This window comes from Streptomyces sp. ERV7, from assembly GCF_001653515.1.
In the GTDB taxonomy this organism is placed as follows: domain Bacteria; phylum Actinomycetota; class Actinomycetes; order Streptomycetales; family Streptomycetaceae; genus Streptomyces.
The window spans coordinates 569,547-626,352 of sequence record NZ_LYOY01000040.1 but is presented as its reverse complement, the minus strand read 5'-3'; the positions used below and the strand labels follow the sequence as shown (position 1 = coordinate 626,352).

The 56,806-nt window shown below is 71.6% G+C and carries 49 protein-coding genes and 1 pseudogene (2 of these 50 only partly in view); 20 read left to right on the top strand and 30 right to left on the bottom strand.

Annotation, left to right across the window (positions count from 1 at the left end):
* A protein-coding gene (locus A8W25_RS17350; protein ID WP_067162484.1) for an agmatine deiminase family protein crosses the window boundary here: on the bottom strand, nt 1-1,091 show its 5' portion. 55 nt of this gene lie to the left of the window's left edge; the window shows 1,091 of its 1,146 coding nt (coding positions 1-1,091); it begins with the start codon at nt 1,089-1,091; the stop codon falls past the left edge of the window.
* A gap of 92 nt (nt 1,092-1,183) precedes the next feature.
* Between A8W25_RS17350 and A8W25_RS17345 the strand changes: the two genes are divergently transcribed.
* Nucleotides 1,184-1,759, top strand: coding sequence for a TetR/AcrR family transcriptional regulator (locus A8W25_RS17345; protein ID WP_067162481.1), 576 nt, complete (start codon nt 1,184-1,186; stop codon nt 1,757-1,759).
* A gap of 125 nt (nt 1,760-1,884) precedes the next feature.
* Here the strand turns inward: A8W25_RS17345 and A8W25_RS17340 are convergent, their stop codons facing one another.
* Nucleotides 1,885-2,559 (bottom strand): DUF4232 domain-containing protein, encoded by a 675-nt coding sequence (locus tag A8W25_RS17340; protein ID WP_067162479.1) that lies wholly within the window; start codon nt 2,557-2,559, stop codon nt 1,885-1,887.
* Between the two features lie 258 nt (nt 2,560-2,817).
* Here A8W25_RS17340 and A8W25_RS17335 point away from each other — a divergent pair, with 258 nt between their 5' ends.
* Nucleotides 2,818-3,573: a dienelactone hydrolase family protein gene (locus tag A8W25_RS17335; RefSeq protein WP_067164167.1), complete on the top strand. Its 756-nt coding sequence runs from the start codon at nt 2,818-2,820 to the stop codon at nt 3,571-3,573.
* Nucleotides 3,574-3,637: 64 nt separating this feature from the next.
* Here A8W25_RS17335 and A8W25_RS17330 read toward each other — a convergent pair whose 3' ends face one another.
* From A8W25_RS17330 to A8W25_RS17320, 3 genes are read right to left on the bottom strand one after another with little or no spacing between them, the layout of a single operon-like run.
* Complete coding sequence (locus tag A8W25_RS17330) at nt 3,638-5,194, bottom strand: class I adenylate-forming enzyme family protein (protein ID WP_067162476.1); 1,557 nt, start codon at nt 5,192-5,194, stop codon at nt 3,638-3,640.
* Complete coding sequence (locus A8W25_RS17325) at nt 5,178-7,058, bottom strand: ABC transporter ATP-binding protein (RefSeq protein ID WP_067162474.1); 1,881 nt, start codon at nt 7,056-7,058, stop codon at nt 5,178-5,180. The genes A8W25_RS17330 and A8W25_RS17325 overlap by 17 nt, the downstream gene beginning before the upstream one ends.
* Nucleotides 7,058-8,908 carry an ABC transporter ATP-binding protein gene (locus A8W25_RS17320; protein WP_158942589.1) on the bottom strand — a complete coding sequence of 617 codons (1,851 nt, stop codon included), beginning with the start codon at nt 8,906-8,908 and terminating at the stop codon, nt 7,058-7,060. Before A8W25_RS17320 ends, A8W25_RS17325 begins: the two co-directional genes overlap by 1 nt.
* A 308-nt stretch (nt 8,909-9,216) precedes the next feature.
* On the opposite strand from A8W25_RS17320, the gene A8W25_RS17315 reads away from it, so the two are divergent.
* Complete coding sequence (locus A8W25_RS17315; RefSeq protein WP_067162472.1) at nt 9,217-9,951, top strand: response regulator transcription factor; 735 nt, start codon at nt 9,217-9,219, stop codon at nt 9,949-9,951.
* Entirely contained in the window at nt 9,948-11,384 is a 1,437-nt protein-coding gene (locus A8W25_RS17310) for a HAMP domain-containing sensor histidine kinase (RefSeq protein WP_067162470.1), read from the top strand. Before A8W25_RS17315 ends, A8W25_RS17310 begins: the two co-directional genes overlap by 4 nt.
* A 137-nt stretch (nt 11,385-11,521) precedes the next feature.
* Here the strand turns inward: A8W25_RS17310 and A8W25_RS17305 are convergent, their stop codons facing one another.
* Nucleotides 11,522-13,363, bottom strand: a complete 1,842-nt coding sequence (locus tag A8W25_RS17305) for a bifunctional metallophosphatase/5'-nucleotidase (RefSeq protein WP_067162468.1) — start codon at nt 13,361-13,363, stop codon at nt 11,522-11,524.
* 221 nt (nt 13,364-13,584) lie between these two features.
* Here A8W25_RS17305 and mshD point away from each other — a divergent pair, with 221 nt between their 5' ends.
* The 6 genes from mshD to A8W25_RS17275 all read left to right on the top strand — a co-directional run bounded on the left by mshD (nt 13,585) and on the right by A8W25_RS17275 (nt 22,221).
* On the top strand, nt 13,585-14,523 hold the full coding sequence (gene mshD / locus A8W25_RS17300; protein WP_067162465.1) for a mycothiol synthase: 939 nt from the start codon (nt 13,585-13,587) through the stop codon (nt 14,521-14,523).
* Nucleotides 14,524-14,801: 278 nt separating this feature from the next.
* Nucleotides 14,802-17,051 (top strand): RNA degradosome polyphosphate kinase, encoded by a 2,250-nt coding sequence (locus tag A8W25_RS17295; protein ID WP_067164164.1) that lies wholly within the window; start codon nt 14,802-14,804, stop codon nt 17,049-17,051.
* On the top strand, nt 17,038-18,042 hold the full coding sequence (locus A8W25_RS17290; RefSeq protein WP_067162463.1) for a CHAD domain-containing protein: 1,005 nt from the start codon (nt 17,038-17,040) through the stop codon (nt 18,040-18,042). Before A8W25_RS17295 ends, A8W25_RS17290 begins: the two co-directional genes overlap by 14 nt.
* Nucleotides 18,039-18,461, top strand: a complete 423-nt coding sequence (locus A8W25_RS17285; protein ID WP_067162461.1) for an NUDIX hydrolase — start codon at nt 18,039-18,041, stop codon at nt 18,459-18,461. The genes A8W25_RS17290 and A8W25_RS17285 overlap by 4 nt, the downstream gene beginning before the upstream one ends.
* A gap of 283 nt (nt 18,462-18,744) precedes the next feature.
* Nucleotides 18,745-19,887: a phosphate ABC transporter substrate-binding protein PstS gene (gene pstS / locus A8W25_RS17280; RefSeq protein WP_067162459.1), complete on the top strand. Its 1,143-nt coding sequence runs from the start codon at nt 18,745-18,747 to the stop codon at nt 19,885-19,887.
* 231 nt (nt 19,888-20,118) lie between these two features.
* The gene (locus A8W25_RS17275) at nt 20,119-22,221 is read left to right on the top strand and encodes a hypothetical protein (protein WP_067162457.1); all 2,103 of its coding nucleotides are present in this window, start codon (nt 20,119-20,121) and stop codon (nt 22,219-22,221) included.
* A gap of 22 nt (nt 22,222-22,243) precedes the next feature.
* Here A8W25_RS17275 and A8W25_RS17270 read toward each other — a convergent pair whose 3' ends face one another.
* Nucleotides 22,244-23,086: an SAM-dependent methyltransferase gene (locus A8W25_RS17270; RefSeq protein ID WP_067162455.1), complete on the bottom strand. Its 843-nt coding sequence runs from the start codon at nt 23,084-23,086 to the stop codon at nt 22,244-22,246.
* 19 nt (nt 23,087-23,105) lie between these two features.
* On the opposite strand from A8W25_RS17270, the gene A8W25_RS34025 reads away from it, so the two are divergent.
* Nucleotides 23,106-23,246, top strand: coding sequence for a hypothetical protein (locus A8W25_RS34025; protein ID WP_158942587.1), 141 nt, complete (start codon nt 23,106-23,108; stop codon nt 23,244-23,246).
* Nucleotides 23,247-23,294: 48 nt separating this feature from the next.
* The gene (locus tag A8W25_RS17265) at nt 23,295-23,909 is read left to right on the top strand and encodes a dihydrofolate reductase family protein (protein ID WP_199831771.1); all 615 of its coding nucleotides are present in this window, start codon (nt 23,295-23,297) and stop codon (nt 23,907-23,909) included.
* A 15-nt stretch (nt 23,910-23,924) separates the two neighbouring features.
* Here A8W25_RS17265 and A8W25_RS17260 read toward each other — a convergent pair whose 3' ends face one another.
* Together A8W25_RS17260 and A8W25_RS17255 are read right to left on the bottom strand one after the other, a co-directional pair.
* Nucleotides 23,925-24,719: a maleylpyruvate isomerase family mycothiol-dependent enzyme gene (locus A8W25_RS17260; protein ID WP_067162451.1), complete on the bottom strand. Its 795-nt coding sequence runs from the start codon at nt 24,717-24,719 to the stop codon at nt 23,925-23,927.
* Nucleotides 24,720-24,790: 71 nt separating this feature from the next.
* Nucleotides 24,791-25,780 (bottom strand): aldo/keto reductase, encoded by a 990-nt coding sequence (locus A8W25_RS17255; protein WP_067162448.1) that lies wholly within the window; start codon nt 25,778-25,780, stop codon nt 24,791-24,793.
* Nucleotides 25,781-26,030: 250 nt separating this feature from the next.
* Here A8W25_RS17255 and A8W25_RS17250 point away from each other — a divergent pair, with 250 nt between their 5' ends.
* Nucleotides 26,031-26,345 (top strand): hypothetical protein, encoded by a 315-nt coding sequence (locus A8W25_RS17250; protein ID WP_067162447.1) that lies wholly within the window; start codon nt 26,031-26,033, stop codon nt 26,343-26,345.
* 67 nt (nt 26,346-26,412) lie between these two features.
* Here A8W25_RS17250 and A8W25_RS17245 read toward each other — a convergent pair whose 3' ends face one another.
* Entirely contained in the window at nt 26,413-28,131 is a 1,719-nt protein-coding gene (locus A8W25_RS17245) for a ricin-type beta-trefoil lectin domain protein (RefSeq protein ID WP_199831770.1), read from the bottom strand.
* Between the two features lie 345 nt (nt 28,132-28,476).
* On the opposite strand from A8W25_RS17245, the gene A8W25_RS17240 reads away from it, so the two are divergent.
* Nucleotides 28,477-30,843 carry a beta-galactosidase gene (locus A8W25_RS17240; protein ID WP_067162444.1) on the top strand — a complete coding sequence of 789 codons (2,367 nt, stop codon included), beginning with the start codon at nt 28,477-28,479 and terminating at the stop codon, nt 30,841-30,843.
* On the opposite strand, the gene gltX is transcribed toward A8W25_RS17240, so the two are convergent.
* The 3 genes from gltX to A8W25_RS17225 form a co-directional block, all read right to left on the bottom strand.
* Nucleotides 30,803-32,167 (bottom strand): glutamate--tRNA ligase, encoded by a 1,365-nt coding sequence (gene gltX, locus A8W25_RS17235; protein WP_067162442.1) that lies wholly within the window; start codon nt 32,165-32,167, stop codon nt 30,803-30,805. The two genes, A8W25_RS17240 and gltX, sit on opposite strands and share 41 nt — an antisense overlap.
* A 124-nt stretch (nt 32,168-32,291) precedes the next feature.
* Nucleotides 32,292-34,961, bottom strand: coding sequence for a hypothetical protein (locus tag A8W25_RS17230; protein WP_158942585.1), 2,670 nt, complete (start codon nt 34,959-34,961; stop codon nt 32,292-32,294).
* 80 nt (nt 34,962-35,041) lie between these two features.
* The gene (locus tag A8W25_RS17225; RefSeq protein ID WP_067162438.1) at nt 35,042-35,962 is read right to left on the bottom strand and encodes an RNA polymerase sigma-70 factor; all 921 of its coding nucleotides are present in this window, start codon (nt 35,960-35,962) and stop codon (nt 35,042-35,044) included.
* 173 nt (nt 35,963-36,135) lie between these two features.
* Between A8W25_RS17225 and A8W25_RS17220 the strand changes: the two genes are divergently transcribed.
* Nucleotides 36,136-36,621, top strand: coding sequence for a carboxymuconolactone decarboxylase family protein (locus A8W25_RS17220; protein ID WP_067162436.1), 486 nt, complete (start codon nt 36,136-36,138; stop codon nt 36,619-36,621).
* Here the strand turns inward: A8W25_RS17220 and A8W25_RS17215 are convergent.
* The 5 genes and pseudogenes from A8W25_RS17215 to A8W25_RS17195 form a co-directional block, all read right to left on the bottom strand.
* Nucleotides 36,614-37,375 (bottom strand): HAD family hydrolase, encoded by a 762-nt coding sequence (locus A8W25_RS17215; RefSeq protein WP_067162434.1) that lies wholly within the window; start codon nt 37,373-37,375, stop codon nt 36,614-36,616. The two genes, A8W25_RS17220 and A8W25_RS17215, sit on opposite strands and share 8 nt — an antisense overlap.
* A 2-nt stretch (nt 37,376-37,377) precedes the next feature.
* Nucleotides 37,378-38,190, bottom strand: a complete 813-nt coding sequence (locus tag A8W25_RS17210; protein ID WP_067162432.1) for an ABC transporter permease — start codon at nt 38,188-38,190, stop codon at nt 37,378-37,380.
* Nucleotides 38,187-38,954: an ABC transporter permease gene (locus A8W25_RS17205; RefSeq protein ID WP_079126139.1), complete on the bottom strand. Its 768-nt coding sequence runs from the start codon at nt 38,952-38,954 to the stop codon at nt 38,187-38,189. The genes A8W25_RS17210 and A8W25_RS17205 overlap by 4 nt, the downstream gene beginning before the upstream one ends.
* Nucleotides 38,954-39,907, bottom strand: coding sequence for an ABC transporter ATP-binding protein (locus tag A8W25_RS17200; protein ID WP_067162430.1), 954 nt, complete (start codon nt 39,905-39,907; stop codon nt 38,954-38,956). The genes A8W25_RS17205 and A8W25_RS17200 overlap by 1 nt, the downstream gene beginning before the upstream one ends.
* A 17-nt stretch (nt 39,908-39,924) precedes the next feature.
* Nucleotides 39,925-40,176 (bottom strand): annotated as a pseudogene (locus tag A8W25_RS17195) (MarR family transcriptional regulator); the annotation flags it as partial.
* A 152-nt stretch (nt 40,177-40,328) separates the two neighbouring features.
* Here A8W25_RS17195 and A8W25_RS17190 point away from each other — a divergent pair.
* Complete coding sequence (locus A8W25_RS17190) at nt 40,329-41,609, top strand: MFS transporter (RefSeq protein WP_199831794.1); 1,281 nt, start codon at nt 40,329-40,331, stop codon at nt 41,607-41,609.
* Here A8W25_RS17190 and A8W25_RS17185 read toward each other — a convergent pair.
* Together A8W25_RS17185 and A8W25_RS17180 are read right to left on the bottom strand one after the other, a co-directional pair.
* Nucleotides 41,606-43,258, bottom strand: coding sequence for an ATP-binding SpoIIE family protein phosphatase (locus tag A8W25_RS17185; protein WP_067162395.1), 1,653 nt, complete (start codon nt 43,256-43,258; stop codon nt 41,606-41,608). The two genes, A8W25_RS17190 and A8W25_RS17185, sit on opposite strands and share 4 nt — an antisense overlap.
* A 102-nt stretch (nt 43,259-43,360) precedes the next feature.
* On the bottom strand, nt 43,361-44,791 hold the full coding sequence (locus A8W25_RS17180; RefSeq protein WP_067162393.1) for an NAD(P)/FAD-dependent oxidoreductase: 1,431 nt from the start codon (nt 44,789-44,791) through the stop codon (nt 43,361-43,363).
* 192 nt (nt 44,792-44,983) lie between these two features.
* Between A8W25_RS17180 and A8W25_RS34415 the strand changes: the two genes are divergently transcribed.
* Together A8W25_RS34415 and A8W25_RS17175 are read left to right on the top strand one after the other, a co-directional pair.
* On the top strand, nt 44,984-45,139 hold the full coding sequence (locus A8W25_RS34415; RefSeq protein WP_199831769.1) for a hypothetical protein: 156 nt from the start codon (nt 44,984-44,986) through the stop codon (nt 45,137-45,139).
* A gap of 63 nt (nt 45,140-45,202) precedes the next feature.
* Entirely contained in the window at nt 45,203-46,792 is a 1,590-nt protein-coding gene (locus A8W25_RS17175) for an FAD-binding oxidoreductase (RefSeq protein WP_067162428.1), read from the top strand.
* A 26-nt stretch (nt 46,793-46,818) separates the two neighbouring features.
* On the opposite strand, the gene A8W25_RS17170 is transcribed toward A8W25_RS17175, so the two are convergent.
* The 4 genes from A8W25_RS17170 to A8W25_RS17150 form a co-directional block, all read right to left on the bottom strand.
* A complete protein-coding gene (locus tag A8W25_RS17170) occupies nt 46,819-47,553 on the bottom strand; it encodes a phosphatase PAP2 family protein (RefSeq protein ID WP_067162425.1) in 735 nt (244 codons plus the stop codon).
* A gap of 209 nt (nt 47,554-47,762) precedes the next feature.
* Entirely contained in the window at nt 47,763-48,776 is a 1,014-nt protein-coding gene (locus A8W25_RS17165; RefSeq protein WP_234386482.1) for a bifunctional lytic transglycosylase/C40 family peptidase, read from the bottom strand.
* Between the two features lie 36 nt (nt 48,777-48,812).
* On the bottom strand, nt 48,813-49,175 hold the full coding sequence (locus A8W25_RS17160) for a hypothetical protein (protein ID WP_158942583.1): 363 nt from the start codon (nt 49,173-49,175) through the stop codon (nt 48,813-48,815).
* A 294-nt stretch (nt 49,176-49,469) separates the two neighbouring features.
* Nucleotides 49,470-49,940, bottom strand: a complete 471-nt coding sequence (locus tag A8W25_RS17150) for a MarR family transcriptional regulator (protein WP_067162417.1) — start codon at nt 49,938-49,940, stop codon at nt 49,470-49,472.
* Between the two features lie 178 nt (nt 49,941-50,118).
* Between A8W25_RS17150 and A8W25_RS17145 the strand changes: the two genes are divergently transcribed.
* Complete coding sequence (locus tag A8W25_RS17145; RefSeq protein WP_067162415.1) at nt 50,119-50,517, top strand: ribonuclease domain-containing protein; 399 nt, start codon at nt 50,119-50,121, stop codon at nt 50,515-50,517.
* Nucleotides 50,518-50,547: 30 nt separating this feature from the next.
* On the opposite strand, the gene A8W25_RS17140 is transcribed toward A8W25_RS17145, so the two are convergent.
* The 6 genes from A8W25_RS17140 to A8W25_RS17115 are packed head-to-tail and all read right to left on the bottom strand — an operon-like array spanning nt 50,548 to nt 55,957.
* Nucleotides 50,548-51,300: a GntR family transcriptional regulator gene (locus A8W25_RS17140; protein ID WP_067162413.1), complete on the bottom strand. Its 753-nt coding sequence runs from the start codon at nt 51,298-51,300 to the stop codon at nt 50,548-50,550.
* Nucleotides 51,301-51,333: 33 nt separating this feature from the next.
* Nucleotides 51,334-51,984 carry an HAD family hydrolase gene (locus A8W25_RS17135; RefSeq protein WP_067162411.1) on the bottom strand — a complete coding sequence of 217 codons (651 nt, stop codon included), beginning with the start codon at nt 51,982-51,984 and terminating at the stop codon, nt 51,334-51,336.
* On the bottom strand, nt 51,981-53,039 hold the full coding sequence (locus A8W25_RS17130; protein ID WP_067162409.1) for an ABC transporter ATP-binding protein: 1,059 nt from the start codon (nt 53,037-53,039) through the stop codon (nt 51,981-51,983). Before A8W25_RS17130 ends, A8W25_RS17135 begins: the two co-directional genes overlap by 4 nt.
* Entirely contained in the window at nt 53,036-53,911 is an 876-nt protein-coding gene (locus tag A8W25_RS17125) for an ABC transporter permease (protein WP_067162407.1), read from the bottom strand. Before A8W25_RS17125 ends, A8W25_RS17130 begins: the two co-directional genes overlap by 4 nt.
* Nucleotides 53,899-54,798 carry an ABC transporter permease gene (locus A8W25_RS17120; RefSeq protein WP_067162405.1) on the bottom strand — a complete coding sequence of 300 codons (900 nt, stop codon included), beginning with the start codon at nt 54,796-54,798 and terminating at the stop codon, nt 53,899-53,901. Before A8W25_RS17120 ends, A8W25_RS17125 begins: the two co-directional genes overlap by 13 nt.
* A 7-nt stretch (nt 54,799-54,805) precedes the next feature.
* A complete protein-coding gene (locus A8W25_RS17115) occupies nt 54,806-55,957 on the bottom strand; it encodes an ABC transporter substrate-binding protein (RefSeq protein WP_067164161.1) in 1,152 nt (383 codons plus the stop codon).
* Between the two features lie 322 nt (nt 55,958-56,279).
* Here A8W25_RS17115 and A8W25_RS17110 point away from each other — a divergent pair, with 322 nt between their 5' ends.
* Nucleotides 56,280-56,806: the 5' portion of a hypothetical protein gene (locus tag A8W25_RS17110; protein WP_067162404.1), read on the top strand. The gene runs 325 nt beyond the window's last position; 527 of the gene's 852 nt are visible here — the first part of the coding sequence; it begins with the start codon at nt 56,280-56,282; its stop codon lies off the right edge, out of view.

The following is a 56,806-nucleotide window of genomic DNA, read 5'->3' as shown; positions in this document are numbered from 1 at the left end:
CCGCCGCCTTCGCCGAGGGTGTCGACCGGCACCTGGACGACCTTCCGGCCCGGGTACAGATCGCGCACGATGGACGCGGCGTCGGCGTCGGCGCGCTTGTCCCCGAAGCGGGGCATGACGACGCCGCCGTTGGCCACGTAGTAGTTGACGTAGCTGGCCAGGAACTCCTTGCCGCGGCGGCCGATGTCGACCGGCTCGGGCAGCTCGACGATTTCCAGCTTCCGGCCACGGGCGTCGACGGCCCGCTCCAGGACGGTACGGGCCTGGTGGTAGGCGGCCGTCCAGACATCCTTGGGTGCCTGTGGGTCGGGGGTGCTCATCACGACGGTCCCGGGCGCCGAGAACCGGGCCAGGGCGTCGATGTGGTAATCGGTGATGTCGTGGCCTCTGACGCCGTCCACCCAGATCACGGTGGTGACTCCGAAGAGCGTCTTGAGTGCCCGCTCGATGTCCTCGCGGGACTTGCCGGGGTTGCGGTTGGCGTTGACCAGACAGCTCTCGGTCGCCATCAGCGTGCCGACGCCGTCGACCTCGATCGCGCCTCCCTCGCCGGTGATCGGTGCGGGGATCCGCTTGACGCGCTCGTCATCCAGGACGGCACGGGCGACCCGGCCGTCATGGTCGTGGGGCTGCTTGTTGCCCCAGCCGTTGAAGTTGAGGTCGACTCCGGCGATCCCCTGCGGGCCGAGTACGAAGGTGGGGCCCGTGTCACGCATCCACAGGTCGTCCACCGCGACCGGGATGACCTCCACCCCGGAGCCACATGCCTGCCGGGCGGCCTTCACGTCCTGCTCGTTGGCCAGCAGCACGACCGGTTCGAACTGGGCGACGGCCCGTGCGATCCCCGCGATATCGGCCCGCACCCCGCGGATGTCGGAGCTCCAGATCCGCCGGGTCGGCCACGACATGTAGGTCAGCTCGTGCGGATGCGTCTCCTCGGGCATGCGCCAGCCCCCGGCCGACGGCGCTGCCACCGGCGACGTACTGGCCCCGCCCGGTTCGGCGCGGTCACTGTCCTGGGTACCGCACGCGCTGAGCGGCACGCCCAGCGCACCGAACAGGGCCGTCTGCAGGGTCCGGCGTCGGGACATGCGCACGATCAACCTCCTGACTGATAATTTAGTCAGGAACAGTGTAGGGCATCATGAGACCCCATCCCCGTGCTGATCTTCAGGAGCGCCCGATGCCGGACCGGCCCACCCAGATCCTCCAGGCCACCGCCCGGCTCATCGCCCGCCGAGGTGTACGGGGGCTACGGGTGGAGGAGATCGCCGCCGAGGCCGGTGTCTCCACTGCTCTGATCTACTACCACTTCAAGGACCGTGCAGGGCTGCTGCGACGCACGCTGGAATTCATCAACCAGCGCGCCGTCGACTACACCGACGCACCCCTGGACACCTCCGCCGATCCCCGTACCCAGCTCACTGCCATCCTCCTGAGGGAACTCCAGGACGACACCCACGTCAGGGAGAACAGCGCGGCCTGGGGCGAACTGCGGGCCACCGCCATCTTCGACCCCGATCTGCGCGCCCAGCTCGCCACCGCGACCACGCAGTGGAGCGACGACCTCGCCGCCTTGATCATCGAGGCCCAGGCAGTCGGCCAGGCCGCCCCCGACATCGCGCCCCAGGCCGCCGCGGAACGTCTCGTGGCCCTCACCGAAGGACTGAGCCAGCAGTGGCTCAGCGAGACCATCCCCCTCCAGCGCGCCCGCGACCTGCTCCGCGAGGCCATCACCGTGGAACTTCGCCGGCCCTGATGTCAGTGGGCAGCAGGGCGCCCGAGGGTCGTGCTCGCGCGTGAGGGCCGCACCCCGTTTCCGTACGGGGTGCGGCCCTCGTTCGACGAGAACGGCCCTGTTCGCCCGGCGCGAGCAGAGCGCGTTCAGCCGCCCTGTCCGGCGCTTCCGACCGGGCCGACCTTCACGGGGGAGCCGCCGTCTTCCGTGACGGGCAGCGTGCCGGCGCCCGGCCAGCGGAGGGCGACCGTCTTTGTCTCGTTGGGCGGGGTCACCAGAAGTCCTGTGATGCGGACGCCGGAGCCGCCCGACTTGTTGACCGGGTAGGAGATGCCGAAGGCCACCGACTGCCCGCTCTTCAGGACGATCGAATCGGCCTTCTGGCCAGTGCGCTTCGCGGACAGCGAGCCCGCGCCGGTCTTCAGGTCGACGCCCGCGTACCCGGATATCGCACAGTCCCGGCCGCCGCTGTTCTTGAACTCCACCGCGACGGTGTTGTCGGAGTCGCCGGTGATGGTGGCGTCCTTCGCCGTGATCTTCAGCTGGTCGGTACGGCACTTGCCGGCCTTGCCGTTCGTGCCGGAGCCGGTCCCGGCGGCTGTGCCCGGCCCGCCGGAGCTCTTCCCGCCCGAGCCCTTCCCACCGCCCTGACTGCCGCCCGTGGCCGAGGAGCCGGGCGGGGTCACCGACGTGTCGGCCGGAGTGGAGGACGAAGAGCCCTTCGCTGCGCCCGAGTCCTCGTCCTGGCACGCCGTCATCAGCATGGCGCCGCCGACGACGGCTGCGGAGAGGAATAAGGCGGTGCGACGGTTGCCGGACATGAAAGGCCCCTTGCTATCCAGTGGTTGAAGCCGGAGCGGCTTCGGCTCCTCGGTACGTACTTACTTGATCACTATGAGGGGCCTGTGTGCCGCCGGGATACCGGCGTCGTCGTTCCACGACACCGTTGTCGCAGACCGGTGACATGACCACGCCGCTGGGTGGGCCGCCCCGACAGGGCCCGGCTTCGTATGGCGTCCGCTGTTCCGCCGAGGGTGAAGACCGGCCCGATCGGCCTCGACGATCATTACGGTGCAGTCATGACGACGGTTACCACGCGCACGGTCACCTATCCCGCCGACGGCCTGACCATGATCGGACATCTCGCGCTTCCGGCCGGTACCGATCGACGGCCGGCGGTTCTGGTCGGGCCCGAGGGGCCGGGGCTGAACGACGTCCAGCGCCGCCGGGCCGACGCCCTCGCCGAACTCGGCTATGTGGCACTGGCCTTCGACATCAACGGCGGGCGCTGGTTCAGCGACCCACAGGAGATGCTGGCGCACACGACCCCGCTGCTCGCCTCCCCGGACCGCATGCGGGACATCGGTCACGCGGCACTCGATGTGCTGCGCGCCGAACCACGGACCGACCCCGACAGGATCGCCGGTATCGGCTACGGCACCGGGGGCGCCATCGTGCTGGAACTCGGGCGCGACGGCGTCGACCTGCGCGCGATCGGGACGGTCAACGCCCTGACCACGGGCCGACCGGGCGAGGCGTCACGCATCCGCTGTCCGGTGTGGGCCGGGGTCGGATCGGAGGATCCGATCATGCCGCCCGCTCAACGGGAGGCTTTCGCCGCGGAGATGCAGGCCGCGGGCGTCGACTGGCGCATCGTCTTCTACGGCGGGGCCCTGCACGCCTTCCACCACCCGACAGTCGATCACGCCGTGCGCCCCGGCGTCGGCTACCACCCGAAGCACGCGCAGCGGGCCTGGCGCGACATCGTCGACCTGCTTGATGAATGCGTGCCCGTCACGGAGCGAGCCGGCGCGGGCCCGTCAACGGCCTGCTGACGACGGCGCTCGGCTGCGCGGTGGTGCCCCGGCTCGCACGGCCGGGGCACCACCACGAGGCGGGTCAGGCCGTGTCGTCCCGGTGCCGTGCGGGGGCGGCTCCGGCCACGGCCGCGCGGCGGATCTTGCCCAGGGAGGTCTTGGGCAGCGACGCCACGAACTCGATCGTCGCGGGCACCTGATGGGCCAGGAGCCGGTCACGGCAGTGCGCGGTGATCGCGGCCCCGCTGAGCGGGGAGCACGGCACCACGGCTGCCCGTACGCGCTCGCTGGTCTGTTCCTCCACGACCTCGCCCCAGACCACGGCCTCGGCGACGGCCGGGTGGGCCAGCAGGGCCGCTTCGACCTCCAGGGGATTGACCTTCTTGCCACCGACGTTGATGAAGGACTCCTTGCGGCCCACCAGGTGCAGACGGCCGTCACCGTCGAGGCGCGCCAGGTCGCCGGTGACGTACCAGCCGTCGCGGAAGGCTCGTTCGGACGGGCCCGGGTGGCCGAGGTAGTGGGTGAACATGGCGGGGGTGCGCACGAGCAGGGCGCCCGTGCCGCCCGGCGGAACCGGTCGGTCCTCCTCGTCCACCAGGCGGATCCGTACCCCGGGCACCGGCCTGCCCACCCCGGCATCGGCCGTGCCGTCCGGCTGCGGGAGCTGCGCGGCGACGACACCGGCCTCGGTGCTTCCGTAGACCTGCTGGACGGCCGGGCCGCAGTGCTGGGCGAAGCGGTCCGCCACGGCCGGGGGCAGGGCCGCCCCGGAGGACAGACAGAGCCGTACGGTGTCGCCCGGGCGGGACGTCTCGCTGCGCGAGGCCGCCGAACGGGCCGCCAGGTCATAGGCGAGCGGGGTGCCCACCACGATGGTGCAGGCGTGCTGGTGCAGTGCCCGGAGCATTTCGGCCGGTGCGAACCGGCCGAGCAGGACGAGCTCCGCGCGGGCGTGCAGCGCGGTGGCGAGCGCGGCGACCATGCCGAAGGAGTGCAGCAGGGGTACGGCCGCGAGAATCCGGTCGGCCGGGGTGATGCCGTAGGTGCGGGCGTAGATCTCGCCACCGCGGACCAGGTCGTGTTGTGAGTGCACGGCGGCCCTCGGCTCGCCGGTCGAGCCGGAGGTGTACTGGTAGAGCGCGGGGGCGTCGGGCGGCGGCGCGGGCAGCGGCGCCGACGGGGCCGCCGCGCCGGGGCGGGCGGTGAGCTCGTCCACGTCGATGAGGACACCGCCCTGCCACCGGGCGGCGAGTGAGGTGGCAGCGGGAGGGGCCAGTGTGCTGAGCCTCGCCTGCCGACCGACGAGGTGCAGGGGTCCCAAGTCCCGGTGCACGCCCAGGAGATGGGGCTCGGTGCTGTCGGGTTCGAGGGGCGTGAGGGGTACGCCCGCGTACAGCGCGCCCAGGAAGGCCACCGTGCTCTCCACGGTGTTCTCGAAGAGCAGGCCCACGGTTCCTCCGCCGTCGGCGGGCAGGCGCGTGCGCAGGCGGCGTGCTGTGGTCTCGACGCGGTCGGCGAGTTCGCGGAAGGTGAGGGCCCGCGTTCCCTGGCGTACGGCGGTGGCCGCGGGGGAGAGGCGTACGGCCCGGTCGATGAGCTCCCACAGCGTGGCGGCGGATTCAGTGGTCGAGGGCATCGCTGGCCTCCGCTAGGTGCGGCCCCGCGCCGACCGGCGCCCGCCCGGTGCCGGACGGGTCGTCGGCGGGGTCGTGGTCGGGGTGCTGATGGTGGAAGTACTGCCGGTAGAGGCGGCTGTAGGCACCGCCTTGCCGCATCAGGGTGGCGTGGTCGCCCTGTTCGACGAGGCGCCCGTCGTCGACGACGACGATGCGGTCGGCCTTGCGGACGGTGGGGAGCCGGTGCGCCACGACGATGGTGGTGCGCCCCGCCGCGAGCGCGTCGAGTCCTTCCTGGATCTGGGCCTCGGTGAGCGGGTCGACGCTGGCGGTGGCCTCGTCGAGGATGAAGATCGGGGCGTCCTGCAGGAACACCCGGGCCAGCGCCACGATCTGCCGCTGCCCGGTCGACAGGTTGCGGCCGCCTTCGTCGGTCGGTGTGTCGAGGCCGTCGGGCAGCTGCCGCAGCCAGGCGCCGGAGGCGACCGCGTGGGCCGCGGCCTCGATGGCCGCGCGGTCGGCGCCCGGCCGGCCCAGCGCGATGTTCTCGGCGACGGTGCCGGAGAAGAGGTAGGGCGTCTGGGTGACCACGCCGAGGCAGCGCCGGTACTGCGCCAGGTCGAAGGTCCGCACGTCCCGGCCGTCGGCGAGCAGGCTGCCTTCCTGGAACTCGTACGAGCGGGTCAGCAGGCGCACCAGGCTGGACTTGCCCGCCCCTGTGTGGCCGACCAGTGCGACGGTCTCCCCGGCCGCGACGGTGAGGTCGATGTCGTGGAGGACGGGCCGCTCGGGGGTGTAGCGGAAGCTGACGCCGCGCAGTTCGAGTGCGCCGCGCAGACGGGGCGGGGGCAGCTGGGCGCTCTGGTGGACGGCGGGTTCCCGGTCGATCAGCGCGAAGATCCGCTCCCCGGCCGAGAGGCCCTGCTGGAGCTGCTGCCAGAAGGAGGCGATGGTGGCGACCGGCGACCAGAAGAGGGCCAGGGCCTCCAGGAAGAGGACCCATTCGCCGGCCGAGATGTCGCCGGATGCGACCTGGTGGCCGCCGGCCAGCACCACCGCCGTCGTGCCCAGTCCGGTCAGGGAGATGAGCAGCGGGAAGATGCCGCTGAAGAGGCGGTTGAGGCGCACACTGGCCTGGTACCAGCGGCCGTTGACCGCCCGCAGCCCCGCTTCGGCCGCCGATTCGCCGCGGTGGTTGCGGGCCACCGTGATCCCGCGCAGGGTCTCCTGCACATAGCCGCTGACCTCGGCGAGGGCCTGCTGCTGGCGGGTGGAGGCGGTGCGCGCGCGTTTCCTGAAGGCGAGGCTGACCGCGACGATCAGGGCGACCACCACGGTGGTGAGCAGCGCCAGCGGCACGTTGATGACGAAGAGTGCCGTCAGGATCAGCAGGACGACGAGGACCTGACCGATGAGGGAGAGCACCAGGGAGAGCAGGGCACCGAACGTCTGGGTGTCGTTGGTGACGCGGCTGACCACCAGGCCCGTGGGGTGGGTGTCGTAGAACGCGAGGTCCTGGCGTACGGCCGCGGCGAAGGCGTGTTCGCGCAGTTGCAGCACCGCGTCGCCGACAAGGGTGCCGGTGAGGCGCTGCTGGAGGACGGTGAACAGCCAGGCCGCGGCGCCGGTGAGGAGGACGGCAACGGCTAGCAGTGTCATCGCCGACCGGGTGTCGTCGTCCAGGGCCGAGTCGACGGTGCGGGCCAGCAGGATCGGTACGGCGCTGCCCGCGGCCGCCGCCACGACCACCGCCGCGGTGACGAAGGCCACCGCGCCGCCGCGGCCCTGGAAGTAGGGGGTGATGCGGCGCAGCAGCTGCCGGTCGCCGTAATGGCGGTCGTAGGCGTCCTCGGCGCCCGCCTCGATGCCGTCCAGAAGTGCCATCAGCGGGTTCCTTCCTCTGCCCCGGCCGCGACGGCGGCGGTGGTGGTTCCCTCCGCGGCCGGCAGTGCGTACGGCGCGAAGATCGTGCGGTAGAACGCGCAGGTGCGCAGGAGGTGTTCGTGGGTGCCCTGGCCGACGACCCGGCCCGCGTCGAGGACGACGATGTGGTCGGCGGCGCGGATGCGGGACAGCCGGGGGGTGACGAGGAAGGTGGTACGGCCCGTGGCGGCGCGCCGCATGGCGAGCTGCAGTTCGTGTTCGGTCACGCTGTCGACGGCGCTGGTCGCGTCGTCCACGGCGAGGATGCGCGGGTCGGTCACCAACGCCCGGGCGATGGCGAGGCGTTGGCGCTGGCCGCCGGAGAGGGTGACGCCGCGCTCGCCCAGCACGGTGTCGTAGCCGTGCTCGCTCGCCATGACGAAGTCGTGCGCCTGGGCGGTACGGGCCGCCTCTTCCAGTTGGGCCCGGCCGGTGTCCGGTGCGGCGCCGAAGGCGAGGTTCTCGGCGATGGTGCGGGAGAACAGGACCACGTCCTGCTCGACGACGGCTACTTGGCCGCGCAGTGCCGAGGGGTCCCAGGCGGTGGTGGCCACGTCGTCGACGAGGACGCGGCCCTCGGTGGGCACGTAGGTGCGGTTCAGCAGGTGCAGCAGGGTGGACTTGCCGCTGCCGGTGGCGCCGACGACGGCGACGGTGGTGCCGGGGGCGGCGCGGAAGGAGATGTCGCGCAGCACGGGCTTGCCGTTTCCGTAGGCGAAGGTGACGTTCTCGAAGACCACTTCGCCGGTGATGACCGCCTCGTGCCGGCCTCCCTCCTCGTCCTCTCCCGCCCGGTCGTTGATGATCTCCAGGATGCGCTGTGCGCCGGAGAGTCCGAAGAAGATGAGCCCGATGCTGAAGGAGGCGAGCTGGGTGGGGGCGCGCAGCGTGCTCATCAGGCCCAGGACGGCGACGAGTTCACCGACGCTCAGTGAGCCGTCGCGCAGCAGGAAGACGGCGTGGAGCAGCGTTCCGGCGGTGGCCACGGCGAGCAGCAGCGGGGGGAAGGACAGGGCTTGGACGCGTGCCTGCGCCACGGCGGCGTCCCGGTAGGCGGTGGCGGTGCGGCGGAAGCGGTCCTGCTCGCGCTCCGCTCCGTCGGTCGCCTCGACCGCCTCGATTCCGGTGATGCTCTCGGCGGCCTGGGCGGACATCGCGCCGAACTCCTCGCGGGTGAGGTCGGAGACCGGTTCGAGGCGCCGCCCGTGATCCATGAGGGCGGCGACGAACAGGACGACGAAGATCCCGGGGAAGAGCAGGAGCCGCCAGTCGACGGCCGCGATGAACACCAGCGGAATGAGGGTGTTGAGCGCCATGTCGAGGGTCATGTCGAAGCCCGGCGACACCATGAGTCCGAGTGCCTCGGCGTCGCCGGTGGCGCGGGTGGACAGGTCGCCGGTGCGGTGCCGGTTGAAGAAGCCCTGCTTCTTGCGGAGCATGCTGGCGAACACGCCGGCCCGCGCGTCGCGTTCAAGGCCGCTGGCGAAGGCCTCCAGGGCGTAGGTGGAGGCGATGCCGCAGACGCCCCGGACGAGGACCAGGGCGAGCAGTGCCGCGCACACGGCGTGCAGGGCCCCCAGATCAGGTTCCCGCCCGTTGGTCTTCAGTACGGCGTCGAAGGCCAGCCCGATGACCAGGGGGAGGGCCGCGGTGAGGGACTGCCAGAGCAGGCTTCCGGTCAGATGGACCGCGATGTGCCGGCGGAAGTGACGCATGTGCAGGCGGAGCCAGTGGCCGATGGTCAGTTCGGGCCCGGTGGCCGGCGCCGGTCCGGACGCGGAGCGGGTCTGCGCGGCGGTCTCGGTCGTCATCGGTCTCTCCCGTGCGGTGTCACGGAGCCGGAGCGGTGGGCGGTCAACGGTTCGGTGCTCCCTTTTGTTCTTCGGGGCGGCGAATTTCTCGCGGGATTTTGACGCCGGGGCGCGGCCCCACGGGCGTTTCCGGGTGGGCTTCCGGTTTTTTCCGACCCCTTCTCGTCTCATTCGGGCAGGCGGGAGTCGGGAGGGCAAGTACTGCCTCTGGACGGGAAGTTAGCTGTTTTTTCGAAAAAACGAAACCGGGGTCCGGGCGCCCGCCCCGGACCACGCCGGACCGCACCCCCGAGGAAGACCCGAGACCGATGAGCCCCGCACCCGCCGAGGACGACACCCAGCGCATCCTGATCGTCGACGACGAGCCCGCCGTCCGCGAGGCGCTCCAGCGCAGCCTCGCCTTCGAGGGGTACGGGACGGAGGTCGCCGTCGACGGTCTGGACGCGCTGGCCAAGGCGGAGGCCTACCGGCCGGACCTGATCGTCCTCGACATCCAGATGCCCCGGATGGACGGGCTCACCGCCGCCCGGCGGCTGCGCGGCGCCGGGTCCACCACCCCGGTGCTGATGCTCACCGCGCGCGACACCGTCGGCGACCGTGTCACCGGGCTCGACGCGGGCGCGGACGACTACCTGGTCAAGCCGTTCGAGCTGGACGAGCTGTTCGCCCGGATCCGCGCCCTGCTGCGCCGCAGCTCGTACGCCGGACCCGCGGGCGGCGACCAGCACGACGACAACGTCCTGACCTTCGGCGACCTGCGGATGGACCTGGCGACCCGTGAGGTGACGCGGGGCGAGCGGGTGGTGGAGCTGACCCGTACGGAGTTCACGCTCCTGGAGATGTTCCTGGCCCACCCCCGGCAGGTGCTGACCCGCGAGCAGATCCTCAAGGCGGTCTGGGGCTTCGACTTCGAGCCGTCGTCCAACTCCCTCGACGTGTACGTGATGTATCTGCGCCGCAAGACCGAGGCGGGCGGCGAGGCGCGCGTGGTGCACACGGTGCGGGGCGTCGGATACGCCCTGCGTCCGGGCGGCGCCGAGTGAGCAGAGCCCTGCGGTGGTTCCGCGAGCTGCCGCTGCGGTCCCGGCTGGCGCTGCTCGTCGCCACGGCGGTGACGGTGGCCGTGGCCGCGGTGGCCGCCTCCTGCTGGTTCATCACCCAAGGGGTGCTGACCAGCCAGCTCGACAACCGGCTGCGCAACCAGGCGGCGAGCTCGGCCAGCGAGGAGTACGCCAACGTCCTGATCCAGACGTGCCAGAGCCCCGACCCCAAGCCGATCCGGCTGCCGGGCAACACCCCGCTGACCCAGCTGGTCTTCCCGGACGGCACGGTGTGCGCCAACCCCAGGTCCGCCCGGCTCCAGGTGGAGCGCTCGGACGTGGAGGTCGCCGACGGGCTGCGCGACGACGTCCTGCACACCACGACGGACAGCGCCGGGGTCGAGCGCCGCGTCTACACCAAGGCAGCTCGCATCACCGGCCCCGGCCGGCAGAGCCGGGCCGCCGTCTCGATCGCGGTGCCGATGTCCGACGTGACGACACCGCTCAACAAGCTGGCGATCGTGCTGCTGGTCGTGTCCGGCGTAGGAGTCGTCGCCGCGGGCGCCGCCGGGCTCTGGGTCGCGCGTACGGGGCTTCGCCCCGTGGACCGGCTGACCGGCACGGTCGAGCACGTGGCCCGCACCGAGGACCTCGACGTCCGTATCCCGGTCGAGGGCGAGGACGAGATCGCCCGGCTCTCGCGGTCCTTCAACGCGATGACCGCCGCCCTCGCCTCCTCCCGCGACCGCCAGTCGCAGCTGATCGCGGACGCGGGGCACGAGCTGCGCACCCCGCTCACCTCGCTGCGTACGAACATCGAGCTGCTGGCCAGGAGCGAGGAGACCGGCCGGGCCATCCCGCCCGCCGACCGCAAGGCGCTGATGGCGTCCGTCAAGGCCCAGATGACCGAACTCGCCTCGCTGATCGGCGACCTGCAGGAGCTGTCCCGGCCGGACGCGGTCCGCGCGGGCCCGCTGGAGGTCGTCGCCGTCCACGACATCGCCCGTGTAGCCCTGGAGCGCGCCCGGCTGCGCGGTCCCGAGCTGGAGATCAGGGCCCAACTGGCGCCCTGGTACGTGAGGGCGGAGCCGGCGGCCCTGGAGCGGGCGATCGTCAACGTGCTGGACAACGCGGTGAAGTTCAGCCCGCCGCACGGCACCATCGAGGTCACCCTCGACCGGGGCACCCTGACCGTGCGCGACCAGGGCCCCGGCATCCCCGCCGATGAACTGCCGCACGTCTTCGAGCGGTTCTGGCGTTCGCCCTCGGCCCGCTCGCTGCCGGGTTCGGGGCTCGGCCTGTCCATCGTGGCCCGTACGGTCCAGCACGCGGGCGGCACGATCACGCTGGGCGCGGCACCGGACGGCGGCGGCACGGTGGCCACGATCCGCCTGCCGGGGGCCCCGACCCCGCCGCCCGACGCCCCGGGGGTGTGAGCGCTCCGCCGGACGCGCGTCCCCTGGCCCCGGGCCGGTCGTGGAAACCGGTCGTGGAAACCGGTAGCGGAAAAGGGGCGCCGGGAAGGATCCCGGCACCCCTCTCACGTACGACTCTCACGTACGACGGAAGGCGACTACTCGCCCGCCACCTTGCCCACGACCGTGATCCGGCCCCCGGCCGGCGTCGCCAGCGGCGCGGACGCCGAGGAGTTCGCGGCCAGGTAGGCGTCGAAGACGTCCAGGTCAGAGGCGCCGACCAGCTTGTTCTTGCCCTGGCCGAGCGCCGCGAAGCCGTCGCCGCCGCCCGCGAGGAACTCGTTCATGGCGACGCGGTAGGTCTTCGCCGGGTCGAGGGCGACCCCGTTCAGCTTGACCGTGTCGACGAGGACCCGGTCCGCGCCCGTCTTGGTCATGTCGAGCGTGTAGGTGAAGCCCTTGGAGACCTGGAGGATCTTCGGGCTGGCCGTGTTGCCGCCGCTGACCTGCTGCTGGAGGCCCTGGACGATCTGGGCGCCGGTCAGGTCGACGACGTTCATCATGTTGGTGAACGGCTGGACGGTGAACGCCTCGCCGTAGGTGACCACGCCGTCGCCCTCGCTGCCGCTCGCCTTGTAGACGAGGTCGGAGCGGATGCCGCCCGGGTTCATGAAGGCGAGCTGGGCGCCGCCCTTGTCGGCCGGGGAGAGCCCGGCGAGCTGCGCGTCCGCGATGAGGTCGCCGAGCGGCTTCTCGGGCGCCTCGGAGCCGCGGCCGTTGATGTCGGCGGCGATGTAGCCCTGCGGGCGGCCCGCGATCGGGGCGGCCAGCTTGTTCCAGCGGGCGATCAGGTCGGTGATGTCCTTCGCCTTGGCCTGGTCGCGGCTGACGACGTGGTTCACCGACTTCGGCGACTTCACGGCGGTCCGGACGATGTCCTTGGTCCGCTTGTCGTAGGTGAGCGTGGTCTCGGTGAAGAGCTTGCCGTAGGAGGCCGCCGAGGTCACCATGCGCGGGTTGCCCGCCGGGTCCGGAACCGTGCAGGTGTAGGCCTGGTGGGTGTGACCGGTGACCAGCGCGTCCACCTTGGGCGTGACGCCCTTGGCGATGTCGACGATCGGGCCGGACAGACCGCTGCCGGGACCGGCCGAGTCGCAGTCGTAGTTGTACGCGTTGGTCGCCGGCATCCCGCCCTCGTGGACGAGGGCGACGATGGACTTCACGCCCTGCCGGTCGAGCTCCTTGGCGTACTTGTTGATCGTCTCGATCTCGTCGCGGAACTTCAGGCCCTTGACGCCCGAGGCGGTCACGACGTTCGGGGTGCCCTCCAGGGTCACACCGATGAAGCCGATCTTGACGCCGTTCTTCTTCCACACCGTGTACGGCTTGAGGATCGGCTTGCCGGTCTTCTCGCTGGTCACGTTGGCGGCCAGATACGGGAAGTCGGCTCCCCGGAACTTCTTGCCCTTCTCGTAGCAGCCCTCGACCGGGTGGCAGCCGCCCTTCTGCATCCGGGCCAGCTCGACCGCGCCCTCGTCGAACTCGTGGTTGCCCACGGCCGTCACATCGAGGTCGATCTTGTTGAGCGCCTCGATGGTCGGCTCGTCGTGGAAGAGGCCGGAGAGCAGCGGGCTGGCGCCGATCATGTCGCCGCCGGCGGCGGTGATCGAGTACGGGTGGCCCTGGCGCGCGGTGCGCAGCGAGGACGCCAGGTACTCGACGCCGCCGGCCGGTATGGACTTCACGGTCCCGTCGGCCTGCTTCTCGTTCACGGCCCCGGCCGAGCCGGCCGGCGGCTCCAGATTGCCGTGCAGGTCGTTGAAGGAGAGGAGCTGGACGTCCACCGTCCGCGAGGGCTTCGGATGGCCGTGGCCCTTGTCGTGGGCGTCGGCGGCCGGCATCGCGGCGACGAGCGCGCCGAGCGTGGTGAGCCCGGCGGCGGCCGCCAGGACCCGGCGGCCCGCGCGGCCGCCGTGGTTCTTCTGGGGTGTCGCTGTCATCTCTCCCCTAAATGATTCAGCTGGTCGTGAAGCGTGGTGTGCAGACGGTGCTGCGAGGTACTGCCAGGTGGTCGTGCGGTGTGGCCGAAACCCGTGGGTCGGCCGCCGCGAGCGGAAGCCTAGAGTCAACGCGCGTAGCGCGACAGGGGGGTGGGGTTACGGGATGGTTGCCGTTTGTCGGTACGTCAGGTTTTGCCCCCGGTCGCCGTACGCTCGTACACATGACGACTGACCCCGCCGTGCCCGGCCCCTCCGGACGTGAGATCCAGACCCTCGACGAGCTGACCCACCCCCAGGCCCAGGAGGTCCTCACGCTGCTCGCCGAGGCCGCCCGGACCGACGGGCAGCAGGCCGTGTCCGAGCAGGGGCGGCTCCAGCTGCGGGGCGGGCGGCGGCCCGGGATCCGCCACTTCCTGCTCACCCTCGCCACCAGCACGGGCACCGAGCTCATCGGATACGCGCAGCTGGAGGACACCGACCCCATCGAGGCACCGGCCGCCGAGCTCGTCATCCACCCCGCCCACCGGGGCCGCGGCCACGGCCGGGCGCTCGGCTCGGCGCTGCTCGGCGCCTCCGGCAAGCGACTGCGGGTGTGGGCGCACGGCGGGCACTCCGCCGCCCGCCACCTCGCCCAGGTCCTCGGCCTCACGCTGTTCCGCGAACTGCGCCAGATGCGGCGGCCGTTGACCCCGCCGGACATCGCCGAGCCGGTGTACCCGCCGGGCGTGGACGTACGGACCTTCGTGCCCGGCGAGGACGACGAGGCGTGGCTGGCCGTGAACGCGGCGGCCTTCGCCCACCACCCCGAGCAGGGCGCGCTCACCCAGCGTGACCTCGACGACCGCAAGGCGGAGCCCTGGTTCGACCCGAAGGGCTTCTTCCTCGCCGAGCGCGACGGCCGGATCGTGGGCTTCCACTGGACGAAGGTGCACGCGGCCGAGAGGATCGGAGAGGTGTACGTGGTGGGGATCCGCCCGGACGCGCAGGGCGGCGGCCTCGGCAAGGCCCTCACCGCGACCGGCCTGCGGCATCTCGCGGCCGAGGGGCTTCCGGCGGCCATGCTGTACGTGGACGCGGACAACACGGCGGCCGTGGCGGTGTACGAACGCCTCGGGTTCACCACGCACGAGGTGGATCTGATGTACCGGACGGAGTCCTGAGCACCCGCCGTCCTCGGCGTGCGGGCTGTGCGCGGCACGGCCCCGCGCCCCTTCGGGGCGCACCGAAGCGGACCTGACGTCCGCGAAAGGCCGCGGATTCCCGCACGTCATGTCCTCGTTACCGGGCATTCAGACACGCTTGCGACGCTCACCCAATGCAGCCCGAGGTGCCACCCTCCCGGAACGGGACCGCCCCCCGCCCCAAGGCGCTCAAGCCGGCCCGCTCCGACGTGCTCTCCGACGCGCCCGACAGCGCTCCGGCGCGGAAGAATGGGTTCATGAGCCAGCAGCCCAGCGCCGAGGTCCACCTCCAGCCCGCCTCCCAGCCGTCGGTCGGTTCCATAGCCGCCCACCGGCCGCACACCCTCGCGGCCGCCGTCTCCGACCTGGAGCCGGACATCGACGCGGATCTGGACGGGTACGAAGGGTACGAGCGCGACCGCGAGGACGCGCCGGGGGAGGACGAGCTGCCGTCGGGGCGCTTCCTGGACCGCGAGCGCAGCTGGCTGGCGTTCAACGAGCGCGTCCTTGAGCTCGCCGAGGATCCGGCCACGCCCCTCCTCGAACGGGCCAACTTCCTGGCGATCTTCGCCTCCAACCTGGACGAGTTCTTCATGGTCCGGGTGGCCGGTCTGAAGCGCCGTATCGCGACCGGTGTCGCCACCCGGTCCGCCTCCGGGCTCCAGCCCCGCGAGGTCCTCGACCTGATCTGGACCCGCTCGCGGGAGCTCATGGCCCGGCACGCCGCCTGCTACCAGCAGGACGTGGCCCCGGCGCTGGCCGACGAGAGCATCCATCTGATCCGCTGGCCCGACCTCACCGAGAAGGAGCAGGCGCGGCTCTTCACGCTCTTCCGCCAGCAGATCTTCCCGGTGCTGACCCCGCTGGCCGTGGACCCCGCGCACCCCTTCCCGTACATCTCGGGGCTCTCGCTCAACCTCGCCGTGGTCGTGCGCAACCCGGTCAGCGGCCACCGCCACTTCGCCCGGGTCAAGGTGCCGCCGCTGCTCTCCCGGTTCCTGGAGGCCTCGCCGCAGCGGTACGTGCCCCTTGAGGACGTCATCGCGGCCCACCTCGAAGAGCTCTTCCCGGGCATGGAGGTGCTGGCGCACCACATGTTCCGGGTGACCCGGAACGAGGACCTGGAGGTGGAGGAGGACGACGCCGAGAACCTCCTCCAGGCCCTGGAGAAGGAGCTCATGCGGCGCCGCTTCGGGCCGCCGGTGCGTCTGGAGGTCGAGGAGTCCATCGACCCGTACGTCCTCGATCTGCTGGTGCGCGAGCTGAAGATCAGCGACGCCGAGGTGTATCCGCTGCCCGGCCCGCTCGACCTCACCGGCCTCTTCGGCATCGCGTCCCTCGACCGGCCCGAGCTGAAGTTCCCCAAGTTCGTGGCCGGAACCCATCGCGACCTCGCCGAGGTCGAGTCGGCCTCAGCGCCGGACATCTTCGCCGCGCTGCGCGAGCGGGACGTGCTGCTGCACCACCCCTACGACTCGTTCTCCACCTCGGTGCAGGCGTTCCTGGAGCAGGCCGCCGCCGACCCGGACGTGCTGGCCATCAAGCAGACGCTGTACCGGACTTCGGGCGACTCGCCGATCGTGGACGCGCTGATAGACGCCGCCGAGTCCGGCAAGCAGGTGCTCGTCCTGGTCGAGATCAAGGCGCGCTTCGACGAGCAGGCCAACATCAAGTGGGCCCGCAAGCTGGAGGAGTCGGGCTGCCATGTGGTGTACGGCCTGGTCGGCCTGAAGACGCACTGCAAGCTGTCGCTCGTGGTGCGCCAGGAGGGCGACACCCTGCGCCGCTACTCGCACGTCGGCACCGGCAACTACCACCCCAAGACGGCCCGGCTGTACGAGGACCTGGGGCTGCTCACCGCCGACCCGCAGGTCGGCGCCGACCTCTCCGACCTCTTCAACCGGCTGTCCGGCTACTCGCGCCGCGAGACCTACCGCCGCCTCCTCGTCGCGCCCAAGTCCCTTCGGGACGGCCTGGTGTCGCGGATCAACAAGGAGACGGCGCACCACCGCGCCGGGCGCCCCGCCTACGTCCGCATCAAGGTCAACTCGATGGTCGACGAGGCCGTGATCGACGCCTGCTACCGGGCCTCGCAGGCCGGTGTGCCGGTCGACATCTGGGTACGCGGCATCTGTGCGGCACGGCCCGGCGTCACCGGGCTCTCCGAGAACATCCGGGTGCGGTCGATACTGGGGCGCTTCCTGGAGCACTCCCGGGTCTTCTCGTTCGGCAACGGCGGCGAGCCCGAGGTCTGGCTGGGCAGCGCCGACATGATGCACCGCAATCTGGACCGCCGTATCGAGGCACTGGTCCGGGTCACCGACCCGGCCCACCGCGCGGCTCTCACCCGGCTCCTGGAGACCGGCATGTCGGACACCACCTCCTCCTGGCACCTGGGCCCGGACGGCGAGTGGACCCGGCACGCCGCAGACGCCGACGGACAGCCGCTGCGCCACGTACAGGAGATGCTGATAGACGCCCGGAGGCGCCGGCGTGCTACGCCCTGAGAAAACCCCGGGACCGGAGACCGCGGGGGACGTCCTGTCCCCGTACCTCCACGCGCAGGCGGGGGAATTCCTGCGCAGCCTCCGCCTCCACCGCGAGGCGGGGCCCGACAACGACGGCACCGAGGAGGCCGCGCGGGCGCTGCGGCGCGCCGCCCGCCGCATCAGCGGCACGCTGCACACCTTCCGCCCGCTGCTCGACCCGTCCTGGTCCGAGCCGCTGCGTACGGAACTGGCCTGGCTCTCGGCCACGCTGGCCGGGGAGCACTCCTGCGCGGCCCGGCTCGCCCGGCTGCTCGACGGCCTCCAGCGGCTCTCCGGCGCCCCGCAGGTGCCCCCGCCGCGCGGTGAGTCGGCGGCCGGGGCGCTGGCGGTGGGCGCGGCGCGGGCGGGGGCGCTCCTGGACCGCCAGCTGACACTGGCCCGCACCCGGGCGCACTCGGCGGCGCTGCAGGCGCTGGGCTCCTCCCGGTTCCACGCGGTGGCCGACGCGGTGGCGCTGCTCGCCAGCGAGGTGCCGCTGTCCAGCTCGGCGGCCGCGTACGCGGTGGAGGTGCTTCCGCCGGCCGCCCAGCTGGCCGAGCAGCGCCTCGACCAGGCGGTGGCCGCGCTGCCGCTGGCCCGTGCGGCCCATCCGTACAACGCGGAGGCGCTGGCGCAGTCCGGCGAGGCGCAGGACGCGCCCTGGCACCAGGTGCGGCTGCTGCTGCGGCTGCACCGGTACGCCCAGGAGGTGCTGCGCACCGGCCTGCCGTACGAGGACGACGACCGGCTGCTGCGGGCCGGGCTAGCGCTCGACCGGCACCGGGACGCCTCGGAGGCGGCGGCCGCCGCCACGGCCGCGGCCCGCACCCCGAGGATCGCCCCGGCGACGGCGTACGCGCTGGGGGTGCTCCACGCCGACCAGCGCCACGAGGTGGAGGCGGCCCGGTTCGCCTTCCAGCGGATCTGGCAGCCGATGGCGGCGGTGAGCGCGCCGGTGACGGCGCCGTGAACCGGGACGGGGTGGTGCTCGCGGCGGGCTGTGTGCTGTGGCGCCACTCCCCCTGGGGCAACGGCGGTCTGGAGATCTGCCTGGTCCACCGGCCGAAGTACGACGACTGGTCCCATCCCAAGGGCAAGCTCAAGCAGGGCGAGGAGCCGCTCGCGGGGGCCCTGCGGGAGGTCCTGGAGGAGACCGGGCACCGCTGTGTGCCCGGCGCCCGGCTGCCCACCGCGCACTACATGGACGCGCAGGGCCGCCCCAAGGTCGTCGACTACTGGGCCGCCGAGGCCGGCGAGGGCCGCTTCGTGCCCGGCGACGAGGTCGACCGGGTGCTGTGGCTGCCCCCGTGGGCCGCCCGCCACCGGCTCACCCAGCCCCGCGACCGCCTGCTGGTCGACGCGGTCCTCGACGCGCCGCACCGGGTGTGAGGGGCCGCACCGGGCCTTCCCGGGGCCCCGCGCCCCGCAGGGGACGGCTTCCGGTGGGGTGCCCGTTCACCTCGCGGGAGCGGCTGAACACGAACCGGTAACGGTCGGCACCGCACTGACCGACACGGTTCACCTTCCGTTCACTCTCCTCCGTCGGCGGCTTCACCTGTTCTGCCTAATTTCGGCCTTACACGGTGTGAGGCGACCCGCCCGGCCGGACACCTCTTCGCACGCCGCCGTACAACGGACGGACACCGGCGGCTCCTGGAAGGAACACCCGAAAGTGAAGCTTCAGCGCAAGAACCGGCTCCGCGCCACCGCCCTCGGCGTCATCGCCGTGTCCAGCGCCCTGGCCCTCACGGCGTGCGGCAGCGACGACAACGACAAGGGCTCGAACACCGGCGGCACCGGTGGCAAGACGAGCGCCGCGTCCAACATCAAGTGCGACGGCGCCAAGGGCCAGCTGCTGGCCTCCGGCTCCTCCGCGCAGAAGAACGCCATGGACCTCTGGGTCAAGAACTACATGGCGGCCTGCAAGGGCGTCGAGATCAACTACAAGTCCTCCTCCTCGGGTGAGGGCATCATCGGCTTCAACACCTCGCAGGTCGGCTTCGCCGGTTCCGACTCCCCGCTGAAGCCGGAGGAGGTCGCCAAGTCCAAGAGCGTCTGCACCGGTGGCGGCCAGGGCATCAACCTCCCGATGGTCGGCGGCCCGATCGCGATCGGCTACCACCTGGAGGGTGTCGACAGCCTGGTCCTGGACGCCCCGACGATCGCCAAGATCTTCACCGGCAAGATCAAGAACTGGAACGACGAGGCCATCGCCAAGCTGAACTCGGGCGCCAAGCTCCCGGACAAGGCGATCCAGGCCTTCCACCGCTCGCAGGACTCCGGCACCACCCAGAACCTCGGCAAGTACCTCGGCGCCACCGCCAAGGCCGACTGGCCGTACCCGGCCGAGAAGAAGTGGCCGGCCCCGGGCGGCCAGGCCGCGGCCGGCTCCTCGGACGTCGCCGCGCAGGTCAAGCAGACGGACGGCGCGATCGGCTACTTCGAGCTCTCCTACGCCAGCGCGCAGTCCATCAAGACCGTGGACATCAACACGGGCGCCGCCGCCCCGGTCAAGGCCACCTCGGAGAACGCCTCCAAGGCGATCGCCGCCGCCAAGATCAAGGGCACCGGCAAGGACCTGGCCCTCGGCCTGGACTACACCACCAAGGCCGACGGCGCCTACCCGCTGGTCCTCGTCACGTACGAGATCGCCTGCGACAAGGGCAACAAGGCCGACTCCCTCGGCACGGTCAAGTCCTTCCTGACCTACACCGCGAGCGACGAGGGCCAGAAGATCCTCTCGGACGCCGGCTACGCGCCGATCCCGGCCGAGATCAACGCCAAGGTCCGCGAGACCGTCGCCGGTCTCCAGTAACACCCGTCGGGCCGACGGGCGACCGCTGAACCGGTCGCCCGAAGGCCCCTGGGGCGGGGGTCCCGATCCGGCCCCCGCCCCCACCCCCGACCCCGTCCGCATCTGGTGACCCGAGCCGCCGCGCCCGTCCCGCCGAAAGCCGCACCCGTTCCACGGGACCGCCGTTTCCGGCCCGATCTGAGCGGTCTGTGGGAGGCGGACGGGTCCGGGGAGAACACGAACACTCCGCTGATGGTGCAGATCAACCAGGCCGGGGCCGCCCTGGCGATCTGGTTCAGCCGCCCGCCGAAGGACCTGGACGGCGTCGACGGCCTCAAGATCAGAGATGGCACCGGCGGCGTACGCACCGCCGACCACGACTGGGTGCACGGGGTCGCCCGGGGGTTCCTCGTCGACAAGACGAACGGGAACAGGGCCGAGAAGGGCGCCCCGATCCCGCTGACCTGGTTCGTCGCCGAGGGTGCCAACGTCCCGCCCGACCCGCTGCGCCCGACGGCCACCGATCTGTTCAACCCCCTCGACCCGTGGCTCAGCGAGGGGACGCCCCCGCTGGTCCGGGGCTTCAAGGGCAAGGGGCTCCTCAGCTACCCGAAGGAGACCCCCGAGGTCCTGCTGCTGAGCTTCGCCGAGGACGGCAGGCCCACGCTGAAGCTGCGGCGGACCAGCCCCGTGGTGCGCTGGCCCAGGCGGGTCATCAGCCGTCTGCCCGAGCCGCTGCGCACCCAGGTACTGATGGACCAGACCCGGCCCGTACCCGTGGCGTTGCAGACGCGGATGATCTCCCTGTTCGCGTCCCCGAATACGGGATTCGCGAGGTCGATCGCGACCTGGGCACGCCAGAAAGCCGGGACGATCGAGCGGACCAGAACCCGCGTCGCCCTGGCCCGCGCGCTGGAGTTCTCCCTCGCCGAGCCGTGGCGCTCCCGTATGTACGGCCTGATGGCCCTGTACGGGAACTTCGCCAGGCTCGAAGTGGACGGCGAACTCAAGACGTACTACGGGTGGCTGAACGACGTCCTCGACGACGAGGTGAGGAACAGCACCGCCGGCGGATACCTCCCGGGGTGGGGAACAGGGCGTGTCCAGGAGACGATTCGCAGTCTGGGGGTGGGGGGCGAGGCATCGTTCCTGTACCGGCTGACCTTTCAGGACGTCGGCTTCGCAGGACCGCTCGTGGGGATCCAGGCCGGTGCCTATGCGTCCGTGGTGAAGATCGACAAGTTCCGGCTGGTGTTCAAACGGAACAACGACGGCAGCCGTGTGTACGACAAGAACGGACAGCCCGTCACCGAGGATCCCGTTCCCGTCCCGTGGGTGGGAAACCACCCGGTGTTCGGCGTCTTCGCCAGGCTGGCCGCGGGGCTCGCCGCCGATGTGGGCGTGAAGAGCATCGTCGTGAAGAACGTCGCGGGAAAACCCGGCCTCGGCGTCGCGGACCTCGGGAAAATCGACTTCCGGTCGGAACTGGACCTGTCCGACCCCGCGGACTTCTCCGGTGCCCGCATCGTCATCGCCTCGACCACCGTGGGCAAGGTGAAACTCGGAAACCTGGGGCAGGCGAACATCTCCGACAGTGCCCTGTGGCAGCTCTACCTGCCCGGACACGGCTGGATGCACTCCATCACCGAGGCGGACCATCTCTCCGGACCCAGACTCCCGTTCAGCTGGGGAGCGTTGCTGACCCCGGGATGGTGGAAGAACTGGCTGCCCACCTCGGCGGAGGGCACCGCGCTGCGCGTGTCCCTGTGCGTCGGAGCGCTCTTCAGCACCGGCGCGCCCACCACAAAGCCTCCGTCGGGCCACGAGGACAAGGTGGAAAACCTGCTCGCGGGACAGTCCTCCGCCATGTTCCCGTACGACTCGTGGGACCTCGACGCCGAGGAACCGGGCTCCGAGACCAGCGGCAGGATGCGGTTCGAACGCGACCTGGCCGAGGTCCGGGCGGTGATCGAGGCGTATGGACCGGCCCCCGTGCTGCTGGCGTTCACCTCTCCGGAGGGAACCGAGCCGCACAACGACGTACTCTCCGAGAACCGGGCCGTGGCGACCGGGCAGGCCATCGTCGACGCGCTCGGCGCGCACATCGCCCGCGACGGATTCGTGGTGGCCGCCCACGGCGAGTACCCCGCCAGGGCCCGGGGCGACCTCACGATCCAAGGCATCCCGGTGACCGGGGGAGGCCTTCCCGACCCGGAGAAGTATCCGACCCGGGACGACTTCTACCGGTCCGCCGACGGCCCCACCGCCAAGGAGTGGCCGCGCTGGCGCCGTGTCGACCTGTTCGTGGAGGGCACCCTGGTGACGAGGGTCCTGGGGCGCGATTCCACGCCCTGACGGGGGCGGGCGGAACGGAGGTTCAGGCGCGGCGGCAGTGGAAGATGCCCCAGCGCAGATGCCCGCGGTGGGCCGCGTCCACCCACAGGGGCAGATTGGCGAGCAGACCGTCCACGTACGCGGGGCTGATGATCCGGCGCAGTTCGTGCTCCCGTCGGCCGGTCTCGGCGGTGAGGCGCTCGTAGTGGGTGAGGACCTGGCCGCTGCGGTCGTCGAAGTCGGTGCGGGACAGGCCGAGTCCGGCGAGTGTGTCGCGGTAGAGGTTGGGGGTGGCCAGGGCGTCCACGCCCAGGCGGGACACGGCGGGGCGCAGGGTGCGGACGGGGACGTCCTCGGCGGCCATCAGGTCGGTGAAGACCAGAGCCCCCTCCGGCTTGAGGACGCGTACCGCTTCGCTGAGCAGACGGGTGCGGTCACCGCTGTGGCAGAACGCCTCCTGCGACCAGACGACGTCGAAGCGCCGGTCGGGGAAGGGGATGTCGTGGAAGGACCCCGTGACGACCTCGATCAGCGCGTCGAGGCCGCGCTCGGCGTTGGTGGCACGATGGCGCGCGTTCTGGGATTCGCTGAGGTTGAGCGCGACGACACGGCACCCGAAGCGTTCGGCGAGGTAGCGGGTGGCACCTCCGTAGCCCGACCCGAGGTCCAGCACCGTGCTCTGTGCGGAGAGCAGCGCGCTCACCTTGTCCGCGGCCTGCTCGACGGTACGGCGGGAGGCCGTCGCGATGGACTCCTCGTCGTGGGTGTAGATCCCGGTGTGGATGTCCTCGCCGCCCCACACGGCGTCGTAGAACGCGTCCACGTCGGCGGTGTCGTAGTAGCTGCGGGTCGCCCGCTCGGAACTCGATGCGCTGTCGTACGGCATGAATGTCGCTCCTTGCCCCATGGTGCCGGTGCGGTTCGGACACCACCTCAACGTACTCGTCGTCGCCATCACAGAGCGCGAACAAGCCAACGGGCTGAGTCATCGCGAAATTGGCCACGGCATCACCGATGAGTTCCGCCGCCGCCCGTCGTCCTACTGAGCGGACCGCAACGACGATCCGCGACAACGAACTCTCCGGGAGCACATCATGAGGAAGATCACCGCTGGCCTTTTCATCTCGCTCGACGGGGTCGTGGAGGCACCCGACCAGTGGCACTTCCCGTACTTCAACGACGAGATGGGTGCGGCCGTCGGCGCGATGCTCGGCACGGCCGACACGGTCCTGTTCGGCCGCAAGACCTACGACAGCTTCGCCGGGGCGTGGCCGGAGCGCGAGGCGGCGGGCGGCGAGGACGCGGGCTTCGCGAAGACGCTCGGCGACGCACGCAAGATCGTGGCGTCGAGCACCAAGCTGGACTTCACCTGGCGCAACTCCGAGCAGCTGGAGGGTGACCTCGTCGAAGCGGTCACCGCCCTGAAGAGCGGGCCGGGTGGCGACATCGCCCTGAGCGGCTCGATCTCGGTCGTCCGCCAGCTGCTGGCGGTCGGCCTCCTCGACGAACTGCACCTGCTGGTGCACCCCCTCGCCGTACGCAAGGGCATGCGTCTGTTCGACGAGGGCGAGTCCGCGATCCCGTTGACGCTGGTCTCGTCCGAGGCGTTCCGGACGGGCGTGCTGCACTTGGTGTACGCCCCGGTCGAGCAGACCGGCGACGGCACGTACGACGACGCCAAGACGCATCTGCCCCAGGCCGGCCAGTAGTTCTCGCAGGCCGCGCTAGACCGGTGGTACCAGCGTGAGATAGCGGTCCAGGAGTGCCGCGTCGCCACGGACTTCCAGGCCGTCCAGGGGGATGCGGTGCCAGAGGAACAGCATCAGGTCCGACACCGTGGCCGTCAGTTCGGCGTCACAGCAGCCGGGGCCCGGGTTGAGGACGACCTCGTCGGGGTCGGTCTGGACGATCCAGACACCGGAGCCGTCCGACTGCCGGAAGCGGATCCGCTCGCCCGCGCCCGGCGGTGCCTCCTGCCGCGATCGGCTCGCGGGGGCCATCACCTCGAAGGAGTGGGTGACGGCGTCCGCGGCCAGTCGCCGATCGACCGGCCCGGGGGTGCCGAGCGCGTTCTCGGCATCCCACCGGTGCACCGCCGCCTCGATGGTCTGCATGCGTTGCCAGAACCCCACGGACCGATCCCGCGACCAGGTCCACACCGGTTCGGCCGGATCGCGGGTGGCCAGCAGCTTCCCCAGCGAGGCGGCTCCTTCCCCGAACCACTCGATGAGCTCCGGCGGCAGCGGTCCGAGGTTCGGGGCGTTCTCCGGCAGGGGCCAATTCGCCCGGACGGGTGGGAGGTTCAGGTCCGCTGACCGCGGCCGCTGTTGTCGCCGCTCGTCGATGACGTCGATCACGTAGCGGTGCACCGAGCCCAGGTGGAACGCCAGGTCGGACACCGACCATCCGGGGCACGACGGTACGAGTGGCGCCCCGCCGGTCCCCGTGGCCGGCGACGCCGTACGGATCGCGGCGTCGAACGCCTGGATCTCACGGCGGAAGTGCGCGACGTAGTCCATAGGCCATCCTGTTGCGCCGCTCCCCCCGGGCGCAACCGCCGTGAGCCGGTACGGGACAGGGCCGTGCGGGCTCAGTTGTCGACGAAGGTGAGGCTGGTGGCGTCGTAGCGGGTGCCGGCGATCTGCTCGGCGGGCGCGGCGGCCTCGATGGCGGCGAGGTCCTGCGCCGACAGTTCGACGGTCAGGGCCGCCAGGTTCTCCTCCACATAGCGCTGACGCCGCGTCCCGGGGATCGGCACCACGTCCTGGCCCCGGTGCTGCACCCAGGCCAGGGCGAGCTGCCCCGCGGTGACTCCCTTGGCCTCGGCCAGCTCGTTCAGCTTCGCGACGATCGCCAGGTTCTGTTCGAGGTTGCCGTCGGTGAAGCGCGGCTGGCTGCGCCGTATGTCGGTGGCGGACAGCCCTTCCACCGAGCTGTACTGGCCGGTCAGGAAGCCGCGGCCGAGCGGGGAGAACGGGACGAGCCCGATGCCGAGTTCCCGGCAGACCGGAGCGATCTCCGCCTCCAGGTCACGGGTCCACAGCGACCACTCGCTCTGCAGCGCCGCGATCGGGTGCACCGCGTGTGCCCGCCGGATGGTCCGTGCACCGGCCTCGGAGAGCCCGAGGTGGCGGACCTTCCCCTCCCGCACCAGTTCGGCCATGGCGCCGACGGTCTCCTCGATCGGGACCGTCGGGTCGACCCGGTGCTGGTAGTAGAGGTCGATGTGGTCGACGCCGAGCCGGCGCAGCGACGCCTCGCACGCCTGCCGTACATAGGCGGCGTCCCCGCGGATCCGGGTGGGCTCGCCGAGGCCGTTGACGAAACCGAACTTGGTGGCCAGCACCACCTCGTCGCGGCTCCGCCCGGCTATGGCCCGCCCGATCAGCTCCTCGTTGTGCCCGGAGCCGTAGAAGTCGGAGGTGTCCAGCAGGGTCACCCCGAGGTCGAGGGCGTGCCGCAGTGTGGCGATGGACTGCGTGTCGTCCGTGTCGCCGTAGCCGTGGCTCATGCCCATGCACCCCAGCCCCTGCGCGGAAACCGCCAGGCTGCCCAGGTGCCGGGTGGGAACGGTGGTCATATCGCTGTCTCCTGAACTCGAAACGATCCGCTGTCGAAGCGATCTGTTCAGGACGCTAGGTGCTGGAGTGCGCTCCAAGTCAACCGAGTTACGGGGTCCGGTGTGCGGCCGGGGCGCGGTTGTGGGGTGATCTGGCCACCCCGTCCGACGATCCGACGAAGCGGGCCGCTCGTGTCGCCCCGGAGCGAGCGTCGTTGTGTGGGTGGATGAAGCACTTCCGCTTCGTCGTTCGTTGTTCAACAGGGGATCAATGATGCGTCTCATCCGTCCGTTCGCCGTCGCTCTCGTCGGGGTGGGCATGGCCCTCACCCTCTCCGCGGGGACGGCGGTCGCCGCGAAGGGCCCGTTCACCTTCCAGAGCGGGGGCCGGCCGTTCTATGTGGAGGACGTGCCGGACGGCAAGTGCTTCACGATGTCCCAGCCCGCCACCGCCCCGCACAACGGGACGGGTTCGGTGGCCATCGTCTTCGCCGGCAAGAAGTGCACGGGCAAGGCGACGAGGATCGCCCCCGGCAAGCAGGCTCCGAAGGGGCTGCGCTTCGCCAGTGTTCGGTTCGGCCGATAGTGGGCGAGTGATCGGGTGAGCGGGGCTGGGGCTGGGGCGTCGGCCCGCCCCAGCCCCGCGTCCGTCCTCAGTTGGGCAGGGACCAGACCTGGTTGGCCTGGAAGTGGCCGCACGTCCAGGTGTCGAGCTTGGTCGCATCGGCCGTACCACCGCCGTACACGTCGAGGCACAGTGCGCTCGCGGTATTGCGCAGGGTGCCGTCGCGGTCGGCGGTCCACTGCTGGGCGGTGGCGCCGCTGCACGTCGACAGGGTGACCGGGCTTCCGGCGGTGGTGCTGCTCGCGGTCAGGCACTTGCCGAGGGACCGCACGGTCCGGTCCGTGCCCTGTGTCCAGCGCTGGTTGGGGTTGCCGGTGCAGCTGTAGAGGATCACCTGGGTGCCGTCGGCGGTGCCGCTGCCGGTGACGTCCGCGCACTTGGCCCCGTTGCCGGTGAGCTGGCCGGTGGGGACGGCGGCGCCGCAGCCGCTGCCCGGGGTGAGGCGCCAGACCGCCGTGCCGTGTGCGGGAACGGTCGCGGTCAGGCTGGCGCCGACGGACGAAGTGGTGCCGGTCCACAGGTCCTTGGCGGTCACCGTGCAGCCCGGCAGACCGACGTCGGCGAGCGCGGTGGAGATCGTACGGGCGGTCGCACCCCGGTTGAGTTCGGCGACCGCGCGGTCCCCTCCGGCGAGCGGCCGGGCGAGTACGTCGGTGCTGCCGTTCGTGGACACCACACCCGCCTGGCGGCCGAGGCTGTCCTGGTCCACCTTGATCAGCTCGGTGTTGCCGAGCGCGGACTTGGCCGCCGGGGTGAGCCCGGCGACGTCCGAGGAGAGGATCAGCGGTGCCGCCATCATCGACCACAGGGCGACCTGGCTGCGGGACTCCTCGTCGGTGAGCCCGCCCGCGCCCGCGATCAGGAAGTCCGGGTCGTTCCAGTTGCCCGGGGCGGCGTAGCGGCCGATCCAGCGGTTGTAGCCGTAGTTGGCGAGGACGCTGGACCAGCGGCTCGCGTTCGGCCGCGCCGGGTCGTAGGTGGCGATGTCCCAGCCCTCACGCCAGAGCTCGCCGTCCGATCCGACCCAGGACAGTACGTCGAACCAGGTGGGATTGCCCCATTCACCGCTCTGGAAGTACGCGGGCGCCGACTCGGAGAACACGATGGCGCGGCCCGAGCCCCGCAGCGCCGCCGCCTGGGCGTCGTACGCCTGCCGGTAGGCCTGTTCCTGCGTCTGGCCCGGGGCCACGTACACATTGCAGCCGTCGAGTTTGAGGTAGTCCACGCCCCAGGAGGCGAACGCGGCGGCGTCCTTGGCGAAGTGGTCCGGGCCGCCGCCCTGGGGCCGGCCGCTGCCGGGGTAGCCGCCGCACGTCGACGAGCCCGCGTCCTCGTAGATCCCGAACCGCAGCCCTCGGGCGTGGAGGTAGGAGCCGAGCCAGGCCATGCCGTGCGGGAACTTCACGGGGTCGGCGACGAGGTTCCCGTCGGCGTCCCGGGACCGGGTCGTCCAGCAGTCGTCCACGGTCACCGTGGTGTATCCCTTGGCGGCCAGACCGCCGGCGACCAGGGCGTCGGCGTTGGCGGTGACGGTCTGCTCGGTGACGCCGCACTGGTAGTGGGCCCAGTCGTTCCAGCCCATCGGCGGGGTGGGAGCCAGCTGCGGGGCCGCCGGGACCGGGGCGGCGGGCGAGGGCGCGGGCGCGGCGTACGCGGCGGTCGCCGTGGCGAGAGGCAGGCACAGCAGGGCCGCTGCCAGTGCGGTCAGCGCGGCGCGCGGGCGGGGTGAACGTGGGGGGCGTGGCACGGGGTGCTCCTCGGTGGTGAGAAGGGGACGTGCGGCCATGGCGTGATTGGTGGTGCATCGTAGCGCGGAGTTTGAAGCACCTTCAATCACCGTGCAGAGAGCGTGAGTTGATCACGGCTGGGTGTTCGCGGGGGCGCGGAGGTGCGTTTGAGTCAGGCTTGATGTTTGATTACGTGCACTCTTGACGCTTCTTGATCGGCTAATTATGTTGCGGCGCAGCGCGACGCGGGGACGCATGGCGCCGCGCCCGCCTCACGTGCCGCCGAACGCCTCACGACCGCACAGCCGTCACGACCGCACAGCCCGTATGACCGCCCGGCCCGCCCGTCGCCCCTGGGAGTACGTATGCACCGACGCACCCTGCTGGTCGCCGCCGCCCTGAGCCCGGCGGCCGCGATGGCCGCCTCCGGCACGCGCGCGTTCGCCGCCGGTCACACCTTCGGCTTTTCCGCCGACGGGTCCCAATTCGTCCTCGACGGCGCCGTGTTCCAGATCCGCAGCGGTGAGATGCACCCCGCCCGCATCCCCGTGCCGTACTGGCGCCACCGCATCCGGATGGCCAAGGCCATGGGGCTCAACACCATCGCGCTCTACGTCATGTGGAACTACCTGGAGGAGCGGCCCGGCGTCTTCGACCTCACCACCGACCGGCGCGACTTCGCCGCCTTCATCCGGCTCTGCGCGCAGGAGGGCATGTACGTGCTGCTGCGCCCGGGCCCGTACGTCTGCGGCGAATGGGACCTGGGCGGACTGCCCTCGTACCTCCTGAGGAAGCCCTCGGCCCGGCTGCGGGTGAACTCGGGCCAGGACCCGGACTACATGGCGGCGGTCGCCCGGTACGTGAACGCGATCGCCCCCGTCGTGCGGCCGCTGATGGCCGTCAACGGCGGCCCGGTCCTGATGGTGCAGATCGAGAACGAGTACGGCTCGTACGGCAGCGACGGCACCTACCTGGAGCAACTGCGCCAACTCTGGCTCAAGGCGGGTGTGGAGGGGCCCTTCTACACCCAGGACGGGCTCGGCCAGGTCGTGGCGAACCACACCAACGTCACCGGCGGGGCGATCGGTCTCAGCGGCGGGACCTCCTCGGACATCAGGGCCTGCCGCAGCGCGTACCCGCGGGTCCCGGCGATGTCGGGGGAGCTCTACCCGGGATGGCTGACCCACTGGGGGGAGGGCACCTTCGCCGGGCAGGACACCGACCTTACGGGGGCGCTGCGGGACCTGATGGACGCCCGGCAGTCGTTCAACGTCTATGTGGTGCACGGCGGCACCAATTTCGGCTACTGGGCCGGGGCCAACGCGAACGACGACGGCAGTGGCTACACCGCCGACATCACCACCTACGACTACGGGGCGCCGATCACCGAGCAGGGGCGGCCCGCGCCCCGGTACACCGCGTACCGCTCCCTCATCGGAAGCTATCCGGGCGTTTCGCTGCCGCCGGTCCCGGACCCCGTTCCCACCCTCACGCGCACCGGCGGCGACGCCCCCGTCCCGAGCGCCTACGCCTCGCTGTGGGACAACCTGCCCGCCGCGCTGCCGCCCGCGCGGACCGTCACACCCCAGCCCATGGAGAACTACGGGCAGAACTCCGGGTTCATGCTCTACCGCAAGGCCCTGTCCGGGTACACCGGAGCCACACTCGACGTCACCTCCGTCCACGACTACGCCACGGTCTTCCTCGACGGTGCCTACCAGGGCGGCATCTCCCGCCCGGCGGTGCCCTCGTCGTACGCGACGCCGCTGAAGGTGACCACGGGATCGCGGCTCGCGCTGGGGCCGGCGGGCCCCGCGCCCACCCTGGACATCCTGGTCGAAGGCATGGGCCGGACGAACTTCGGCCACGGTCTGGTCGACCGCAAGGGCATCACCCAGCAGGTCTCCTTCTCGGGCGCCGGGCCGCTGAACGGCCCGGTCAGCGACTGGCAGACATACGCCCTGCCGGTCGACGAGGCGTTCGTCGCGGCACTGCGGCCGAAGATCAGCGACCCGGGCCGGGCCGGCGTCTTCTTCCGCGCCACGGTCACACTCACCGCGACCGGCGACACCTACCTCGACATGTCCGGCTGGACCAAGGGCGTGGTGTGGGTCAACGGCCACAACCTCGGCCGCTACTGGGCGGTCGGTCCCCAGCAGCGCCTGTACTGCCCGGCCCCGTGGCTCACCGTCGGGCAGAACGAGATCCTCGTCCTGGACCTGCACCAACTGCGCCCTCAGCCGATCCCCTTCCGGGCGACCCTCGTCGAAACCCCCTGCCTCCTCACCAACCGCCGCAGCGGCAAGGTCCTCGACGTGCCGGACTGGTCCACCACCGCGGGCGCGCAGTTGCAGCAGTGGACCCGCAACGGCGGCGCCAACCAGCAGTGGCGCCGCACCACGGCCGCCGACGGCACCTGCACGCTGACCAACGTGAACTCGGGCCAACTCGTCGACGTCCAGGGCAACGCGTCCAGCGACGGCACCCCCGTCATCCAGTGGCCCGCCAACGGCGGCACCAACCAGCGCTGGCGTCAGATACCCACCACCGACGGCTATGTGAAACTCGTCAGCGTCAGCACCGGCAAGGTACTGGCGGTGGCCGCCGACGCGACCACCGACGGCGCGAAGATCGTCGAACAGAGCGACACGGGGGATACCGGCCAGCAGTGGCTGGTCGCACCCCTTCAGGTCAGCCGGCGAGTTTCCGCAGAGCCGCGTCGAGGCGGTTGAGGGTGTGCTCGCGGCCCAGGACCTCCAGGGACTCGAAGAGTGGCAGGCCCACCGTTCTGCCGGTCACCGCGACGCGTACGGGCGCCTGGGCCTTGCCCAGTTTGAGGTCATGGGCCGCGGCCACCTCCTCCAGGGCCGCCTTCAGGGCCTCGGCGTCCCACGGCGTCGTGGCGTAGCGCTCCCGGGTGTCCTGGAGGATCGCGTCGGCGCCCGGCTTCATGGCCTTCGTCCACGACGCCTCGTCGTACACCGGCTCGTCGAGGAACAGCCAGTCGACGTACTTCGTGATCTCGCTGAGCACCGTGAGGCGCGTCTGCGCCAGCGGTGCCACGGTCGCGAAGGCGGTGGCGTCGAACGACTCGGGTGCCCAGGTCGCGTACGGCTCGGTCAGCCACGGCGCGCATGCGTCGATGAACTCGTCGACCTCCAGATCGCGTACGTACGCGCCGTTGAACGCGGACAGCTTCTTCACGTCGAAGAACGCCGAGGAGCCGTTGACGTCCTTGACCCGGAACAGCCGCTCCAGCTCTTCCTGCGGACGGATCTCCATGTCGCCGCCGGGGCCCCAGCCCAGCAGCATCAGATAGTTGACCATGGCCTTGGGCAGATAGCCCTCGGCGAGGTAGTCCTCCAGCGCGACCTTGTCGCGGCGCTTGGAGAGCTTCTGGCGCTTGTCGTTCACGATCACGGGCAGATGCGCCCACACCGGCGGCGCCGCCCCGAGCGCCTCCCACAGCAGCTGCTGCTTCGGTGTGTTCGACAGATGCTCCTCACCCCGGATCACCTGGGTGATCCCCTCGCTCATGTCGTCCACGACGTTGGCGATCAGGAAGACGGGCGAGCCGTCGCCGCGCGCGATGACGAAGTCCTCGATGGCGGAGTTGGGGAAGGCGGGCTCGCCCCGGACGAGGTCCACGACGACGGTCGCGCCCTCGTCGGGCGTACGGAACCGCAGCGCCCGGCCCTCCGCGTGCTCCAGGGCGCGCCCGCGGCAGAACCCGTCGTATCCGAGCTGCTGCGACCCGGTCCGCCGCTGGACCTGCTCCCGGGTGCAGTCGCAGTAGTACGCCCGCCCGGCCGCGTACAGCCGCTGCGCTGCCTCGCGGTGCCGGTCGGCGTTCTGCGACTGGAAGTAGGGACCCTCGAAGGCGGGGTCGTCCCGGGAGATGCCGATCGAGGCGAGCGCGCCGATGATCCCCCCGGTCCACTCGGGCTTGTTCCGCGCGGCGTCGGTGTCCTCGATACGGAGGACGAAGGTGCCGCCGGACTGTCGCGCGACGGCCCAGTTGTAGAGAGCGGACCGGGCCCCGCCGACGTGGAACATGCCTGTCGGGGACGGAGCGAAGCGAACGCGAACGGGGGTTTTGGGCATGGGGGGAGCGTACCGATGCCCGGGGCGCCCTCGCTCGCCGATATCGGTCCGGCGCGCGGGATCCACCGGCCTTCCGTCACAGCGGGATCTGGTAGCGGTGCAGCAGATAGCGGCAGGTGTCGGCGATCTGCTGGTCGCTCAGTGCCGTGTCGCAGAGGACCGCCGCGGCCACCAGTCCCTGGAGGACATGGCCGTGGTCGGGGCGGTAGCCGAGGACGGGCGCGGACCAGCCGACGGCGCGGACCCGGTCGTCCCTGCGCAGCTCGTACGGATACCCGTTGGTGTACGTCTGGAGGCGGCGGGCCGGGCCCGCGGTGGAGCGGACGGTGTACACCGCCCAGCCGTTGTCCGACTCGGGGGTGCGTGACATGAGCAGGTAGTCGAGCTGCCAGCCCTGCCCGTTGCTGCGCAGTGCGCCGGGCCGCCCGGGAGCCGAGTCGAAGGTGGGCAGGCGCTTGGCGACGAAGAACCACGTGGCGGCGCCGCTGGTGCCCTGCGGGGCGGGGAAGCCGTAGTGGCCGCCGGTGAAGCGCAGTGCCGCGAGGCCGTTCACGGCCGCGGTCTCGAACACGGCCGGGCTGCCCACGGGGGCGCCGTGGCGGTGGGCGGGGCTCAGGTCGGTGAGCTCGGTGACGGCACTCCCGTCCCGCAGGGGGTTGCCGTCGCCGTCGAGGAGGGCGTCGGCACGGTAGTAGCCGATCAGTCCGGGCAGGCTCGGCAGCGGGTCGTACGGCGAGGCGGGCGGCGGCGCCGAGATCGCGGGCGGCACCGCCCCGATACCGATCCTGGCGGAGGCACCGGGGGTGGCCGTGTTGATGGCCAGGGCCATCCCCGCCGGCGGGAGGCCTTCGTACAGGCCCTGCCACAGCGGGCCGTCCACCGCGATCAGGGCGGGCATACGGGGATCCGCGTGATGGTTGAACGACCGCTCGACCTTGCACCAGCCGAGGCCCTTGTGCACGTCCCCGAGCGCGCCGCGCTCGCCGCCGACCAGCCGGATCGCGACGGTGTGCTCGCCTCCGGCGCTTCCGACGCAGTCGCGGACGACCAGCGTCGTGGGTCCGCCGATGTCGTCCGCGAGGCTCGCCCAGATGTAGCTGTCACGCGGCAGGTCCGCGTGGAAACCCTCGAAGTCGATCATCCAGTTGTCGAGCACCGCTTCGCTCTGGAACAGCTTCACCACCGATTCGCACACGGCGGAGTCGGTGCAGGGGACATCGCGGTAGGCGATGCGGGATCTGAGGGCCTTGAACGCGGAGCGTCCGTAGTAGGCGAGGGTCAGATCGGTGGCGGTGGTGTACTGGCCGAAGCTGTAGATGGCGCAGTCGGTCTGGTGCGCGAAGTGGCAGGAGCGCAGCGACACCGGGTAGTTCACTCCGAAGTGGTGCGAACTCAGGCCCTGGGCACCGAATTCCACCACCACGTCGTCCATCGAGAAGTTGTAGACGAGCCCGAGGCCGATGGCCTGCCCGTAGTGGGTCGCTTTCGGGGCGAACGAGAAACCCCTGACGTTCAGCTTCTCGCAGCCATTGCCCTCGACGTATTCGCGCAGATCGTTGGGGACGAAGAATCCGCGCCCGAACAGGCCCACGTCCCCTTCCCACAGGATCTGCAGATCGGGCACGCCCGAGGCGCTCTTGTGCACCTCCTCCCTCATCGTCAGGGCGCCGAAGACGCGGCTCTCGACGGTGAGGCACCGCAGGTCGTCGACCTTGCCGTGCGCGTCCTCCTGCTCCTGTCCCTCCGCCAGGACCCGGTAGCGGAGGACGTCGGAGAAGCGCAGCGCGCCGAAGGTGAGGTCCACCGGCTCGTTCTCGCTGCCGGGAAGTCCGGCCCGGCCGGACGAGTTCTGTCCGATGGCGGCGAGCCGGAACGGGGCGTACCAGTTGGGCGTGAATGCCAGGTCCCGGCCGGGCTCCTTCGGGGTCCAGCCGTCGTTGATCAGCGAGAGGTCGGCCTTGACCTGCACCCGTTGCGTCGCCTGGTTCCGGTTCGTCCACGCGGTCACGGTGCGGGCGTCCAGGTCGAGTTGGAAGGAGCAGCGCAGTACGGGCTGCGCGGGGTCGAAGGGGATGCGGATCTCGCGGTGCAGCCCGTCGGCCGTGCGGAACACGAAGACGACGGCGGGCGGGTTCTCGTGCGCGTTGACGTACGCGTAGAACGGGGACGGCCGGTTGAACGCGTCGACCATGCCGAACAGCGGCTGCACCGACCAGGGCATGACGTCGTTGCGGACCACGAAGTCCACCGTGAACTGGCGGACGTCCGACCAGTAGTCGCCGTCCGTCGGACCGAACTGGAAGGGCGAGCAGGGCAGGGTGACGGTGGCCTCGCTCGTCGGCCCTCCGGCCACCGGCGAGGGGACGCGGGTGCGGCAGCCCCACCGCCGGTCGGTGACCGAGGCGTCGAGCATGCCGCGCAGGTCCGCCCAGTGGCCCTCGCTGAGCGGCTGTCCATGGGTGACGCGGCGCAGCCCGAAGGTCAGCGGGGGCGTGGCCCCGACCGCCTGCAGCACACTCGTGCGTCCGCCCTCGCCGACGATGCGGACCCTGTTGCTGTCGACCAGCACGGAGCGCCGGAACAGATAGGGCTGGGGATCGGCGGGGACGAGGACGATGCCGCCGATGTCCTTGTCCAGCGCGTCCACGGCGTTCTGGAACGCGTCCGAACAAGTGGAGAGGCCATCGGGGCCGGGAATGGCGTGGAAGTCACGGACATTGACGAATACGGGGGCCGGAGGCGCCATGCGCCGAGGCTATCCAAGCTCAGGTGCGGGAGAAAAGGCCTCAACTCCTCGTCGTATGAAGTGACTTGTGGCCGAGAGCCTCAGCGGCACAGGGCGGTCTCGCGCCGCATGTGTGAGAGCTTCGCGGGATTGCGCATCGAGTAGAGCCCGCTGACGCGGCCGTCGTCGACGCGTACGGCCACGACGGTGTCGACCTCGCCGTTGATCCGCAGGACGAGCGCCGGGTGGGCGTTGACCTGTGCCGGGCGCAGCGAGGACGCGGTGATACCGCCGAGCCCGGCGACCAGCAGCCGGGCCACCTCGTCGGCCCCCACGAGGGGCTGGAGGATGGCCTGCTTGACTCCTCCGCCGTCGCCCATGAAGACGACGTCCGGCGCGAGGATGTCGAGCAGGCTCTGCAGATCGCCGGTTTCGGCCGCCCGTTGGAACGCGGCGAGCGCGTGCTGGGTCTCGGCCGGGGAGACGGTGCCGCGTGGTCGGCGCGCCGCGACGTGGGCGCGGGCCCGGTGGGTGATCTGGCGGACCGCGGCCGGGCTCTTGCCGACGGCTCCGGCGATCTCGTCGTACCCGAGGGCGAACACCTCGCGCAGCACGAACACCGCACGCTCGGTCGGTGCGAGCGTCTCCAGGACCAGCATCATCGCCATCGAGACACTGTCGGCCAGTTCGACGTCCTCGGCCACGTCGGGCGTGGTGAGCAGCGGCTCGGGCAGCCAGGTGCCGACGTAGGACTCCTTGCGCCGGCCGAGCGTACGCAGCCGGATCAGCGCCTGGCGGGTGGTGATCCGGACCAGATACGCGCGCCGGTCGCGCACTGCGGCGAGATCGACCCCGGCCCAGCGCAGCCAGGTCTCCTGCAGGACGTCCTCCGCGTCGGCGGCCGAGCCGAGCATCTCGTAGGCGACGGTGAACAGCAGGTTGCGGTGGGCGACGAACGCCTCGGTGGCCCCGTCGGTGCGCCTCTCCGCCGTGTCCTCGGTCCGCTCGTGCTCGCTCTTCACCGGCTGCTCCCGCCTGTCCGTCCTCGATGCTGCCACGCGCACAAGACACCGGTCCCCGCCGCTTTGTGACATCGGGACGCGGTGGCACTCGTCACACGGGCGGTCCGTCACAGGGCGCGCGGCACCGGCATCTCCTGGTCGTCGATTGCCACACCACGAGTGAGGACGAAGTCATGGAACCCCGTTTCCACCTGTTCGAGAACGAGTTCGGCGCCAAGTTCGCCAAGCGGTTCGCCAGTGCCGGCCAGCTGCTCCGGCAGTCGTCGCTGCCCGCCTCCACCCAGGAGCTGGTGTCGCTGCGCGCCAGCCAGATCAACGGCTGCGGCTGGTGCGTCGACGTACACACCAAGGACGCGGCGGCAGCCGGTGAGAGTGCGGCCCGGCTCCACCTGGTCGCGGCCTGGCGCGAGGCCACGGTGTTCACCGAGGCCGAGCGGGCGGCGCTGGCCTTCGCCGAGGAGGGCACCCGGCTCGCCGACGTCCACCAGGGGGTGTCGGACGAGACCTGGGCCCAGGTGCGCGAGCACTACGACGACGACCAGACCGCCGCGCTGGTCGCTTTGACCGCCCTGATCAACGCCGCCAACCGGCTCGCCGTGACGGTCCACCAGAAGGGCGGTTCGTACGAGGCCGGGATGCTGGCGGCCGCGCTCAACTGACCGGCATACGTATCCGGCCCGGCTCGGGACCACTCGTGCCGGGCCGGGCCCACGGATGTCCGTCCACCACGGGGGTGCGGGCGGCATGCCGGCCGGTCAGGCTCCGGAGCAGGTCCGGGTCGGCCAAGGTGGTGCAGAGCGCGTCACCCGTCAGGGCGGCGCCGGGGGAGGGGGCGACGGCGACCACGTACAGGCCCGCGGCCCGGGCCGAGCGGACGCCGATCGCCGAGTCCTCCACCGCCACCGCGCGGCCGGGCGTGACGCGCAGGCGTTCGCAGGCGGCGCGGTAGAGGTCGGGGGCCGGTTTGGGGCGCTCGACGTCGTCGCTGCCGAGGACCAGCTCGAACGCGTCGGCCAGGCCGACGTGTTCGAGGTGCTGGAGGACGGCGCCGCGCGGCGAGTTGGAGACCACCGCCAGCGGGCGGCTCGTGGACAGCCGGGCGACGAACTCGGCCGCTCCCGGCATGGCGCTGACGCCCTCGGCGAGGCTGTCGGCGACGAGTTGGCCGACCTGCCGGGCGAGCGCCGCGTGCTCGGCCGGGCGGCCGACCAGCCGGCCGAGGGCCCGGCCCAGCTCTGTGAGGTGCAGTCCGATCAGGGCCAGTCGGTCCACGTCGTCCAGCGCCACCCCGTGCCGGGCACAGACGGCCGCGCAGGCCCGGTCCCAGTGCGTCTGGGTGTCGACGAGGGTGCCGTCGCAGTCCAGGACCACGGCATCGGTCGGCGGTACGCGGGTGATGGGTGTCCGGTTCACCGTCAGGCACCCGTGCCCATCGAGCCCGAGCGGCGGCCCCGCCGGGCCATCAGCCGGAACGTCCAGGTGGCCGCGGTGAGCCAGCCGACGGCGAGCAGAACGGCCCAGCAGGCCGGGACCAGGGTAGGGGCGGGCCCGTCGCCCGCGACGACGGAACGGATCGCCTTCAGGGTGTGGGTGAGCGGGATCGCCTGTGCCACCCCCCGTACCCAGTCGGGCCAGTACGAGGTCGGCACCTGGACTCCGCAGACCGCCATCATCAGCAGATAGGTGGCGTTGGAGATGATGTTGCGGGCGCCGTCGGCGTTGAAGGCGGCCGCGGCGACGAACAGGCCGAAGCAGTAGGTGCTCGCCGCGGTGAGGACGACCAGGGCCGTCACGGGCAGGATCTGGCCGGGCTGCCAGTGCACCCCGAACGCCGGTCCCAGGGCGAACAGCGCGGTCAGTGACGTCGCCGTACCGCTGACCGGCCACTGCAGGCTGCGGCCGATGAACACCGCGGAGATCGGGGCCGGTGCCGCGCTCAGCAGGGTGAGCGTGCCGACCCGCCGCTCCCAGGTGGTCGAGACGATGACCATCATGGACTCGATGACGCAGGTCATGACGGCGTTGCCGACGAGGAGGTAGCGCGTCTGCTCGGCGGAGCCGATGACGTGGCCGAAGAAGGCGAAGAAGGTGACCTGGGCCAGCATCCGGCCCAGCCAGCCGAACGTCCAGGTCTTCCAGGTGTACATGGCGCGCATGTCGGCCAGCGCGTTGGCGGCGCTGTAGCGGATGATGCGCGCGGGCGCGGTGATCGATGTCGTGAGGCTCATGTGTGGGACAGCGTTCCTAGTCGGCGGACCCGGCGCAGCACGCGGTGCAGCAGCGCCGTTCCGATCAGATAGCTCGCGGCGCCCAGGGCCAGGACGGCGGCCAGCCGGGCGGCCACGTCGTGCGGTGCCGGTGCGGCCAGGCTGTCGCGCAGCAGGTCGCCGCTCCACGACAGGAAGATCAGATGGGATGCCGGCCGGAGCCAGAAGGGCAGCATCGCCACGGGTACGAGGACTCCGCTGAGCAGATAGAAGGGGTAGGTGAGGGTGTTCTGGACCGTCCGTGCCGACGGCATCAGGATGAACAGCGGGGAGAAGATGGTCGCGGTGGCGGCCATCGCCAGCACGGTCGCCACCAGGCACAGGGCGAACACGAGCGGATGGCGCACCGCCAGCCACCGGTCGAAGACCAGCCCGGCGACGAGCCACGCCTCCGCGAAGGAGAGCAGGCCGAGGGTGGTCACGGCGCAGATCCGTCCGATCACCAGGGTGGAGAGCCGGGCCGGTACGGCGATCAGCGCTTCCAGCGTGCCCGACCTGCGCTCGTCGCCGATCAGCTCGCCGGCGATGAACAGGGCCAGCGTCCACAGCGACATGAGGGTGGGGGACACGATGGCGAACGGGGCGAGGTCGGGCCGCTCCGCGTGCTCCGAGATCGCCATGAAGACCAGCGTGAACAGCGGCGCGGTGACACAGATCTGCAAGGTGTCCGGGGCGCCCCAGGCGACCCGGAGCTGGAACCGGAAGCCGGTGAGGAAGATCCGCATCAGCCGACCGCCATCCCTCGGTCGCCGATGAGGTGGAGGTAGGCGTCCTCCAGGTTCGGCCGCTGGGTGGACAGGTCGGACACCCCGGCGTCCACCAGGAGGCGCAGGACGATCCGGGTCACCGAGGAGTCGGCGGTCTCCACCCGCAGCCGGCCCGACGGCTCCGGCTCGACCGAGACGACGCCCGGCAGTCCGGCGAGCGCCCGCCGGGTCGCGTCCGGCACCGCGCCGGCGACCACGCGCTCGTGCCGGGGCACCACGCGGCCGATGGCGGAGGGCGTGTCGGTGAGGAGCACGCGCCCCCGGTCGATCATCGTCACCAGGTCGCAGACCGCCTCGGCCTCGGCCATGTCGTGGGTGGTGATCAGCAGCGTCCTGCGCTCCGCGCGCAGCTCGCCGACGAGGCTGCGGAAGTCGCGGGCGGCCACCGGGTCCATGCCCACCGTGGGTTCGTCCAGGAGCAGCACCTTCGGGTCGCCGACCAGCCCGCGGGCCAGGTGCAGCCGCTGCTTCATCCCGCGCGAGAACGTGTCGACGCGGTCACCGGCGCGGTCGGCCAGGCCGAGGCGCTCCAGCAGTTCGTCGACGCGCCGGCGCAGGGGGGCGCCGTGCAGTCCGTACATGGCGGCCCAGAAGCGCAGGTTCTGCCGGGCGTTGAGCCGTCCGTACAGTCCGCGGTCGCCGCCGAAGACGATCCCGATGTGGCGGCGGACGGCCGCCGGATCCGTGGTGACGTCGTGCCCCAGCACGCGGGCGGTGCCGGAGGTGGCTTCCAGTACGGTCGAGAGGACCTTGCACAGGGTGGTCTTGCCCGCGCCGTTGGGGCCGACCAGGCCGTGCACCTCGCCGAGTTCGACGGTCAGGTCCACGTCGGTGAGGGCCTGGGCGCGTTTGGCGTCGGCCCGGCCTCCGCCGTAGTCGCGGCACAGCGCGCGTATCTCGATCGCACTCATCGGGGTCCTTCGGGCAGGTGGGGGAGGCCCGCGAGGACGAGGGTCTTCAGGACCTCCCACTCGGCGTTGCTGATGCCGAGCGCGGCGACCTGGCGGCCGTACGCCACGTTCATCCGTCGGTTCAGCCGCCCCAGCGCCGAGACGACCTTCTCGACCTGGGGGTCGAGGTCGCGGAACTCGCGCTGGTACGCCGCGATCTGTTCGTCGAGGGTCGGCTCCTCGGGGCCGGTGGAACCGGTGGGCCCGCCGGGCTCGGTGGTCTCAGCCATGCCGCGAGTATCGCACGGGGGGCGTTGGCGTCTAAGTCCTTGAGTGTGTATTGTTGAGGTTCTAACTTTAGTATTGAAGTCTTCGGTCCTGAGACCTTCAGGTTCGAGGACTTCCACTTCGAGACCTCAAGGTGGTGAGTGTGACCAAGGTGATGGGCGCGGCGATGCGCCGAATCCAGGCGGGGAACGCGCTGAGCGCGTTCGGACTCGGGTTCACCGTTCCGTATCTGTACATCTACGTGGCGACGGTGCGAGGGCTCGGCTCCTTCTGGGCCGGGATCGTCCTCGGCGTCTTCGCCCTGGCCGCGCTGGTCGCGCTGCTCTTCACCGGCCGGGTCATCGACCGGCGCGGTCCCCTGCCCGTCCTGGTCGGCGCCGCCGTGACGGCCGCCGTGGGCGCGCTCTGCCTGGGGCTCGCGAACAACCTGGTGGCCGTCCTCGGGTCGGCCGCCCTGCTCGGCGCGGGCACCGCGGTCATGCAGCCCGCACTCGCCACCATGATCGTGTGGTCGTCGTCGCCGACCTCCCGTACGCGTGCCTTCGCCACGCAGTTCTTCCTGCAGAACCTCGGGCTCGGTATCGGCGGGCTCTTCGGCGGCCAGATCGTCGACGAGAGCCGTCCGGCGTCCTTCGTCCTGCTCTTCGCCATCGAAGCCGCGATGTTCCTGGTCCTCGCCGCGATCGCGCTGTCCGTGAAGCTGCCGCGCAACGCGGCCATCGCGGACGCCCGCCCCAAGGGCGGCAAGAGCGGCAGCGGCTTCCGGGCCGTCCTCGGACACCGCGCCATGCTCCAGCTCTGCGTCCTCGGCTTCGTGCTGTTCTTCGCCTGCTACGGCCAGTTCGAGTCGGGTCTCGCGGCGTACGGCACCGAGGCCGCGGGGATCGAGCCGTCGGCCCTGGGCATGGCCCTGGCCGCCAACACCGCCGTCATCGTGGTCGCCCAGTTCCTGGTACTGCGCTTCGTCGAGCGCCGCCGCCGCAGCCGCGTCATCGCGTCGGTGGGGCTCATCTGGACCGTGGCCTGGCTCTTCGCCGGGTACGCGGGGCTCGGCCACGGCAGCCAGACCATGGCGACCGCCGCGTTCATCTCCACGTACGCGCTCTTCGGGCTCGGTGAGGCGATGCTGTCGCCGACCGTGGCGCCGCTGGTCGCGGACCTGGCGCCGGAGGCGATGGTCGGTCAGTACAACTCGGCGTTCGCGCTGGTCAAGCAGATGGCGCTGGCGCTCGGCCCGTTCGTGGGCGGGCCCATGGGGGCCACGCTGCACGGCCCGTACATCGTGACGTTCATTCTGTTCTCGCTCGGCATCACCGCCCTCGCGCTGCGGCTGGGCCGGGGACTCACCCTCGCGCAGGACCACCCGGCGCACGCGGCGGCCGCGTCCCGCGTGGTCGCGGTCCACAAGGCCGAGCAGGAGCAGGTGGCGGCCTAGCCCGGCAGGGCGAACTCGCACCACACCGCTTTGCCGCCGCCCGGCGTGCGGCGCGAACCCCAGGACGAGGCGATCGTGGCGACGATCGAGATGCCTCGTCCTGACTCGTCCCCGGGCTCGGCCCGGCGGCGGCGCGGCAGGTGGTCGTCGCCGTCCGTCACCTCGATGATCAGCCGGCGGTCGGTGCGGCGCAGCCGCAGCCGCATCGGCGGGGTGCCGTGCTGGAGCGAGTTCGCCACCAGTTCGCTCGCCGCCAGGACTCCCAGGTCGCGCAGCTCGACCGGGAAGCGCCAGGAGGCCAGGACCCCGGACGCGAAGGCACGCGCGCGTGGCGCGGCTTCCACGCCGCCGAGCAGGTCGAGCGCCGCGTTGTGGAACAGCTCGGCGTCGGGACCGGTGCGGGCCGGGTGCTGGAGGACCAGGACCGCCACGTCGTCGTCGTGCTCGGCGGTCACCCCGAGCGAGCGGATCAGCCGGTCGCAGACGACCTGCGGGGTGCCGACCGCGCCGGACAGCGCGCGCTCCAGGGCGGCGACGCCCTCGTCGATGTCCTCTCCCCTGCGCTCGACCAGACCGTCCGTATAGAGGACAGCGGTCGCGCCGGGCGGCAGCGCGATGGTGCCGGAGGTGTGCAGCCAGCCTCCGGTGCCCAGCGGGGGCCCGGTCGGGTCCGCCGCGCGGTGCACGCTGCCGTCGGCGTGGCGTACGAGGAGGGGCAGGTGGCCCGCCGAGGCGTAGTCGAGCCGGCCCTCATTGGGGTCGTGGACCGCGTAGACGCAGGTGGCGATCTGGCTGGCGTCGATCTCGGCGGCCAGACCGTCGAGCAGCTGGAGCACCTCGTGCGGGGGCAGGTCCAGGCGTGCGTACGCCCGCACGGCCGTGCGCAGCTGACCCATCACGGCGGCCGCGCGGACCCCGCGCCCCATCACGTCCCCGATCACCAGCGCCGTGCGCCCGGCGCCCAGGGTGATCACGTCGTACCAGTCGCCGCCGACCGCCGCGTCCGTGCCGCCCGGCTGGTACGTGGCGGCGACCCGCAGGTCGTCGGGCTGCTCCAGCTCCTGCGGGAGGAGCGAGCGCTGGAGGGTCACGGCGGTCTCGCGGTGCCGCCGCTCACTGGCGCGCAGCCGCTCGGCGGCCTCGGCGTGGTCGGTGACGTCGGCGGCGAAGACGAGCACCCCGCCGCCCGCCTCCCCGCGCGCGGGGATCTCGACCGGGGTGCAGGTGACCGTGTACGACCCGCCGCCCTGGGCCTTGCGGGACTTGACCGTACGCGGCTTGCCGCTGCGCAGCACCTGGTCCATCAGGGGCAGCAGACCGAGCTCGTCCAGCTCGGGCAGGGCCTTGGCGGCGGGGGCGCCCACGGGGCGGGGGCCGAACGTCGTCGCGTAGGCGTCGTTCACGTACGCCACACGGTGCTCCGGGCCGTACACCAGGGCGGCGAGGGCCGGGAGCTGGCCGAGGAGCTGACGCACCGACAGCTCCTCCAGGGCGGGCGCCGCCGGGCCGTCCGTCCCGTCGTCGTCCGGCCAGGTGTCGGGCCCCGGCCCGGACTCACCGCGTGCGGCGGGCACGGAGCCCCGGTCGGTCCGTGCGGCGGCGCGGCGCTGCGTACCGGGGAGCCGGGCGCTCCAACGCGTGAAGTTCACGGATCTCTTGGCCTCGTGTGTCGCTGGCTGCTGGGTCACTCTGTGCAGGTGTGGGCCCACCTATGGTCACACGTCCAGTGTGACGGACCGCACTGACAACCGTCAGTTCTCCTTGCCGCCGGGCCCCTTGGGGCCGGGTTCGGGACCCCGCCCGGCCGGGCGGCCGCCCGCCGCGAGCTCGAATTCGGCGCGGGGGTGCTCCAGCGATCCGAGCGAGACGATCTCCCGTTTGAACAGGCCCGCGAGCGTCCACTCGGCGAGCACGCGCGCCTTGCGGTTGAAGGTGGGGACGCGGCTCAGATGGTAGGCGCGGTGCATGAACCAGGCCGGGTAGCCCTTGAGCTTGCGGCCGTAGACATGGGCGACGCCCTTGTGGAGGCCGAGGGAGGCGACCGATCCCACGTACTTGTGCGCGTACTCGCGCAGGGGCCGTCCGTCGACGGACGCGGCGATGTTCTCGGCGAGTGCCTTGGCCTGGCGCACCGCGTGCTGGGCGTTGGGCGCGCACTCCTTGTCCTTCTCGTCGGCCGTGACGTCCGGTACGGCGGCGGCGTCCCCGGCCGCCCAGGCGTGCTCGACGCCCTCCACCTGGAGCTTGGCGGTGCACTTGAGGCGGCCGCGTTCGTTGAGCGGCAGATCGGTGGCGGCGAGGACGGGCGCGGGCTTGACCCCGGCGGTCCACACGACCGTACGGGTGGGGAAGCGGGCGCCGTCGCTGAGCACCGCGACCCGGTTCTCGCAGGAGTCGAGGCGCGTCTGGAGGCGTACGTCGATGTTGCGGCCGCGCAGCTCCCGGATGGCGTACTTGCCCATCTCCTCGCCGACCTCGGGCAGGATGCGGTCGCTGGCCTCCACGAGGATCCACTTCAGGTCCTCGGGCTTGATGTTGTGGTAGTACCGCGCGGTGTAGCGGGCCATGTCCTCCAGCTCGGCGAGCGCCTCCACGCCCGCGTAGCCGCCGCCGACGAAGACGAAGGTGAGGGCCGCGTCGCGGACGGCGGGGTCGCGGGTGGAGGAGGCGATGTCCATCTGCTCGATGACGTGGTTGCGCAGGCCGATGGCCTCTTCGACGGTCTTGAAGCCGATGGCGTAGTCGGCCAGGCCCGGGACCGGGAGCGTGCGGGAGACCGATCCGGGGGCGAGGACCAGCTCGTCGTAGCCGATCTCGACCGGGCCGGTGCCCTCCTCCTCGGTGGCGAGGGTGGTCACCGTCGCGGTCCGCGCGGCGTGGTCGATGCGCCGGGCCTCGCCGATGACGATGTGGCAGCGGTCCAGGACGCGGCGCAGCGGTACGACGACGTGACGGGGCGAGATGGATCCGGCCGCCGCCTCCGGCAGGAACGGCTGGTACGTCATGTACGGGTCCGGGGTGATGACGGTGATCCCCACCCGGCCGTCGCGCAACTGCGCCTTGAGCTCGCGCTGCAGACGCAGCGCCGTGTACATCCCCACGTAGCCGCCGCCGACGACGAGAATGCGCGTGCCGGGCGGTGGTTCGGGGCTCGACCCCCGATTGATCGCAGCCTTCACCATCCCATGAGGCATCGGAGACCGGTGTTTGTCCACAGGCCCGGCAAATTGTGTGACTGACGGATGTGGCCGGAACAAGTGCCGGGATTTCTCGCCAGTCGGGGAGAATGCGCAGGTCAGGGCGGGGAGATAGGGCTTAACGACCGCGTCCCCACCCCGGTCACGCCCGCGCCCGGCGCTGGGTACCGTGGCGGCGTGTCCCACCAAGCCCCGGCTCCTGAGCACCGCACCACCACCACGGAACGCGGCAGCTTCGCCCACGCCCGCTGCAGCTGCGGCTGGACCGGCCCCGCCCGCCGCTCCCGCGACAAGGCGAGAGGGGACGCGGAGCAGCACGAGTCGGCGGTCTAGGGCCTGTCCACCGCGTCCAGGAGGGACGGTTCGGCACCGGGTCGTCCGGGAAGACGTCCCCGCATGGACCGGCGTTCCCTTCTCGCCGCGGGGGCCGCGGGTGCCGCCCTCGCCGCCACGGCGTCCGCCTGCACCTCCGGCGCCGCCCGCGACCAGCCCTCCACGTCCCCCGGGGCGCCCACGGCCACCGGGCGGCCCTCCACCGGCGCCTCCCCGGCCGCCTGGACCGCCCTGGCCCGGTCGCTGGCCGGGTCCCTGGTACGCCCCGGCGACGCCGGGTACCCGACCGCGCGCCAGCTCTACAACACCCGTTTCGACGGCCTGCGCCCGGCCGCCGTCGCGTACGTGGCGAACGACTCCGACGTCCAGGAGTGCCTGGCCTTCGCCCGCGCCCACCGCACCCCGGTCGCCCTGCGGAGCGGCGGCCACTCGTACGCCGGGTGGTCCTCCGGCACCGGGCGCCTCGTCCTGGACGTCTCCAGGCTGAACCGCGTCCGGGCCGACGGCGCCACCGCCACGGTCGGCGCGGGCGCCCGGCTGCTCGACGTCTACCTCGCCCTGGGCAGGAACGGCCGTACGGTCCCCGGCGGCTCCTGCCCCACCGTCGGCGTCACCGGGCTCACCCTCGGCGGCGGCCACGGCGTCGCCACGCGCGCGTACGGGGCGACCTGCGACAGCCTCACCTCCGCGACCCTGATCACCGCCGACGGCAGACGGCTCACCGCCGACGCCGACCGCGAGAGCGACCTCTTCTGGGCCCTGCGCGGCGCGGGCAACGGCAACTTCGGCGTGGTCACCGAGCTCACCTTCGATACGCACGACGCCCCGCGGACCGTCACCGCGTATCTGAACTGGCCCTGGGCGAGGGCGCGGGCCGTGATCGAGGCCTGGCAGGAGTGGGGCCCCGACCAGGACGACGAGATCTGGTCCGCCGCCCATCTCGCGGCCGCCGCGGGCGGCGCGAAGGCGGGGGCGGCCCCCACGGTCGCCGTCTCCGCTTTCTCGCTGGGCTCCTACGACGACCTCCAGAACGCCGTGGACCGCCTCGCCGACCGGGTCGGCGCCCCCGCCTCCTCCGTCTCGCTGCGCCGCCACGGCTACACCGACGCGATGCTCACCTACGCCGGGTGCGCCGCCCTCTCCGAGGCGCAGTGCCACCTCCCGGGCACCACCCCCGGCCGCACCCCGCAGGGCGCGCTCCAGCGCGAGACGTACGCGGCCCGGTCCGCGTTCTTCGACCGGGCGCTCCCCGCCGACGGCGTACGGGCCCTGCTCACCAGGACCGAGGCCTTCGGGAGCGTGCCGGTGGGACAGGGCGGCGGGGCGGGCAGCGTGGCGCTCACGGCGCTCGGCGGGGCGCTGAACCGGGTCTCCCCGACGGCGACGGCGTTCGTGCACCGCCGCTCGCGGGTGCTCGCGCAGTACATCGCCTCCTGGCGCCCCGGCACCTCCGGAACGCCCCAGCGGGCATGGCTGAATTCCACCCATGACGCACTGAGCCGGTACACGAACGGGGCCGCCTACCAGAACTACGCCGACCCGGAGCTGAAGGACTGGCGCAGGGCGTACTACGGCGATGCCGCGCCCCGGCTCGCCCAGCTCAAGCGCCGGTACGACCCGACGCGCCTGTTCGACTTCCCCCAGGCACTGTGAGCCGCCGCCGACCCGGCCGAACGGGCCTACGCCGCCAGGTCGTTCTCGCCGGGCCCCGCTCCCGTCCCCGCCCCTGACCGGGGGTCACGGGGGTCGGGCAGCTCCACGGCGAGCCGCAGCGAGGACTGGCCGGCGCGCCGCGACCGTACGAGACGGCCGAGGCGGGGCGAGCGGGCCACCGTCGACACCAGCGGGGTCAGCAGCATCAGCGCGAGCGGCGCGAGCAGCAGGGTGACGGCGGTGCCCAGGGCGAAGCCGCCGACCACGTCGGTGGGGTAGTGCACGCCCATGTAGACCCGGCAGAAGCCCTCGGCGAGCGCGAGCCCGATGGCGAGCAGCCCGAACTTGCGGTGGGCGACGAAGAGTCCGGCCCCGATCGCCATCGCCATCGTGGCGTGGTCGCTCACGAAGGAGTAGTCCGTCTTGCCGTCGACCAGGACGTCGAGCCCCTTGTGGGACAGGAAGGGCCGGGGCCGCTCCACGAATCCCCTGATGGGGATGTTGACGAGCAGCGCGATCCCGGCGGCGAGCGGCGCCCAGACGAGGGCCGCGACGGACGCCAGGGCGCTCTCGCGGTCCTCCCCTCGCCGCAGGCTCCACCAGCAGCGGAGCACGACGAGGACGAGGGCGAGCAGGATGCCGTACTCGCCGACGAACTCCATCACGCGGTCGAACCACGTGGGGGCGGAACCGGCGAGTCCGTTGATGTCGTAGAGCAGGCTGACGTCCAGGTTCGACCCGTCGAGCGCGAGTCCAGCCATGCCGAGGCCCCTTGCCTGTGCGTGTAGCTACCAACCCCCGTGGTCAGTACTCCTGCGGTCACTGTCCACTGAACGGCCTGAACGGCCCTCGCGTTCCACTCTCCACGGAATGATCACCACGACGTTATCGAAGAGAGACTCATCGTCGCAGCTCAGGGCCATGACCTGACGGAGAGTGCCGACGAGATCCGGCCACCTCGTACCGCCGGTCATGTACCCGGCTTGAAGGTCGGCAACGCGGCGGCGCCGTCCTTGGTGACCCGGGTGGCACCGAAGTAGTCCGGCGCGTCGATCTTGTCGAAGCGGATGACGGCGCCGGTGTACGGGGCGTTGATCATGTACCCGCCGCCGACGTACATCCCGACGTGGTGGATGGCGCGGGAGTTGGTGAGGTCGTCGGAGAAGAAGACGAGATCACCCGGGAGGAGCTCGCCCCGGGAGGGGTGCGGGCCGGCGTTGTACTGGTCGTTGGCGACCCGCGGCAACTCGATCCCGACACTGGCGTAGGCGGCCTGGGTGAGCCCCGAACAGTCGAACCGCCCCCCTTGCGCGGCGGTCCCCTCCCCACCCCAGAGATAGGGCGTACCGAGCTTCTGCTGCGCGTAGTAGATGGCCCCCGCGGCCTGCTGGGAGGGGGCGACCCGGGTGGTGGGGCGGGCGAAGCTCTTCTCCAGGGTGCGGATGGTTTTCACGTAGCCCTGGGTCTCCTTGTACGGCGGCACGCCCCCGTACTTGATGACCGCGTACGACCCCGCGTTGTACGCGGCGAGCATGTTGCTGCTCTGGTCCCCCGGCACGTTCTTGACGTATCCGGCCAGTTCGCAGTCGTAGGAGGCGGCGGACGGGATCGCGTCGGCCGGGTCCCAGATGTTCTTCTTGCCGTCACCGTTGCCGTCGATCCCGTGCGTGGCCCAGGTGCCGGGGATGAACTGTGCGATGCCGCGCGCGTCGGCCGGACTCTTGGCCGTCGGGTCCCAGCCGCTCTCCTGGTACAACTGCGCCGCGAGCATGGCCGGGTTGAGCGCGGGACACAGGTTCCCCCACTTCTGCACCATCGGCTGGTACAGGGCGGGCACCGCGCCCTTGGCCAGCCCTACCGACTTGCCCGCGCCGAGCCCGGAGTTCAGCCCGGCCGCCGCCGAGTACGTGCCCACGACGAGCAGGGCGACGAAGCCCACACCCGCCCCTGTCGCGATGCCTCCGGCCACCAGGAATTTACGCACCCCTCAACCCTCCCCCATCCGGGCCCGGTTCACCGCCTACTTCACTCGGAAGCCAGAACACGCGATGCTCGCGTAGTCCGTGGGGCCGCCTTTGACGTGGTAGAAGACGACCGTCCAGTCCCCCGGGTCGTTGGCGACCGGGATGGCCTCGTCGGTCTTGCCCCCGAAGTGACTCGTGAAGTCGTCCGGATACGTCAGCTCGATGAACTCGCCGGACTTCCACTTGCTGTAGATGTCCACCGGCTTGCTGGTGTAGCCGACGGTCTTGTTCTCCATCTTGAGATCCACGAAGGGCTTGCCCGTGTCGGGGTCGATCTCGTGCGGCGGCTTCACCCCGACCGAGATGTAGTACGGGTCGGGCCTGGTGTTCTTCAGCTCGGCGTACTTCATCCGCATCACGATCTTCGCCTTCCTCGTGACGTACGGGAGATCCTGCTCGGCAGAGTCCTCGACCGCCGTCTGGAACTCGGCCGGCGTATTCCCCTCGCCGCCGATCGTGTGGCACTCACCGATCCCGTGCGAGGCGGTGACGGGGTCCTTGGACAGCGTCCAGTAGTCGCGCGAGACACGGTTGTTCTCGATGTACCTCGGCGGCTGCGCCGCTCCCCCGGAGCCGGCCGGAGTGCTCGGCGAGGTCCGGCCCGACGGCTTGCCCGACTGCGCGGGCGCCCCCGACGCCCCGGGAGGGGGCGGTTACGGGCCCAGCCGCGCCGCCGCCTCGCGCTGGAGGGTGCTGTTCCCGGCCAGGAAGCGGACCACGGTACCGAGCTCCTCGGTCGTGAACTCCTCGCAGAACTCGGCCACTTGATGGGACCAGTCCACGAAGAACCGCTTCAGGCCGTCGATGTTCTCCCAGCGGATCTCGATGAGTACGCGCCGCTTGTCGGTGGGGTGCTTGGCGCGCCGGACGAAACCCTTGGCCTCCAGTCGGTCGACCAGGCCCGTCACGGAGGCGGGGGCGAGGCCGGTGTGCTGGGAGAGCTCCTTGGCGGTGAGCGGACCGAACCGTTCGAGCAGATCGAGCGTCTTGGTCTCGGAGGCTCCCAGGCCTTGCCTTTCGGCTACCGCGGTGTGGAACATCACCGTGACGCCGCTGTGTTCGCGGGTCACGGAGAGAAGGTCTTCGACCGCCTTGACGCGGTCGGCAGCGAGTCCGTGGTCCATGGCGGGGAGAGTAGCAAGGCCTTTAGTTAGCCGAAACGAAAGAATGGCCAAATTCTGTCCATAAGAGCAAAGAGCGGCAGACGCTTTCGTTACGGGTGGGTGCCGCAGGTTAACTCGTGGGAAATTCAACGGAATTGGCGTTGACGGCCGCCGGTCTACGCGCGTCATCATGATCCGCATGAGAATCCCCCCACGCATCACCACGCTCGGCGCGATCGCGACGGTGGCCGCCGCCCTGCTCCTCGGCCCGACCGCGGTCGAGGCCACCGCGTCCACCGCCTCCGTTCAGAGCGTCGGCAGCATCTGCTCCTCCGAGCTGCCCTCGCAGGCGCACGACACGCTGCGGCTCATCGACAACGGCGGCCCGTTCCCGTACTCGCAGGACGGCGTCGTCTTCTCCAACCGCGAGCATGTGCTCCCGTCGCAGTCCGGCGGCTACTACCACGAGTACACCGTGAAGACGCCGGGCTCCCCGACGCGCGGCGCCCGCCGTATCGTCACCGGGCGGCAGGCCGACGAGGACTACTACACCTCGGACCACTACGCGACCTTCGACCTGGTCGACTTCGGCTGCTGACCCGACTGGCCACCGGACCGGGCAGGAGCCTCACGAGCCGTTGAGGCTCCTGCCCATCGCCCTGGACCCCGAGGAGTTGCGTACGGTGAACGCCACCGTGCCCGGCAGATAGCGGTCCTGGGACCACTCCACCGGCAGGCCCGCCGGATCGGTGGAGCGGCGGCGCTCGCGCAGCAGGCCGTCACCGGCCCGGCAGCCGAGCAGCTCCGCGTCGGCGGCGTCTGCCGGGACCACGTCGATCGTGTGCAGGGCGTCGCTGAACAGCACGCCGTGCGCCTCCAGCGCGTCGGCGTGCGAGGCGAGGCCCGGGTCCATCGTCGCGACCAGCTCACCCACGCGCTCCGGATAGGTGGTGCGCTCCACCATCACCGGGGACCCGGACAGCGTACGGACCCGCAGTACCCGGAAGATCCGCTCCCCGACCGGGAGTCGCAGGTGGTACGCCTCCTCCTCGGTCGCCCCGCCCGGGCCCACCGCGACCGTCCGGCCGCCCGGCTCCTCGCCCTGCGAGCGCGCCCAGCGCGCGAACGACCGCAGCTCCTCGAAGCTCTGGAGCCGCGCCCCGCCGCCGAGCACCACCCGCCGCGCCCCGCGCCGCGAGGTGACCAGACCGTCGGTGCGCAGCGCGGCCAGCGCCTGGCGGACCGTGCCCCTGGACACGCCGTAGGTACGGGCGAGTTCGTCCTCGGCGGGCAGCCGTGCCCCCGACCCGTACTCCCCGGCGGTGATGGCCGCCCGCAGATCGCCGGCCACCTTCCGGTACAGCGGCGCCTTGCCTGCCATCTCGTTCCCGTCCCCGTCCCCGTCAACTGCCTGCTAGCGAGCGCCGATCAGCGAGCGGAGCAACGCCGGATCCGCTTCCTCCAGACTAGCCAGCACCGTTCGGCCCGCCGCGGGCGCGATGGGTTCCATCGACGGCACCGCGAGCACCGCGCACCCCGCGGCCTCGGCCGAGGTCACCCCCGTCACCGTGTCCTCGACGGCCACGCAGTGCGAAGGCTCCGCGCCGAGCGCCGCGGCCGCCGCCAGATACGGATCGGGCGCGGGCTTGGTCCGTGCGGTGTCCTCAGCGCCGTACACCGCGTCGAAGCGGTGCCCGGCCAGGGAGGCCGCGACCCGGTCGACGACCGCCCTCGGGGACGCCGACACCAGCGCGGTCGGCACCCCTTCGCCGCGCAGCGCCGACAGCAGCCGCAGCGCGCCCGGCCGGGGCTCGGCCCCGTCGGCGAGCCGCGCGGCGAACCCGTCGCCCAACTCGGCTGCCAGCGCGTCCTGCCGGACCCCGAGCGACTCGTACAGCATGGTGGCGGTGTCCTCGACGGACCGCCCGTACACCGCTGTCCGCCCGGCGCCCACCAGCGCGTACCCGTGCCGGGCCGCGACCTGTTCGACGACCTCGACCCAGGCCCGCTCGGTGTCGACCAGCGTGCCGTCCATGTCGAAGAGCACCGCCCGCAGCCCGCTCACGCCTCCTCACCCGCCGCGAGCACCGGACGCCGCCGCGGCCGTACGGTGACGGCCGCGCCCGCGCCGAACGCGCCCGCCGTGTGCGAGGGCAGGTCGGCCTTGACCTCGGTGCCGTCCGCGAGACGGACGCGCAGCCGGGTGCTGGCGCCGTGGAAGGCGCTGCCGGTCACCACGTCGGGGCCGTCCGCCGTCACCTCCAGCGCCTCGGGGCGCACCAGGAACGCGGTGGCACCGGCCGCCGGACCGTCCACGGGAAGCGTGACGCCCAGGACCTCGGCCTGCCCGTCCGGCGCGAGGCGGCCCGGGATCCGGTTCATGGTGCCGATGAAGGACGCCACGAACGCGGTCGCCGGACGGTCGTACAACTCGGCCGGGGTGGCGCACTGCTCCAGCCGTCCGCCGCGCATCACCGCGACCCGGTCGGCCATCGACAGGGCCTCCTCCTGGTCGTGCGTGACGAACACGGTGGTGATCCCGAGCTCCAGCTGGAGCCGCCGGATCTCCTCGCGCAGATTCACCCGCACCTGGGCGTCGAGCGCCGAGAGCGGCTCGTCCAGCAGCAGCAGCCGGGGCCGCAGGGCGAGCGCCCGGGCCAGTGCCACCCGCTGCTGCTGGCCGCCGGAGAGCTGGTGCGGGAAGCGCCCGCCGTGTTCGGGCAGGCCCACCAGCTCCAGCAACTCGGCCGCGCGCGCCCGCCGTTCGGCCGGGGCGACCTTGCGCATCCGCATCCCGAACGCCACGTTGTCGGCGGCGGTCAGATGCGGGAAGAGGCTGTACGACTGGAAGACCATCCCGGTGTCGCGCCGGTTGGCCGGGACCGGCACGATGTCCTCGCCGTCCAGCAGCACCTGACCGGAGTCGGGCTTCTCGAAGCCCGCGAGCACCCGCAGCGCCGTGGTCTTGCCGCAGCCCGACGGGCCGAGCAGGGCCAGGAGTTCACCGGGCGCGACATCGAGGTCGAGCCCGTCGAGCGCGACGGCGGAGCCGAAGGTGCGGCGCAGCCCCCGGATCCTCAGGGCGGTTCCGGTACGCGGAGCGGCTTCGGTGAGGGTCACGCGCCGGCCTCCTTCTCGTTCTTGCGGTTCTTGCGGACAGGGGTACGCGAGCGGGTGCCGGCCAGGCCGGTCAGGACGAGCAGCAGCACCCAGGTCAGCACCAGGCTGAGCAGCGAGACGGCCACGGACAACTGGGCGTTGGAGCCGGACGCCTGCACGATCCACACCGCGAACGGCCGGAACCCGAGCAACTGCGCCACCGTGAACTCGCCGAGGACCAGCGCCAGCGCCAGGAACGAGGCGTTGAGCAGCGCGGTCCGCAGATTGGGCAGCACCACCGAGACGATCGCCCGGGGCCAGGAGGCGCCCAGGTCGCGCGCGGCCTCGACGAGCGTACGGACGTCGACGGCCCGCAGCCCCGCCTCCAGCGAGCGGTAGACGAACGGCAGCGCCATCACCACGTACGCCAGCACGAGCACGACCGGGAAGTCCGGGTCCTGCACGGCGACGAACGTCTCGTACAGCGGAGTGGTGGCGAGATGGTCGGGCCCCCACTTCAGGACCGTGCCGATCCCGGCGACCAGCGCGACCGGCGGCACCACCAGCGGCAGGGTGCAGACCACTTCGAGCACCGCCCGCAGCCGCCCCGAGCCCGAGATCCGCACCGCGAGCGCGGCCGGGAGCGTCAGGAGCAGCGCGAGGGCGACGGTCGTGAGCCCCAGCCCGAGGGAGAGCAGCAGCGCGGTGGTGAACCCGTCGGCCGAGAAGATCTGGGTGTACGAGTCGAGGGTGAGCCCCTGACCGGGTACGTCCACGGTGAAGACCAGCGCGGCGGCCAGCGGAACCAGGAAGTACAGTCCCGCGGCGCCGAGGACGACACCGCGCCAGGGGCGCACCCCGGCCGGGATCGGACGGGGCGTCAGGCGAGCCATCGGGCGCTCCTTCGCTGCAACGGCAGATGGACGGCCATGACGAGACCCGCGACCAGGACCATGTCGAGGCTGAGCGCGAGGGCCACGTTCTCCTGGCCGATCAGGACGTTGCCGGAGAGCGCGTCCGCGATCTGCAGCGTCACCAGCGGCACCGAGCTGCCGACCATCGCGGCGGCCGTGGCGTACGCGGCGAAGGCGCTGCCGAAGAGCAGCACGAACCCGCCGAGCAGGGTCGGCAGCAGCACCGGGATGCCCACGTGCCGCCAGTACTGCCAGGTGCTGGCACCGGAGTTGAGCGCGGCCTCGCGCCACTGCGGCCGCAGCCCGTCGAGCGCGGGCGCCACGGTCAGCACCATCAGCGGGACCAGGAAGTACAGATAGGTGAGGGTGAGCCCCCAGAAGCTGTAGAGGCTCCACCCGTGCCGGTCGAGCCCGAGCCGGGTGGTGAGCACTCCGGCGTTGCCGAGGGTGGCGACGAACGCGAACGCCAGCGGCACACCGCCGAAGTTGGCGAGCACACCGGACGCGGTGAGCACGGCCTCGCGCAGCGCCCGGCCGCGCGAGGTGACGACGGCCTGGGCGAGCAGCAGCCCGAGCACCGAGCCGATGGCCGCGGTGACGGCCGCCAGCTTGAGGCTGCCGAGGAGCGCGGTGCGGTAGGCGCCGTGCACGGACTGGTCGAGGTTGCCGAGTCCGTACGAGCCGTTCACGGTGAACGCCCCGTCGGCCATGGCGACGGCGGGGAGCCCGAAGGCGAGGGCCACGAAGGCGAGCAGCGGCAGGGCGGCGAGCCAGGGCCCGGAGGCCCTGGGGCCCCGCCGCCGGGAGCCGCGCACGTCTTGCGTGGCGGCGGCCCCCGACGAGGAGGTGAGGAGGGAGGAGGTCATGGATCGATCAGCCCGAGATCGCCTTGGCCCAGCCGGCCGCGAGAACCTGCTTGGCCTTGGCGGTCTGCGCCTCGGAGGGGAACTTCGGCGTGCCCGCGACCTTGGGCAGCGCGGCGGCGGCGGCCTTGTCGAGCGTCCCGTCGGCCTCCATGGCGGCCATGAGGGCGGGGCGGGCGTGCCCCTTCAGCCACAGGTTCTGCCCCTCGGCGGAGTAGAGGTACTCCTGCCACAGCCGGGCGGCGGCGGGGTGCGGGGCGTCCTTGTTGATGGCCTGGGAGTAGTACTGCGCGTACACGCCATCACTGGGGACGGCGACCTTCCAGTCCAGCCCCTTGCTCTTGAACTCCTCGCCGTACCCGGCGTTGAGGTAGTCCCAGTCGAGGGAGATCGGGGTCTCGCCCTTCTCGACGGTGGCCGGGGTGGACTCGACGGGGTTGTAGTTCCCGTTCTTCTTCAGCTTCCCGAAGAAGTCGAGCCCTGGCTGGATGTCGTCGAAGGATCCTCCGGAGGCGAGGGCGGCGGCGTAGACGCCGGCGAAGGCCGAACCCGACTTGGTGGGGTTGCCGTTGAGCGCGACCTGCCCCTTGTACTGGGGCTTCAGCAGATCGGCGAAGGTCTGCGGGCACTCCTTGACGCGCTTGGCGTCGCAGCCGATGGAGACGTAGCCGCCGTAGTCGTTGAACCACCGGGCCTTCGCGTCCTTCTGCCCCTCGGCGATCCTGCCGTACGCCGCGACCTTGTACGGCGCGGTCAGCCCCTGCTGGGCCGCGCTCTGCGCGAAGGAGGCACCGAGGTCGAGGACGTCCGGGGCGCGGTCCTGGCCCTTGCGGGTCCTGACGGCGTTGATCTCGTCCTGGCTGGTCCCGTCGGGGTTCTCGACGGCGACCTTGATGCCGTACCTCTTGGTGAACCCGTCGATGAGGGCGCCGTAGTTGGCCCAGTCCCGGGGGATGGCGATGGCGTTGAGCACGCCTTCCTTCTTGGCGGCGGCGACGAGGGCGTCCATCCCGCCGGCCTCCTCGGCGGACCCGGCGGCGGCGAGGGACACCCCGCCCTTCCCCTTCGAGTCGACGTTCTTGGCGTCGCTCTTCGCCCCACAGGCGGCGAGCGTGAGGACGGAGGCGGCGGTGAGGGCGAGGGCGATGCCGGTGGTGCGGATACGGGGGGCGGTCGTCACGAGGGCTCCATGAGGGGCGAGGTTGTACAGCCAACTGTTGTACAGACAACTCCTTCATTACGGGGGTGGTGCGTGACGCGGTGGTGAACGGGGAGAGGCGGGAGGGACGGCGAGGAACGAATTCCAGCCACCACAATTCCGGCCGTTCAGTGGGCCCGCCCCCACACCATCCGTCCGTCGTGCCCACCGGCTGAGGTTGCGTCTCCCTGATGTCGAGTCACCACACCGCGCCCGCGCGGGAACCAGCACGGCTACCGTCGTACTACACGACGGACCAGCGAAGGGTTGAGGGGGCGTACGCGGCATGAGCCTCGGCGACGAGCACGACTCCAGGCGCACGGAGGACGCGTACAGCACCGTGGGCGGTACGCGCCAGACGCGCACCCGGCTGCCGGAGGGCGAGGGCGCCGACGTGTACGGCGGCGCCCGCCGCCCCGTCCGCGCCTCGCGCTCCCTGCTCACGGTCGTCGGCGTGGTGGTCCTCCTCGTCGCCGCGATCGCCTTCGCCAACCGCGGCGACAGCGGCGGAGACGAAGCCTCGGACGACCCCAAACACTCAGGCACAAAGCCGACGGCGGCGAGCGGGGCGAAGCCGGTGCAGGGCAAGACGGGCGGCATCGCGACCGGCTTCCCCCAGACGGAACAGGGCGCGCAGTCGGCAGCGGCGAACTACGTCGTGGCGCTCGGCTCGGACGGCATGTACAACCTGTCCCGCCGTCACGAGATCGTGAGCACGGTGTACGCGCCGGACGTGGCGGCGGCCCGCCAGGGCGACCTCGACAAGGCCTACTCCGGGGCGGAGTTCCTCGCCCGGATCGGTCTCAAGCCGGA

Excerpts from the sequence above, each read along its gene's own strand:
- A8W25_RS17345 (WP_067162481.1), top strand. The coding sequence starts at position 1,184 with ATGCCGGACCGGCCCACCCAGATCCTCCAGGCCACCGCCCGGCTCATC.
- A8W25_RS17340 (WP_067162479.1), bottom strand. The coding sequence starts at position 2,559 with ATGTCCGGCAACCGTCGCACCGCCTTATTCCTCTCCGCAGCCGTCGTC.
- A8W25_RS17335 (WP_067164167.1), top strand. The coding sequence starts at position 2,818 with ATGACGACGGTTACCACGCGCACGGTCACCTATCCCGCCGACGGCCTG.
- A8W25_RS17330 (WP_067162476.1), bottom strand. The coding sequence starts at position 5,194 with ATGCCCTCGACCACTGAATCCGCCGCCACGCTGTGGGAGCTCATCGAC.
- A8W25_RS17325 (WP_067162474.1), bottom strand. The coding sequence starts at position 7,058 with ATGGCACTTCTGGACGGCATCGAGGCGGGCGCCGAGGACGCCTACGAC.
- A8W25_RS17320 (WP_158942589.1), bottom strand. The coding sequence starts at position 8,908 with ATGACGACCGAGACCGCCGCGCAGACCCGCTCCGCGTCCGGACCGGCG.
- A8W25_RS17315 (WP_067162472.1), top strand. The coding sequence starts at position 9,217 with ATGAGCCCCGCACCCGCCGAGGACGACACCCAGCGCATCCTGATCGTC.
- A8W25_RS17305 (WP_067162468.1), bottom strand. The coding sequence starts at position 13,363 with ATGACAGCGACACCCCAGAAGAACCACGGCGGCCGCGCGGGCCGCCGG.
- mshD (WP_067162465.1), top strand. The coding sequence starts at position 13,585 with ATGACGACTGACCCCGCCGTGCCCGGCCCCTCCGGACGTGAGATCCAG.
- A8W25_RS17295 (WP_067164164.1), top strand. The coding sequence starts at position 14,802 with ATGAGCCAGCAGCCCAGCGCCGAGGTCCACCTCCAGCCCGCCTCCCAG.
- A8W25_RS17275 (WP_067162457.1), top strand. The coding sequence starts at position 20,119 with ATGGTGCAGATCAACCAGGCCGGGGCCGCCCTGGCGATCTGGTTCAGC.
- A8W25_RS17270 (WP_067162455.1), bottom strand. The coding sequence starts at position 23,086 with ATGCCGTACGACAGCGCATCGAGTTCCGAGCGGGCGACCCGCAGCTAC.
- A8W25_RS34025 (WP_158942587.1), top strand. The coding sequence starts at position 23,106 with ATGGTGCCGGTGCGGTTCGGACACCACCTCAACGTACTCGTCGTCGCC.
- A8W25_RS17265 (WP_199831771.1), top strand. The coding sequence starts at position 23,295 with ATGAGGAAGATCACCGCTGGCCTTTTCATCTCGCTCGACGGGGTCGTG.
- A8W25_RS17260 (WP_067162451.1), bottom strand. The coding sequence starts at position 24,719 with ATGGACTACGTCGCGCACTTCCGCCGTGAGATCCAGGCGTTCGACGCC.
- A8W25_RS17255 (WP_067162448.1), bottom strand. The coding sequence starts at position 25,780 with ATGACCACCGTTCCCACCCGGCACCTGGGCAGCCTGGCGGTTTCCGCG.
- A8W25_RS17250 (WP_067162447.1), top strand. The coding sequence starts at position 26,031 with ATGATGCGTCTCATCCGTCCGTTCGCCGTCGCTCTCGTCGGGGTGGGC.
- A8W25_RS17240 (WP_067162444.1), top strand. The coding sequence starts at position 28,477 with ATGCACCGACGCACCCTGCTGGTCGCCGCCGCCCTGAGCCCGGCGGCC.
- gltX (WP_067162442.1), bottom strand. The coding sequence starts at position 32,167 with ATGTTCCACGTCGGCGGGGCCCGGTCCGCTCTCTACAACTGGGCCGTC.
- A8W25_RS17230 (WP_158942585.1), bottom strand. The coding sequence starts at position 34,961 with ATGGCGCCTCCGGCCCCCGTATTCGTCAATGTCCGTGACTTCCACGCC.
- A8W25_RS17220 (WP_067162436.1), top strand. The coding sequence starts at position 36,136 with ATGGAACCCCGTTTCCACCTGTTCGAGAACGAGTTCGGCGCCAAGTTC.
- A8W25_RS17210 (WP_067162432.1), bottom strand. The coding sequence starts at position 38,190 with ATGAGCCTCACGACATCGATCACCGCGCCCGCGCGCATCATCCGCTAC.
- A8W25_RS17205 (WP_079126139.1), bottom strand. The coding sequence starts at position 38,954 with ATGCGGATCTTCCTCACCGGCTTCCGGTTCCAGCTCCGGGTCGCCTGG.
- A8W25_RS17200 (WP_067162430.1), bottom strand. The coding sequence starts at position 39,907 with ATGAGTGCGATCGAGATACGCGCGCTGTGCCGCGACTACGGCGGAGGC.
- A8W25_RS17190 (WP_199831794.1), top strand. The coding sequence starts at position 40,329 with ATGGGCGCGGCGATGCGCCGAATCCAGGCGGGGAACGCGCTGAGCGCG.
- A8W25_RS17180 (WP_067162393.1), bottom strand. The coding sequence starts at position 44,791 with ATGGTGAAGGCTGCGATCAATCGGGGGTCGAGCCCCGAACCACCGCCC.
- A8W25_RS17175 (WP_067162428.1), top strand. The coding sequence starts at position 45,203 with ATGGACCGGCGTTCCCTTCTCGCCGCGGGGGCCGCGGGTGCCGCCCTC.
- A8W25_RS17170 (WP_067162425.1), bottom strand. The coding sequence starts at position 47,553 with ATGGCTGGACTCGCGCTCGACGGGTCGAACCTGGACGTCAGCCTGCTC.
- A8W25_RS17150 (WP_067162417.1), bottom strand. The coding sequence starts at position 49,940 with ATGGACCACGGACTCGCTGCCGACCGCGTCAAGGCGGTCGAAGACCTT.
- A8W25_RS17145 (WP_067162415.1), top strand. The coding sequence starts at position 50,119 with ATGAGAATCCCCCCACGCATCACCACGCTCGGCGCGATCGCGACGGTG.
- A8W25_RS17140 (WP_067162413.1), bottom strand. The coding sequence starts at position 51,300 with ATGGCAGGCAAGGCGCCGCTGTACCGGAAGGTGGCCGGCGATCTGCGG.
- A8W25_RS17125 (WP_067162407.1), bottom strand. The coding sequence starts at position 53,911 with ATGGCTCGCCTGACGCCCCGTCCGATCCCGGCCGGGGTGCGCCCCTGG.
- A8W25_RS17120 (WP_067162405.1), bottom strand. The coding sequence starts at position 54,798 with ATGACCTCCTCCCTCCTCACCTCCTCGTCGGGGGCCGCCGCCACGCAA.